Origin of the sequence: Bacteroides sp. 1_1_30 (assembly GCF_020982715.1) — a bacterium.
Lineage (GTDB): Bacteria > Bacteroidota > Bacteroidia > Bacteroidales > Bacteroidaceae > Bacteroides > Bacteroides xylanisolvens.
Genome location: NZ_JAJKHN010000015.1, coordinates 1 through 57,671, shown reverse-complemented (window position 1 = coordinate 57,671; position 57,671 = coordinate 1). Strand labels below are relative to the sequence as shown.

35 protein-coding genes (1 of these 35 running past the window's edge) are annotated in these 57,671 nt (G+C 40.1%); 5 read left to right on the top strand and 30 right to left on the bottom strand.

Annotation, left to right across the window (positions count from 1 at the left end; translation table 11 throughout):
• The 16 genes from LPH68_RS06050 to aroQ all read right to left on the bottom strand — a co-directional run.
• A protein-coding gene (locus tag LPH68_RS06050; RefSeq protein ID WP_074704473.1) for an FAD-dependent oxidoreductase crosses the window boundary here: on the bottom strand, window positions 1–164 show its beginning. The gene continues 1,705 nt to the left of window position 1, outside the view; the window shows 164 of its 1,869 coding nt (coding positions 1–164); its start codon is at window positions 162–164; the stop codon falls past the left edge of the window.
• A 53-nt stretch (window positions 165–217) separates the two neighbouring features.
• The gene (locus LPH68_RS06045) at window positions 218–1,330 is read right to left on the bottom strand and encodes a glycoside hydrolase family 105 protein (protein ID WP_074704470.1); all 1,113 of its coding nucleotides are present in this window, start codon (window positions 1,328–1,330) and stop codon (window positions 218–220) included.
• Between the two features lie 29 nt (window positions 1,331–1,359).
• Window positions 1,360–3,813: a glycoside hydrolase family 3 protein gene (locus LPH68_RS06040; protein WP_151922876.1), complete on the bottom strand. Its 2,454-nt coding sequence runs from the start codon at window positions 3,811–3,813 to the stop codon at window positions 1,360–1,362.
• A gap of 79 nt (window positions 3,814–3,892) precedes the next feature.
• Entirely contained in the window at window positions 3,893–6,100 is a 2,208-nt protein-coding gene (locus LPH68_RS06035) for a glycoside hydrolase family 3 N-terminal domain-containing protein (protein WP_151922875.1), read from the bottom strand.
• Between the two features lie 311 nt (window positions 6,101–6,411).
• Window positions 6,412–8,061: a DUF4832 domain-containing protein gene (locus LPH68_RS06030; protein ID WP_151922874.1), complete on the bottom strand. Its 1,650-nt coding sequence runs from the start codon at window positions 8,059–8,061 to the stop codon at window positions 6,412–6,414.
• Window positions 8,062–8,072: 11 nt separating this feature from the next.
• A complete protein-coding gene (locus LPH68_RS06025; protein ID WP_151922873.1) occupies window positions 8,073–9,635 on the bottom strand; it encodes a DUF4832 domain-containing protein in 1,563 nt (520 codons plus the stop codon).
• Window positions 9,636–9,733: 98 nt separating this feature from the next.
• Window positions 9,734–11,374, bottom strand: a complete 1,641-nt coding sequence (locus LPH68_RS06020) for a SusE domain-containing protein (RefSeq protein WP_151922872.1) — start codon at window positions 11,372–11,374, stop codon at window positions 9,734–9,736.
• Window positions 11,375–11,406: 32 nt separating this feature from the next.
• On the bottom strand, window positions 11,407–13,353 hold the full coding sequence (locus tag LPH68_RS06015) for a RagB/SusD family nutrient uptake outer membrane protein (RefSeq protein ID WP_151922871.1): 1,947 nt from the start codon (window positions 13,351–13,353) through the stop codon (window positions 11,407–11,409).
• 11 nt (window positions 13,354–13,364) lie between these two features.
• Window positions 13,365–16,754 carry a TonB-dependent receptor gene (locus tag LPH68_RS06010; RefSeq protein ID WP_151922870.1) on the bottom strand — a complete coding sequence of 1,130 codons (3,390 nt, stop codon included), beginning with the start codon at window positions 16,752–16,754 and terminating at the stop codon, window positions 13,365–13,367.
• Between the two features lie 151 nt (window positions 16,755–16,905).
• Window positions 16,906–18,021, bottom strand: coding sequence for a FecR family protein (locus tag LPH68_RS06005; protein WP_009038887.1), 1,116 nt, complete (start codon window positions 18,019–18,021; stop codon window positions 16,906–16,908).
• Window positions 18,022–18,177: 156 nt separating this feature from the next.
• Complete coding sequence (locus LPH68_RS06000; protein ID WP_008642439.1) at window positions 18,178–18,729, bottom strand: RNA polymerase sigma factor; 552 nt, start codon at window positions 18,727–18,729, stop codon at window positions 18,178–18,180.
• A gap of 145 nt (window positions 18,730–18,874) precedes the next feature.
• A complete protein-coding gene (locus tag LPH68_RS05995) occupies window positions 18,875–20,101 on the bottom strand; it encodes an FtsX-like permease family protein (protein ID WP_151922869.1) in 1,227 nt (408 codons plus the stop codon).
• A 17-nt stretch (window positions 20,102–20,118) separates the two neighbouring features.
• Window positions 20,119–20,451 carry a 30S ribosome-binding factor RbfA gene (gene rbfA / locus LPH68_RS05990; RefSeq protein ID WP_004296522.1) on the bottom strand — a complete coding sequence of 111 codons (333 nt, stop codon included), beginning with the start codon at window positions 20,449–20,451 and terminating at the stop codon, window positions 20,119–20,121.
• 16 nt (window positions 20,452–20,467) lie between these two features.
• Window positions 20,468–21,124: an O-methyltransferase gene (locus tag LPH68_RS05985; protein WP_087322164.1), complete on the bottom strand. Its 657-nt coding sequence runs from the start codon at window positions 21,122–21,124 to the stop codon at window positions 20,468–20,470.
• Window positions 21,125–21,144: 20 nt separating this feature from the next.
• Window positions 21,145–22,602, bottom strand: coding sequence for a pyruvate kinase (gene pyk, locus LPH68_RS05980; protein ID WP_008023274.1), 1,458 nt, complete (start codon window positions 22,600–22,602; stop codon window positions 21,145–21,147).
• Window positions 22,603–22,638: 36 nt separating this feature from the next.
• Window positions 22,639–23,058: a type II 3-dehydroquinate dehydratase gene (gene aroQ, locus LPH68_RS05975; protein WP_004311171.1), complete on the bottom strand. Its 420-nt coding sequence runs from the start codon at window positions 23,056–23,058 to the stop codon at window positions 22,639–22,641.
• Window positions 23,059–23,120: 62 nt separating this feature from the next.
• Here aroQ and xerD point away from each other — a divergent pair, with 62 nt between their 5' ends.
• The 5 genes from xerD (at window position 23,121) to LPH68_RS05950 (ending at window position 30,296) form a co-directional block, all read left to right on the top strand.
• On the top strand, window positions 23,121–24,080 hold the full coding sequence (xerD, locus tag LPH68_RS05970; RefSeq protein ID WP_004317151.1) for a site-specific tyrosine recombinase XerD: 960 nt from the start codon (window positions 23,121–23,123) through the stop codon (window positions 24,078–24,080).
• 135 nt (window positions 24,081–24,215) lie between these two features.
• Window positions 24,216–25,910, top strand: a complete 1,695-nt coding sequence (locus LPH68_RS05965; protein WP_004323056.1) for a tetratricopeptide repeat protein — start codon at window positions 24,216–24,218, stop codon at window positions 25,908–25,910.
• 112 nt (window positions 25,911–26,022) lie between these two features.
• The gene (locus tag LPH68_RS05960; protein ID WP_151922868.1) at window positions 26,023–27,093 is read left to right on the top strand and encodes a TlpA disulfide reductase family protein; all 1,071 of its coding nucleotides are present in this window, start codon (window positions 26,023–26,025) and stop codon (window positions 27,091–27,093) included.
• A 13-nt stretch (window positions 27,094–27,106) separates the two neighbouring features.
• On the top strand, window positions 27,107–28,645 hold the full coding sequence (locus LPH68_RS05955) for a YifB family Mg chelatase-like AAA ATPase (protein ID WP_118218590.1): 1,539 nt from the start codon (window positions 27,107–27,109) through the stop codon (window positions 28,643–28,645).
• Window positions 28,646–28,769: 124 nt separating this feature from the next.
• Window positions 28,770–30,296: a sensor histidine kinase gene (locus LPH68_RS05950; RefSeq protein ID WP_370638796.1), complete on the top strand. Its 1,527-nt coding sequence runs from the start codon at window positions 28,770–28,772 to the stop codon at window positions 30,294–30,296.
• Between the two features lie 479 nt (window positions 30,297–30,775).
• Here the strand turns inward: LPH68_RS05950 and LPH68_RS05945 are convergent, their stop codons facing one another.
• The 14 genes from LPH68_RS05945 to LPH68_RS05880 form a co-directional block, all read right to left on the bottom strand.
• Entirely contained in the window at window positions 30,776–32,167 is a 1,392-nt protein-coding gene (locus tag LPH68_RS05945) for an FAD-dependent oxidoreductase (RefSeq protein ID WP_008023283.1), read from the bottom strand.
• 20 nt (window positions 32,168–32,187) lie between these two features.
• On the bottom strand, window positions 32,188–34,221 hold the full coding sequence (locus tag LPH68_RS05940) for a hypothetical protein (RefSeq protein ID WP_074910562.1): 2,034 nt from the start codon (window positions 34,219–34,221) through the stop codon (window positions 32,188–32,190).
• A 174-nt stretch (window positions 34,222–34,395) separates the two neighbouring features.
• Window positions 34,396–35,499 carry a glycoside hydrolase family 105 protein gene (locus tag LPH68_RS05935; RefSeq protein ID WP_004323027.1) on the bottom strand — a complete coding sequence of 368 codons (1,104 nt, stop codon included), beginning with the start codon at window positions 35,497–35,499 and terminating at the stop codon, window positions 34,396–34,398.
• Window positions 35,500–35,512: 13 nt separating this feature from the next.
• Window positions 35,513–38,443 carry a glycoside hydrolase family 2 TIM barrel-domain containing protein gene (locus LPH68_RS05930; RefSeq protein WP_255679327.1) on the bottom strand — a complete coding sequence of 977 codons (2,931 nt, stop codon included), beginning with the start codon at window positions 38,441–38,443 and terminating at the stop codon, window positions 35,513–35,515.
• A gap of 14 nt (window positions 38,444–38,457) precedes the next feature.
• Window positions 38,458–39,603 carry a glycoside hydrolase family 130 protein gene (locus LPH68_RS05925; protein ID WP_120144658.1) on the bottom strand — a complete coding sequence of 382 codons (1,146 nt, stop codon included), beginning with the start codon at window positions 39,601–39,603 and terminating at the stop codon, window positions 38,458–38,460.
• Between the two features lie 103 nt (window positions 39,604–39,706).
• Complete coding sequence (locus LPH68_RS05920) at window positions 39,707–42,418, bottom strand: sugar-binding domain-containing protein (RefSeq protein WP_151922866.1); 2,712 nt, start codon at window positions 42,416–42,418, stop codon at window positions 39,707–39,709.
• Window positions 42,419–42,749: 331 nt separating this feature from the next.
• Window positions 42,750–44,480: an endonuclease/exonuclease/phosphatase family protein gene (locus LPH68_RS05915; RefSeq protein ID WP_134985599.1), complete on the bottom strand. Its 1,731-nt coding sequence runs from the start codon at window positions 44,478–44,480 to the stop codon at window positions 42,750–42,752.
• A 51-nt stretch (window positions 44,481–44,531) separates the two neighbouring features.
• The gene (locus tag LPH68_RS05910) at window positions 44,532–46,388 is read right to left on the bottom strand and encodes a hypothetical protein (protein WP_134985598.1); all 1,857 of its coding nucleotides are present in this window, start codon (window positions 46,386–46,388) and stop codon (window positions 44,532–44,534) included.
• 105 nt (window positions 46,389–46,493) lie between these two features.
• Complete coding sequence (locus LPH68_RS05905) at window positions 46,494–47,546, bottom strand: DUF4973 domain-containing protein (protein WP_134985597.1); 1,053 nt, start codon at window positions 47,544–47,546, stop codon at window positions 46,494–46,496.
• Between the two features lie 20 nt (window positions 47,547–47,566).
• The gene (locus LPH68_RS05900; protein WP_151922865.1) at window positions 47,567–49,639 is read right to left on the bottom strand and encodes a RagB/SusD family nutrient uptake outer membrane protein; all 2,073 of its coding nucleotides are present in this window, start codon (window positions 49,637–49,639) and stop codon (window positions 47,567–47,569) included.
• 13 nt (window positions 49,640–49,652) lie between these two features.
• Window positions 49,653–52,724 (bottom strand): TonB-dependent receptor, encoded by a 3,072-nt coding sequence (locus LPH68_RS05895; RefSeq protein ID WP_151922864.1) that lies wholly within the window; start codon window positions 52,722–52,724, stop codon window positions 49,653–49,655.
• A gap of 21 nt (window positions 52,725–52,745) precedes the next feature.
• On the bottom strand, window positions 52,746–54,158 hold the full coding sequence (locus LPH68_RS05890; RefSeq protein ID WP_151922863.1) for an IPT/TIG domain-containing protein: 1,413 nt from the start codon (window positions 54,156–54,158) through the stop codon (window positions 52,746–52,748).
• Window positions 54,159–54,192: 34 nt separating this feature from the next.
• Window positions 54,193–56,103, bottom strand: a complete 1,911-nt coding sequence (locus tag LPH68_RS05885) for a family 43 glycosylhydrolase (protein WP_134985594.1) — start codon at window positions 56,101–56,103, stop codon at window positions 54,193–54,195.
• 383 nt (window positions 56,104–56,486) lie between these two features.
• The gene (locus tag LPH68_RS05880) at window positions 56,487–57,557 is read right to left on the bottom strand and encodes an SGNH/GDSL hydrolase family protein (protein WP_151922862.1); all 1,071 of its coding nucleotides are present in this window, start codon (window positions 57,555–57,557) and stop codon (window positions 56,487–56,489) included.
• Window positions 57,558–57,671 lie beyond the last annotated feature (114 nt).

Here is a 57,671-nt window from a genome sequence, read left to right as displayed (position 1 = left end):
ATACCATGTGCCATGAGATAGGGCGAACCCATTTGATCCATGAACTGCTGGTCGATCACCCAGCCGCCTCGCTGGCTGAAGCTTTCTGCTTCGATGAGCAGTTCTTCGGCTACAGCCACAAGGCTACAAGCTACGGCTATGCATGTCAATAAGAATTTTTTCATCACAGTACAGCGTTTTTATGATTATTGTCTACTATCTTCACAGAGGGAACAGATTATCTCGCCATTTTATAAATTTCATTGCCTGCCATCAAAAAAGCACCAACTCCATAAACCTCCGTCATGTCACGAGTCACTTTCTTCGGGTCGGCACCGATTTGCTGCACATAACCCAGTTTCCCATTCGGTTCCACAGCCGAGACTAATGCATTCCAGCCTTTTATCATTACAGGAAGATAAATTTCCTTATCCAATAAACCTTCGTTTATTCCATAAGCAATGGAATAGACAATGAAAGTAGTGCAACTCGTTTCCGGTGATGGATAAGAGGCAGGATCCAAAAGACTGGCATGCCAGAAACCGTCCGGATGCTGCAATCCGGCAACACGTGTAGCCAGTTTTACAAATAATTCCTCATAGAATTTGCGGTTCTTATCTTTCTTGGGCAGTTCCTTTAATATTTCAACCAGACCACCAAGCACCCAACCGTTGCCACGTCCCCAAAAGACTTTCTTGCCATTGGCTTCGCACTTATCAAAATAACGCCAGTCACGGTAGAACAAGTTTTCTTCTTTATCGAACAGGTAATCATAAGTCGCTTTATACTCACGATTCATAAATTTGATATACTTTTTCTCTCCGGTCAGCATATACAGTTTGGCATATACAGGGGGAGCCATAAAGAGAGCATCACACCAAGTCCAACGTTCCAAGGTCTTTAAGTCTCCCTCCACCAGCTTGAAACTACCTTCGGATGGATGATTGACAATCCATTCCGTACGGGCGAGCGTAGGGATAATCATTGCTTCGTCTTTGTACTTGCGGTATAAATCCAAAAAGGACTGTGATACAGCGATGTCATCAGCATGGTAAAACCGTTTGTCCGGCTGCCAGCAATTCCGTCGGCCTATACGGGTAAGCCACTTATAATATGTATCATCATTGTCTTCTTTTTCAGCCAATTCCGCCCAATCCACCATGCCGACATAAAGAGCACCTTGCGGCCAGTTCAAGTCGTCATGTTCAGGAGCGGGGTGTGGATTGGCAATCTGCCAATCCGCCACCTTTCGCATGATAGACTTTATTTCTGCTTTTTGAAAAGGAATCTCTGTTGCCATTATAAAAACGGAACATAACAGAGACACTCCCAATAAAAGTGTTTTTTTCATTATATATTTATTTGTTTATCATTCGGTCATTACAGTTCAACTGTAGCCTTTAAAGGCAATTGACTGGAAACAGGCCCGACTAAGATCTCAAAGTCTCCTTTTTCCACTACAAAGCGGTGTTGATTCATATCGTAAAAAGAGAATGCATCCTCATCCAGTACAACAGAAACCCGCTTCTTCTCCCCTTTCTTCAAGAATACCTTTTCATATCCTTTCAGTTCTTTCAACGGACGGGGAACAGAAGACTGTACATCATGCACATACACCTGTGCCACCTCCGAAGCATCCATCTTACCTGTATTCTCTATATCAAAGCTAACGGTAACCTGATGCTCACCCGTTTTCTCTGCAGCCATATTACTATAAGCGAAAGTAGTATAGGACAAACCGTAGCCAAACGGATAGAAAGGTTCTTTTCCCGAACGGTCGTATCCACGATAACCGACAAAGACACCTTCGGAATAGTCTACACGCTTAATCTCCGCCTTTAAGTTCTCGTAATAACTACCGTGCACCGGATTATCGTCCCATTTCCGCTCGATAGAAATCGGTAGCTTTCCACTTGGAGAAATCTTACCGGTCAGGATTTCAGCAATTGCCTGGCCGCCTTCCTGTCCCGGATACCAGGCCATAAGAATCGCTTTTGCGGCATCATACCAGTTGGTGAAATCCACACCGCCACCGGCGTTCAGTACAACCACAACATTGGGATGCATGGACGCAATCTTCTTGATAAACAGTTCCTGATAGCGAAGCAAGGCAAACGGACGGTCAAAGCCTTCGCCTTCGGTATTACTATTGAAACCTGTGCAGAACACAACATTATCCACCTTTGCCAATCCTTGACGAAGTTTCGCCTCATTAAGGCTATAAGCATTAAAACGAATGATGGCCGAAGAAATATTATCAAAGAATTCAATCCGGAAACGGTATTCCTTACCACCCTCAACCGGCAGTTCAACTTCACGGCTAGAGTAGGAATGATTTCCCCAATCTCCCGTAATATGCTTGTCATTCACAAACAGACGATAACCGTCATCACCACCGATATGAAGTTTCAACTGACCGTCAGTTTGTGGCATGTAGCAGGCTGTCCAACGGACAGAGAATCCATCTGTCGGAAAGCCGTCCAAAGGTGCCCCATATCCCCAGTCATAATCAACAGAGGATTCCGTGCGTATTACTTCAGGCTGTCCCGAAAGGGTCTTGTTTTTAAAGTATTCAGCCTTGAAGCCTTTCATCTGACGATTAGCATCAGTATAAAACTCATGGACAATATCTTCATAAATCACATCATCCGTCAATAGTAACAGATTATTTTTCTTCAATTCTTTCAAGCCTTGAGCTACTGAGACGGTAGAAAAAGGAGTGACAAACCCACTGCCACCACCGGTAGGAATCAAATTTGCATTAGGCCCCATCACGGCTGTCTTCCCTTTCAGCGGGAGCAAGTTTCCTTCATTCTTCAACAGGACTACACCCTCGCGCGCCAGCTCTAAAGCTGTCTGGCGGGAGAAAGGATTATCCTCTGCTATGTTGCTGTCTTTCTGTTCCTTATCCAGCATACCATAAGCAATCAGAGTTTGCAGGATGTGTTGTACTTTCAGGTTGATGGTTTCTTCTGTCACTGTGCCCGCTTTGATAGCAGGCAACAGATTCTCCAAATTCATAAAACGTCCTTTCGGCATTTCGAGGTCAAGTCCGGCGTTAGCAGCGCCTACGGCGGAATATACGGAAGTCCAGTCAGACATCAGAATACCTTTGAAGCCCCAAAGATTGCGCAAGACATCAATATTCAGCCATTTATGTTCGGTGGCATGGACACCGTTCAACAGATTGTAGCTGTTCATTACGGCACCGACATTGGCTTCCTGTACAGCTTTCCGGAAAGCCGGGAAATAGATTTCCTGCAAAGTACGTTCGTCTATGTCAGAGCTGGCATGGTGGCGGCTCCATTCCTGGTTGTTGGCAGCAAAGTGTTTGATTGTAGCAATGACTCCTTCCGATTGTACTCCCAGGATATATTGTTTCGCCGTTTCACCTGTCAAGTAAGGGTCTTCACCGAAGTATTCAAAGTTACGGCCGCACAACGGAGCACGATAGATATTCACGCCCGGACCCAACAGGATATTAACTCCTCTTGCCTTGGCATCCTGTCCCAAGCCTTGCCCTAACTTATAAAGTAATTCCCGGTTCCAAGTAGAAGCGGAAAGTATTCCGGAAGGATATAAAGTGCTCTTGGGAGCATGATTACGAATTCCCTGCGGCCCGTCAGCCAACTTGATTTCAGGTATTCCCAAACGGGGAATGGCACGCAGAGAAAAACTGGTATATCCGGAGATATACTCTATTTTCTCTTGCAAAGTCATTTTTGATACAATGTCCTTCGCACGTTGTTCGGCTTGGGGAGTGATTGTTTGTGCACAGGTTAATATGCTCCATGCAAGCATACATAAACCTATGCCTCCTATTTTCTTTTTCATGGTGATTCTGTGTTAATATAGCATGTGTAAAAAACCAACTTAGCTATCAGCTCTTCACACACTTTTGTTCTTTACATTTTTAGTCTATCAGTTCTATTTTAATGGTCTGTCCTTGTACCAGAATATGATATTCGCCGGCTTCAAGGAAGCGTTTACCATCCTCATTGACAAAACCGAAATCACGTTCCAGGTCGATGTCGAAACGGAAAGTCTTCGTTTCTCCGGCTTTGATAAGTTGTTTCTCAAAGTGTTTCAGTTCTTTCACCGGACGGGTGATAGAGCAATAAGGATCGGAGATAAACCAATGAACAGTCTCTGCTCCGTCGCGAGAACCGGTGTTGGTGACGGTCACTTCTGCTGACAGTTTATCGCCACGCTTCACCTTAGTAGCAGAAGGGGTAACAGTGCCATACTTAAATTCGGTATAACTTAATCCATGCCCGAACGGATATAACGGATCGCTTGTTATATCTTTATAAAATCCCTGATGTCCGCGTCCGCTTTTGCGGCGATTATAATAAATAGGAATTTGTCCTGTGGAGTAAGGGAACGTCATGGCTAGTTTACCGGAAGGGTTGATACGTCCGGATAAAATTCCTGCCATTGAACGCGCACCATTTATTCCCGGTTGCCATATCTCCAATATAGCATCACAAAGAGGTTCCATGCGATTTAACTCCAAGGGACGTCCATTAGAAAGCACCAATATAACAGGTTTACCAGCCTCCTTTAGTTCTTTCACCAATTCTTCCTGAATCTGTGGCAAAGCAATCGTAGAACGGGAAGCATTCTCACCACTCCAGGTAAGCATCTCGCCCAAACAAACAATGACTACATCAGACCAACGAGCAACGTCCAATGCGCCAGCAAAACCTGAACGGTCATTGCCCTGCGGTTTGCATCCCATTGCATAACGTAATTCGGCATCTCCTCCAAACTCGGCAGTCAACCCATCATAGAGCATTTCCACATCCGTATCTTTTCCATGTCCGCACCAGGAACCCAATAAGTCCCAACCATTTTTTGCCATTGGACCTACTACGGCAATCTTTTTTTTGTTTGTAAGTGGTAATATCTGATTGTCATTTTTCAACAACACCATTGATTCTGCTGCCAGTTGAGCGGCCACAGCCATACTTTGCGGACGGAAAAAACGATCCTTCTCATTAGTAACCGGAGTATAAGGACGTTCGAACAAACCCAGACGGAATTTTACACGCAATACTCGACGGACTGATTCGTCAACTTGTGCCATTGTTACCTTACCTTCCTCTACAAGCTCTTTCAGATGACGATCGTAGGCATGAGACATCATATCCATTTCAAGCCCCGCATTAAAAGCATACCGAGCAGCATCTTTCTTTGTTGCGGCCAATCCCTGATTCTTTAACTGTTCCACAGCCCCCCAGTCAGACACAATGAACCCGTCATGTTTCCAGCGTTTCTTTAATATCTCGGTCATGATATAAGGATTAGCTGACCCGGGTACTCCACTGATGTCATTGAAAGAACTCATCAAAGTGGCCGCACCAGCTTTCACTCCCATCTCATAGGGCAGTAGATAAGTATCCCAAAGAGTTTGAGCTGAAATTTCGGTATAAACATAATCTCGCCCCGCCTCCGAAGCACCATAACCTACATAGTGTTTCAGACAAGCAGCCATACGGTTCTCTGCTGACATATCATCTCCCTGATACCCACGCACCGAAGCAGCGGCAAACACTCCATTTGTATAAGGATCTTCACCATATCCTTCGGCTACACGTCCCCATCGAGGATCACGTGCCACGTCGATCATGGGAGAAAAAGTCCAATCAACCCCAGACATGCGGGCTTCTTGTGCAGATACCGCACATGCTTGTTCTACCAATCCCGGATTCCATGAACAGGCCTGCCCCAACGAAATAGGATATATGGTGCGAAATCCATGAATAGCATCGTAGCCAAAAATGATGGGAATGCCCAAACGAGATTCTTCCATCGCTTTTTTCTGCATACTATTACGCAACTCTGGATTTATATCAAAGTAAATCAAAGAACCAATCTCTGACGGTACTTTTTTCACTTCTTCGCCAACATTATTCACATTGTTATTTCGTCCCAATGTATATTGGTTTAGCTGCAAAATCTTTTCCTCCAATGTCATACGCGATATTAAATCATCAATACGTTTTTCAATTGGAGCTTTGGCATCCTTATACAAAGGAATACTCTTTTTATCTTTTGATGAAAGAGAATGTGTGACTCCCAATAGGCACAATCCCAAAATCAAAACTTTTTTTCTCATCAATGTTTTCGTCAGTTAATTATTATTTCTAGTTTTCAGATGTATATCAAGCAATACGTAAGCAGATACTTATTCCAGCCTTTCCGTGCACTTATCATTTAGCTAAGTACCAGACACTTACAATCAGCTCATTGGAGATATATGCCCAACACGTTGGATCTATAGATCCAATATGCAGCATATATAGATCCAATACGTAGCATATATATGGCTAGCATCTTAGAGATATATCCCCAACGAGCCGGAGAACTATGACCTGCCAATACATTCATTTCCAACAATTAATGTATCTCGTAGCAATTGACTATGACTTACCGAGCGGTAACTTCAAATAATTTCAACCAGCCAGCAGATGTTACATTGTTCTTCACAGCAAGGTGAATTCCAATCTCATTCTGCTTTGCCGTGTCAACAATACCAACAGCCCACATGTATTTACCTGCCCCCACGCCTTCAACCCGGGTTGTAAACGTATATGATTTAGCCGTACCTTTCACCCAATCACAAGCTTCCGGTTCTCCATCAACAAATACATACTTCGGTTTATCATTCTTGGTGTCCAATAAAGCAAAAGCCACTTTATATTTATTCTTCCACTGGGGAATATTCGTCGGACAATATCCCCAACCAAAATTATTCCAACGATGTGCTATTTCAATCTGTTTACCATTAGAGATAGTTGTAGGCAAAGAAATTCTGTCCGGAAATAAACGGTAGCTTCCTTCTGTACAGAATTGTTTAACTAATTGGAAAGCTTCATTAAACCATGAATAAGTTTCTCCATTACGAAAGTCTGAATTATAGCGTAAATCCATCATATTGACGCAGGCTGTTTTAGCCTCATCAAACTCACCCTGACGTACTTCTGCATAATTGGCATATCCATCTCCCTGAATCGAGTTTCCATGAGAATTTTTCACCCAGCCACCTTCCATTACTACAGGAACGAGATACTTCCACTTGGCTATAAAATTGCGTTCCCAAGTAGAATAGTAAGTTTTCATACCAAACGCATCGTGACGTAATGAATACCCTTTAGCTACTGCTTTTCCTATTAATCTTTCAGTATCTTTATCATAGTTATTGCCGTCCCATTCTTTACTTGTACCTATCCAACGATGATAATTTACAAACACAGGAACTTTATCAAATACTTGAGAATATAAATCTGTCACCCAATCGAAAACAGCCTCACGAGTCGGCAGCTCCGGTTTTCCCAACTCACGCACCTGATAGTACCATACACTATGATACTCTCCCCATTTTCCAAATCCTGAACCACTTACAAACTGTACTTTGTCGGGATCATTAAAATCCTTAGCCAAAGCCCTGATAAATTTCTCATAATATTTCTGGAAAATAGGATCATCCGGATAGGGAGACCATACTTTTACTGAACCTGTTTGTGTCTCATATCCTTTCGCGCCAGCCTCTTTTACAAAATTCGGAGTAAAATTATAGTGCTTATCACGGCTATCCACCACAAAAGTAAAGGCCAATTTCATATTTCTTTGCTTAGCTCCCTCTATCAACATCTTCAGTCGCTTAGCCGAAGGGGTATCACAATCGGAGTTCCATGCATATTTTCCTTCTTCAGGATTAAAATCAGCCCAGGCACCACGAAGGTATAAGGTATTTGCATAATCAGAGACCTTTACAGTGCCTTCCGATGACGGGAAATTATCATAATCCTGCCAGAATGTGGAAGATAAACCATCACCAATACCCGCATATAATACCCATCCGGAAAGAGGATTATGCAAAATGATATTTCGATTCTGCTTTACCATGACAATGCTGTTTCCAGGAATAGAAGTATCTTCTACCAAACCATCATCACCATTACCACCTCCTTCTTCATCATTATCACTGCCACAAGCGACTAATGATATAGCCATAGAAAAAATAAGCCCACAACTTATTTTTCTCAAACTGCACATATTTTGAAAATTAATCTTCATACCTATAGCTCTTATTTTTTTATGCTTACTTTCGACAATTTTAACCAGCCCGAATCCAATATATCCCCTTTGGCGGCAATGTCCAGCCCTATGAGATCTTTATTACTCCGGTCAACCAGGCCCACAGCCCAAACATAAGTACCCGTTTCAACTTTGGACATATCCGGCTCAAATACATATTCAGCGGGACTTCCTTTTATCCACTTGGATAAATCTGTATTCGTATCCACAAATGTATATCGCACCTCATTCGTTTCAGAATCGAGCAAAGCGAAAGCTACTTTATATTTTTGATTCCATTGCGGAATATTAGTAGGACAGTACCCCCATCCCATATTGTTCCAGCAATGTTTAATAGTCGGAGTTGTTTTTTTAGAGACTTCTAACGGTAAAGAGATCTCACTGGGGTAGAGCCTATACCCGCCTTCCCGAAGGAATCGGCGTACTAAATCAAAAGCATCTTTAAACCAAGACTCTGTATCGCCAAAACGGAAATCCATCATATTGACATGTGCCTCTTTGCTGTCATCAAACTCACCGCGTCTTACGTCCTCGTGTGAATCCTTGCGATATCCTCTAGGATCCTGCCAATAACTATGTGATTTGACAATCCAGCCACCTTCCATAATAATGGGGCAGATATTACGATATTTTTTTGCGAACCTACGCTCCCAACTGCCATAATAGGTTGTCATGCCAAATGCATCATGACGCAATGAATATCCTTTCTTGATTGCTTCTTCCAACATTTCTTCACTGTCAGCAGCAAAATGTTCATCATCTACCCAATCTTTTCCCGCACCAATCCATCTATGGTAGTTAATTACTACTGGAACTTTATCAAAAGCTTGAGAATATATATCTGTCACCCAATCGAAAACTGCTTTCTTTGGAGTATCATCACCTGTTGAATAAATCATTGTATGATATTCTCCCCATTTCCCAAGTCCGAATCCATCTATAAATTCAACTTTCGAAGGATCGTTGAAATCTTTAGCCAGAGCCTTCACAAATTTAGTATAGTACTTCTGAAAAACAGGATCGTCAGAATAAGGTGACCATTTACCTTTATTCATAAATCCTTTTGCACCGGCATCTTTTACAAATTGAGGAGTAAATTCTGTTCTCTTATCACGACTGTCAACTACAACACGAAATGCCAAACGCATATTCCGCTGATAAGCTCCTTCAATATATGCTCTTAAATTGGAATCAATTTTCCAACCATATACATCTTCCTGTGGATTAAACTCTGTCCAACTAGCGCGAATATAAAGCGTATGAGCATAATCTGTCACACTAACATTGTGTCCCAGTTCAGGAATATACATATGGTCATACTGTGCCCAAAAATCTGCAGCATCCACTCCCATACTTGCATAGAGCACCCATCCTGTAAGCGGGTTATGAAGAATACGCAAAGAATCAGGCTGAATCGTAACTATGTTATTCTCCGGTAGTTCCTTATCAAATGAAACGGCTGAATTCTCGTCTCCGAAAACAGGAGATAAAAGGAACATAAACAGACAAAGAGACACAATTACTCTATAATAACTAATCTTTCTTATAACCATACTACTAATTGTTTTTTAAAGAGTGCTATATCATTGTTCTCTTTATTCATATAAAAATCACGAGATTGATATAGCACTCTTAATTTTATCCTGCTTGATTATCTCTTATCAAAGAATACTGTCAGTTCTTTAATATCTAATTCTATGTAATTAACTCCTACAGGTACACTAAAGAAGGCATAGCGGTTGTGAGATTGCCCTCCGACTACAGTCTGTTTCTGATTGTAGTCACTCTCTGCAATATCAAGGCAACCGTCATAAGATCCTCTGATGGCATCTGCTGTTGAACCAAAGGTATAGCAACCTGCACTTTGCGGTCCGACTTTAAAGTTCAATCCACCCGGATGTGCATTTCCATCTTTGTCTTTAATGGAATTCTTTCTGGGTAACTCCGCTCCTTTGTATATAAACAAATAAGGATTTGCCAAACTAGGTGTCATAGAATGAGCCATAGTGAATCCTGTATCACCAGTGCCATCTTTAGCCCATCCATCGTATGGTCCCCAAATAAAGACTCTTTCAATAGTGGTAGTCACCGTATTATTATTCCATGTCCACGAAACAACCATTGATTTAGGATCTGTTTCGGGGGAGTAAATCGTAACCTTTTTAGTATTTATGTTAATCACAATACGATAGACACCCGCAGTCTTAATATTCCAATGATAAGCAAGCGCAGCTGTTTCCGGACTCATTGTCGAGATATTCATTGCTGTACCATCTGTAAAATCGCCCGATTCCTCGGGAGCAATAGCCATATCTTTCTGTCCATTAAACAAGATCGGGAAATAAATAGTACCAGGTTGCAGTTCTGCATGGAACGCATATTGATTTTCATCTTCTATCGTGCGAGTCATCTCTACATCTGCGCTAACACAAGTTCCGGCAATATAGATTTTATCAGCTTCTATAAAATTACTAGCCAAACCTATAGTAACAGTACGTGTTTCAAAATCTACCACTACACGATACTGCCCATCTTCAGGAATCACCCAATATCCAGCATTATCTATCCCCTTAATTTTAGCTTCCATTGCTCCATCAGTAATCTGTTGTTCTGCAGCAACTGGTGAGATGGCATTAATCTTATTTTCATCTTTCCAAACAATCGGGAAGTGAAGATTACCTGCCTTCAAGTCACAAATGGAAACATAACGCTTCGGCTGACTTTCCATTGGCAAGATTTCAATATCTTCACCATCAACAGCTGTGCCTGACATATAAAGATGGTCTGCTACAAAAGTCTTTTCAGAATACATCTTTACTTTTATAGTAACTGTAGAAACTTCCGGTTTTACAAACTTAGGCCCTTCTACAGAACCGATAATACGGGCTTGTAACTTTACTAAATCACCAGGCTGCTGCTTCCACTTTGACACCAATAAACTCTGCAATTCTTTATGAGTATAACTTTTAGAGAAATCATCATCAATATACTCCCTTATCATTGTGTTTGTTCCAAAACTGTTATTTTCCAGATCCATTTTATAAAGATAGGAAATATAATAGTCAGAGCCTATTGGATCAGCTTCCGTCCAGTTTAACGTCAATGCAACCTCATCCGGGGTATCTTCCTTGAGTTCTATTTCATAATCAGAAGGAGTCAGAACTAAACTTGTACGATTGTCGAGCGAATTAGTAGCATCGTCATCATCATTGCATGCTACTATGAAACACGAAGCAAGTGTCAGGAAGAAGAACCGTAAAAGGTTCTTCTTAAATATATATCCGTTTTTCATATCTATATTCAATATATTAATATTATAACTATTTATTGGTTTCCGACGGTCCAGTCAGGAGTTTGTACCAAATTCCAATTCTTATCAATATCGTCCTGTGGAATAGGCCACCAATAGCTTATAAACTTACGTGTCTGATATACTGTACGAGTATAATATTTATTTCTATAGTCCGCATCGGATACTTTAATATAAGCATTCATGCCATAAAAATCACCATCCAATACTTTCTCGGCTAATTTCCAGCGACGCAGATCATTAAAACGAAGTCCAGATTCACAATTCAATTCCACACGCCTTTCTTGACGAATTAACTCGCGCATTTCTACAGGATCTGATGGGGCTGTTATCTTGCCTTCTTCAACTGAAACACTATATTCGGGAATACCCGCACGCTCACGAATCAAATTGACATATTTCAAAATCTCATTTTGATTAGCAGTATAAGTCCCCTTCTCAATGCTATATTCATTTAACGCCTCAGCATAACTTAAATAGATCTCTGCCAAACGACATAGTGCACCATGACGATTTTTATAATCTCCACTGCCTTCTTTGGGATTTGCAGATGGGTCTACTCTCTTACGTACCAGATAGCCGCTCCACGGAGCGTCATGAGAAGGACCACCGTCTTTACCATCCATATAGAAATCTGTATTTCTCTTACCACCAATATGCCATTGTTCGTTATGCAGTACTGAAATATAAAAACGAGGTTCGCGGTCACAATACATTTTATAGGTATTGGCATCTACAACTACATTTTCATCTTTATTACGATCTCCTTCTGAAGACCCATACTGCCACTTTGTAGAATAAGTCTCTTTTTGCGTACTAAAGCCTGTCTCTGAATAATTTGCATCAGGGTTAACTTTAGGAGAACCATCCGAATTATAACCTATAATAGGCCTTTGACCGTTTCTCATGAAAAAAGCATCAACCAAAGATTGAGTTATTCCGATCGCTCCCACTCCATTAATACCCAAACCACGTGGAATACAGTTTTTATCATACCATCCACCGGAATCCATTGTGCGAACAAACAGTAATTCTCTGTTAGCTTCGTTCCATCTCTTCATCACTGCATTCTGATAAGAAAGAAAAGGATCAATATCACCGTTATCCAAATATTCATAATGCAAATGATAGCCAGCGGCTTCCGCCTCATCGATAACCAGTTTACAAGCATCTACTGCTCTTTTCCATCGTTCCGGATCATGTGCAGAATTAAAGATAGGAGTTCCATCAATGTTTTTTATATTCGCCAATGCAGGATTACCATTCACCAAGTCACTAGCAGCAAATAATAACATACGAGCACGCATTGCCAAACATCCAACAGAAGTCACACGGCCATATTTCTTATCTTCAGTTTGAGTGGCAGGCAATTGTTTTGAAGCTTCCAGCATTTCTTGATCTGCCCAATCAATTACATTATAAAACGGCTCTTGTTTCAACATCAGATCATCAGCCGAAGTACTTTCACTAGCCTCGCGAATAATAGGAACTGAACCATAAGCTATAGCCATCATAGAATTATAATAAGCTATAAAGAAACGGCATTCAGCTTTCATAAAGTCTACTTCTTCAGCCGGTACAGCCTCCAATGGGTGAGCATGTTTTATAAACAAATAAGCAGAACGAATATATTTGGGATAAGTATTCCAATAAGCAATTACCCCGGGATTGTCTGCTGTCCAGTTACCTTTTTGATATTGAATGGCTTTAAATCCTTGCGCTTCCCAACCAACTGAAGGAATCAGTTCATCAGCTATGGCATCGGGACCATCATAAGTATAATATTCAGGCAGACCACGATAAATATATGCCAGCCAACGTTCCATATTCTTTTTATTCTCAAATACTGATTCTAAGTCCAACTGGTCATCCGGTTGCTTATCCAGATAATCAGAACAAGAAGAAAAAGTAAATGTCGTAATAATACTTAGTACTATAAATTTTAATATGCTATTTTTCATATGCGCTATTATTAGAATTTAATTTCAAAACCTGCAGATAACGATTTCATAATTGGGTACGCAGCCCCTGTAGTATTTTCGACTTCCGGATCCCACAAATCAAATTTTGAGAATGTTAAAAGATTTGTTCCTCTCACGAAAAGACGAATGCCTGATATAACTGTAGTATTTCTCCACAAATTCTTTGGTAAGGAATAACCAAGTTCAATGTTTTTTAAACGTAAAAAACTCATATTCCGCAGCCACCATGTAGATGGTTGATTATTATTACTATTTATACCGTCATCCAAACGCGGATAAAATACGTTCTGACTTGGGTTGTCTACAGTCCAACGATCATTTGCATTAGTAAACATATTGCCTGTCACTCCTCTATTGGCACCCGGAATAATGCTTGCTCCTAATATATTCCAACTACGGCCTATTCCTTGAAAGAGAGCTCCAAAATCTAAATTCTTATATTTCATATTCACTCCAAAGCCATATACTATCTCCGGATCTTTTGTTCCTCCGATTGGAGATTTATCAAATACGTCCACTTTACCATCACCATTGACATCCCTGTATCTGATATCCCCCGGACGTAATTTACCTACAAAACTTTGAGTCGGAATTCCTTCTTTCAGTTTACCTGTACTTACGTCTTCAAAGTCGTCTGCTGTAAACAAACCTTCTGCTATATAGCCAGTTAATTGTCCTACCGGATGTCCTGTTTCAGCACGGTTAGTACCAACTACTGCACTAGGTTCATCCTTTTCTGTTATTTCATTATGAGCATAGGTAAATGTTCCCATTAAGCTGACAAATAAGTCTTTGCCAAACTGTTTATTAACATTTAAAGTAACCTCTACACCCTGATTAGTTACTTTCCCAAAATTCTTCCAAGGTTGCTTCATAAATCCAGCTGTCATTGGAACAGATTCACGTGGCATAAATATATCTTTACGACGTTCATCGAAATAATCTAATTGTAAATCAATCATACCATTCAGGAAGCCTAGCTCAACCCCCAAATTCATCTTATTTACAATTTCCCACGTCAAATCTTGTACGGCAAACTCACCTTCCGCCATACCAGTCAAACCATAACTGCTATCCAATCCCCATTTATACATGTCTAATGTAGCATAATCATCGGTAATTGTAGAAAGGTATGCAAAACGACGTCCACCTAAATTAGCATTACCTACCTGACCATAGGACGCACGCAATTTCAATTTAGATATGACCTTACGCAATGGTTGCATAAATGCCTCTTCTGATACAATCCAGCCAATTGCTCCTGAAGGGAAAAAGCCATAACGCTTGCCTTTGGCAAAATTTTCAGAACCATTATAGCCAAAATTAAATTCACCTACATACTTACCCGAATAGGTATAAGATGCACGTCCTGCCAATCCCTGATTACGGTAAGGCAACTTGCTTCCATCATCATAATTACGACGATTAAACAATAACATTGCAGCGACGGAATGTTTCTCAGCGAATGTGCGGTCATAAGACAAAGTAGCTTCCATATATACGCTCTTATTTCCATATTCACCGCTTTTTGAGTAATCCAGGAAATTAGTACCATTGGATTTTGATGCTATAATCAAATTACCTTCATCATCACGTCCGGTAGCAGGCACATAGTAATCTGGCGTCTTTCCACGAGAAACAGTACCCGAAGAAAACCTGTCAAAGGAGAATGTTCCTTTTACTTTTAATCCAGGAAGTAAGAATTTCAAATCTTGTTCTACAGAAAACAGTGTTTCAATCTTACTGTCACTTCTTCTTTTATATCCACTTTGAGTAGCCCATGCCCAAACGTTTGGCTCCTCTGTTGTCGGTATCTGTCCACTGGAATACTGTGCAGGGAAAGCATGAGGTACGGCAACGAACGCTTTCTGGAAAATTTGGGATATATCTTTCGTTGTAGAATTTCTATCTTGCAAATATCCACCAATATTAAAACGTAATTGCGTAGTAGGACTTAATTTCAAATCCACATTAGAACGAACGTTATAACGTTGCAATTTAATAGTAGGATCCCAATCATAGCTTTTATCACGTTTCAAAATACCACGTTCATTATACGCAGCAGCAACAAAAGAATAACGTAATGTCTCTGTACCACCAGAGATATCTACTGTTACACGCTGATTCGAAGCATAATCATTTGCAATTGCATCCATCCAATTCACGTCCGGATATAAATCAGGATCATAACCTGCACGAGTTTTTGCAATACGATCTGTATATTTAGGCTGTTGTCCTGTATCCATCAAGATATCATCCAAAACCTGCATATAATCTGCCGCACCCAAATACTCGGGAAGTTTAACAGGCTGTGTAGCTGCAAATTCAGCCTTTACAGTCACACGAGGTTTACCAACTTGTCCGCGTTTTGTATTAATTAAAATAACACCATTAGCTCCCCGCACTCCATAAACAGCACTTGCAGCAGCATCTTTCAACACAGAAAAAGATTCTATCTCTTCAGGATCAATATTATTCAAATCGCGTTCTATACCATCAATCAAAACCAATGGGTTTTGTCCGGCATCCTGGAATGTACTAATACCACGAATCCAGAAAGAAGAATTATCATATCCCGGTTCACCAGAACGTTGCACAGCTAATACACCGGCAACTGTACCAGCCAGATTATTACTTATTGAACGAGTAGTAGAAACCTTTAACTTTGCAGGTTCAATCGTTGTGATAGAACCAACAACAGACTCTTTCTTTTGTGCGCCATAGGCAACCACTACAACCTCATCTAATTGACCAACATCTTCTACCATTTGTACATTAACAACCTTTCGGTTATTAACAACCTCTTCTTTAGGAATAAAACCAATATAACGGAAAGAAAGCACAGATTTTCTTTCAGGAACAATAATACTATAATTACCATTCATGTCTGTCAATGCATGCACTGTGGAATCATTTTTCAAAATGATTGTTACACCAATCAAAGGCTCACCTTTTTCATCTGAAACGTTACCTGTTACCTTAATACCCTTTTGTTGTATAGTTTGCTGTACTTTAGGAGCTTCTGGCACCGAAATAGTAATTTGTCTTCCCGACATCTTATAATTCAGTCCTGTCTCTGAGAACAACTCTTTTAATACAGCATCTATTTTCTTATTGGAAACTGAAATGGAGACTTTGTTATTCAGATTTTTCTGAACATTAGCAGAGTAAATAAAAATATACTTACTATGTTTTTCGATATAATCTAAAATATCTTTAACTGTAACATTCTCATACTGTACTGAGAATAAATCTTCTTCGGAATTCCAACTAATAGAATTAGTACCGAATGAAGAGAATGGAATCATAAAAAAGACGTTTATAATGCAAAAAAGCTTAAGTCTTTTCTTTAAGTGTAAAAAAATAGTTTTCTTTACCATAAAAATTTCTTTTTAGGTTAACAATTTTGGATTTATTGATTTAACTAGGGAATTACTATCGGGTAAATACGGCAATATTTATCCGATTTTTTTTGTCATAATGGCAGTCTGTTCTTCATAGGCAAACATATTAAAAGATTAATTAAAAAAATTATTTATTTAAATATATACTAGTATCACTTTTTTCGATCGTGAATGACAGGGTTTGCTGAATACATTCAATCACCTCGTCTATATCATCTTTCAAATCTAATTTCCCATACACTTTTTCTTTACCAATAATTGGATCACATTGAATAGATATACCATAGTAGATGCTTAGTCTTTGAATGATCTGCGACAAATCATTACCATTCAATAACATAATCCCCTCTACCCAACTAATATACTCTGCTACATCAACTTGCTTTTGATAAGCAATTGTACCATTTGCTATATTCAACAGATCATTAGGATTCAAACGTGCTTTCTTTTCATTCTTATCAGTAACTTCTACCGCACCTTCCACCAATACAATATTAGTTGTTCCTCCTTTATAATTCGAGATATTGAACTTCGTTCCTAACACTTGCAGTTTAAAATCATCAGACTCCACTATAAAAGGATGTTTCTTATCATGCGCAACTTCCAGGAAAACTTCTCCTTGGGCATAGATTTTACGAATGTCTCCTTTAAAACAACGAGGATAAATCACTTTTGACTGGGAGTTAACGACCAGCCGAGTCCCATCAGACAATTCTACTCTAGCCCTTTTCCCCGCAGGGACAAGCAACTGATTATATTCTTGTTCCTCTTTGGTTTTCTCTTCTTTCTCTTTTATCACTTGTGAATTGACAGCAACTTTCCCCTCTTTCGAATACTTAATGAAAACATCTTCATCCAAATTAAGCTGTTCCTTGGAAGTAATAAGAGTCACTTCCTCAACAGATTGGCTATCCATTTCTTCAGCAATAGCCTGGAAGTCTAAATTAACACTTCCATTCTGATTAAAAAAATAAATAGTTGAAATGCAAATCAAAAAGGAAGCAGCAATAGAAGCTGAAGCAACTAAGAAATATTTCTTTCTGCGCTTCATAGCATCTTTTCGCATCTTTCGTTGAGTCTTCTCTATGATAGAAGATGAATCAATCTTTTCCTGCACACAATTTTCCCAAAAGAATTTCAACTTCTCAGCATCAGGCATAGAAGTAAAATCATCCTCAATATTTTCTTGAGAATTCAATTTACTAAATAAATCTGCGAGACGATGGTATTCTTTCAAGCTCATAATCCTATTTTAATGTTGTTCTATAGATAAAGACGCAACTAAAAAAAAAATCTCCCAGTCAAAAATGATTTTTTTTCATTTTTCGGGTAAAAAGAATAAAAGTGGAGTTAGCTATGTGAAAAAATAAGGCATTAATAATGCAGGAGAGTAAAAAACTTAGCTCTTGCGAGATTTCATATTCAATCTTTTAGCAATTTCATCTAACGCAAAAGCAATATGGTTATTGATAGTCTTCACTGATATGTTCAACATATCTGCAATATCTTTATAAGGAAGCCCGTCTATTTTTGCTAAGAAAAAGACATGTTTACACTTGGGAGGAAGTTGTTGAATGGCGTCATTAATTTTAGCCATTTCTTCCTTACTAATCATCTCCTCGGCTGGAGATTGAACCGGCTCAAAAATAAAATCTTCGATATCATCAAATGACAATTCATACTTTCCAGTTTCCTTCCGCAAAAAAGAAATCGCTTTTCGATAGGTGATTGTCTGGATCCAAGCATTCATATTGCCAATTTCAGCCAGACTTTTTCTATTTTTCCAAACTTCAAAAAAAACATCACTCACAATCTCTTCAGCTGACTCCTTCTGGCCAAGTAGCGCAAATGTATAGTGATATAAACGCGAAGAATAATGCTCCATAAAACGATTGAAAGCAATTTCATCGCCGTCTACTATTCTACATATTTCATTATTCTCAAGTTTCACAGAAGTATTTATAGATTATTTCCAATTAACAAAATTGAGCCAAATATAGCAGTATCGTATCAATTACGAAAATAAAACACCATAAAAAGGAATTAAAAGTTATCAATTATAGAAAAATGGCTATAATAAAAACATTACCATTTAGCTATAAAAGTCTCTTACTTAGATAACGTACAGGATACCATACGGAGAGAAAACCAACGGCTAAAACTGTGATAAAGATTAATACGACATCCCAAGCGTGAACGCTGACAGGATAGGCATCTACAACAAAAGTACCACCACCGCCTCCCAATGAAATTATACCGAATTTCTGTTGTATAAAACATAGGATTAAGCCCAGGGCAATACCGGAGATAGCGCCAAAAAGAGAAATGAGACGTCCTTCAAAGAGGAATATTCGGGAGATGAGTTTATCACTAGCTCCAAGACTCCGCAAAGCTACTACATCATCCTTCTTATCCAAGATCAACATAGAAAGGGAGCCTATCACATTAAAACAGGCTATCATTAAAATAAAAGTGAGGAACAAATAAGAGATTAGTTTCTCTATCTCCATAATACGGAAAATATCTGCCTGCTGCTGATAACGATTCTGAACAACAAAATCATCACCTAGTATGTTTTCTATTTTAGATTGTACCGATGAAGTATTTACATTAGATTTCAATTTCAATTCCATCGCAGAGACTTCTGTTGTATAATCCAGAAGCTGACGAAGAAAATCGAGAGAAGTCAGAATATATTTTCCATCATATTCTTGCTGATTCACCACAAATACGACACCCGGAGAATACAGATAATCGCGGTTAAAAGAAGCGCCGGGATTTGCCATATTCACTTTGGCATTTCGCTTGGGAAGATATACCTGAAGAGGATCGACAAACTCCAAACCAGTTCCCAAAGTCGCAACCAATTCCACTCCCATGACGCCATAATTCACGATCGAATCATGAAGAACGAATTCTCCCGCGCCATAAAGTATGCTGTCTATGGCCGTCAGTTCTTCAAAATTATCCTCCACCCCTTTTAGTACAACCATAGCCTGACGGTCCTTGTATTGCACCATTGCATTCTCTTCGAGCGTCTCTGTAAACACCTCCACTTCAGGAAGCGCACAAACGGCACGAATCCGTTCATCTTGTGCATCAAAAACCTTTCCTTCACGGACCGTAATTTTCAACTGCGGATCAAAAGCCGTAAAAAAGCTGGCCACCATATCCTGAAAACCATTAAAAACAGAAAGAGTGCAAACCAAAGCAAGCGTAGCAAGAGCCACTCCACATACGGAAATGCCGGATATGATATTAATAGCATTATGCTTTTTCTTTGAAAAAAGATAACGCCTGGCTATATAAAAAGGGAAGTTCACCTCTGCAATGAGTTATTTCACTTCAGCAATGAATCTATTTTCTCAATATAATCCAATGAATCATCCACGAAGAATTTCAGTTCAGGAATGATACGCAGCTGGTGACGTACACGAGTCCCAAGCTCATAACGAATGGATTTCATATTGTTATTGATATTCTTCACCATCTCTTCTGCTTTCTCTGAAGGAAAAACACTGAGGTAGACACGGGCAATACTCATATCAGGACTGATGCGAACTGCGCTAACAGAGACCAATGTACCCGGCATGGACTTTGTTTGAAGCAGGAATATCTCACTTAGCTCTTTCTGCAACAAGCGAGATATCTTATTCTGTCTGGTTGTTTCCATAAAGTTATTTACTATTTTACAATTTACTACTTACTATTTTCTTCCTTATGATCGTTAATCCGTCACGCAAAGGAAGTATTACTTTTTCCACTCGCACATCTTGTGCTACCAAATCATTAAAGGCTTTAATACCAATCGTTTGAGCGTCCGTATTGCGAGGCTGTTCAAGCACATGCCCGTCCCACAAAGTATTATCAGCAATGATATATCCGCCTTCGGAAAGATACGCCAATGTCATCTCGTAGTATTCAATATACTTACGTTTATCGCCATCAATAAAAGCCATATCAAAAGTAACACCTAAACGCGGAACAAGTTCTAAAGCATCACCTATATAAAAACGAATTTTATCGGCAAACGGTGATTTCTCCAGCCATGGACGGGTAAAGTCCTCTTGTTCATCATTGATCTCAAACGTATGCAACAGTCCACCTTCCGGCAGACCTTCCGCCAAACAAAGGGCGGAGTAGCCGCTATACGTTCCGATTTCCAATATCTGACGAGGCTGAATCATTTCTACAAACATCTTCAGCATCCGTCCCTGCAAATGCCCGGAAGCCATACGAGGACGAAGGAGCTTTACATGCGTATCCCGATAGAGCGATTTCAAGTAATCGCTCTCGGGATCAATATGCTGCAAAATATATTCGTCTATCGATTCGGTTTCCTGCATAAAACTTACCTCTTTAAAAATTAAAGATAACGGTTGTTGTTAGGTAATACAGTCTCCTCTGCATGCTTCAAAGCATCTTCCACTACATTAATTTCGAGGAATGAGGTCTTTGTTCCTGCCTTACCACTACTTAAATAACCGACCATATCGGAAGGCTGCAAACGGCCTTCTTTCAACAGACGGCGCAATGCCGCAAAGTAATATTGCTGTCCGTTAGCCAATTCCGGCATATAGATAGCTTCCACACCATAAGACAAAGCCAAATGACGCATTGTCTTTTCTTTATAGCAGATAGCCAGCACTGGATACTTTCCACGGAAAGCAGCCAGATTACGAGCAGTGCGTCCGCTATAACTATCAGTAATAATAGCACGTATTTTTAACTTAGAAGTAGCTTTTACTGCTTGTTTAGCAAGGAACGCCGTAACATCATTACTATTCTCATCTAACGGAATACGGATATCATTTTCTTCCAGTTTATCTTTTTCTGCCTGAGCCGCAATTTTAGTCATCGTTTTCACCGCTTCTACCGGATACTTACCATAAGCGGTTTCTCCGCTCAACATCAAAGCATCTGTACGATAGTAGATTGCATTGGCAATATCAGTCACTTCCGCACGAGTCGGACGAGGATTATTTATCATTGTATGGAGCATTTGAGTAGCAACGATTACCGGCTTCTTTGCCAGAATACACTTGCGAATCAATACACGCTGGATTCCCGGAATACGTTCTTGAGGCACCTCGATACCTAAGTCACCACGGGCAACCATTACGCCATCTGCCACTTCCAGGATTTCATCGATATTATCCACCCCTTCCTGATTCTCAATCTTAGCAATAATCTTAATATCACTATTATGTGCATCCAGAATTTCACGTATGTCAAGTACATCCTGACGGTTGCGTACGAAAGAGTGAGCGATAAAATCAATATCCTTTTCGATAGCATAAAGAATATTGTTACGGTCTTTTTCCGTTAATGAAGGAAGATTGATGCGAACACCCGGGACATTTACGCTTTTACGGCTTCCCAAAGTAGCATCGTTCTTAACTTCACACAGCAAATAACCATCCGTCTTATCAATAACTTCCAGTTCCAGATCGCCATCATCAATCAGAATCGTACCGCCGATATTCAGGTCAGACACAAAGTTCGGATATGAAACAGCAATACACTCACGAGTTGTTTCCAAATCCGGATTACCTACAATCTTTACTTTCTCTCCTATTTTATATGGAATCGGCTCTGCATTAGCCGTCGTACGAACTTCCGGACCTTTTGTATCCATCAAAATCGCAATACGGTTGGACACAGCACGTACATTTGCAATCAAAGCTTCAAAACCTTCACGGCTAGCATGCGCTGTATTCATACGCACTACATTCATCCCAGCTTCAAACAACTGTTTTATAAAATCCACATCACAACGTCTATCCGAGATGGAAGCCACAATCTTAGTCTGTTTCAATAACATAGTCTTTCTACCTATTATATATTATTACCTTATTTATTATCTATCCAATAAAGCCTCCAAAGCCAAACGGTACGAATTTAGCCCAAAGCCACAAATCACTCCTTTACAAGCACAAGCAATCATCGATACGTGCCGGAAAGACTCGCGACTATGCACATTGGAAATATGCACCTCAATCACCGGAGATGTCACAGAACGAATAGCATCCTGCAAAGCTATGGAAGTATGTGTATACGCACCTGCATTCAAGATTATACCATCCACATCAAATCCCACCTGCTGTATGCAGTCTATCATTTCTCCCTCGATGTTCGATTGAAAATAGTCGATCTCCACGTCAACGTATCTTTTGCGAAGATCAGCCAAGTAATCTTCAAATGTAACGCTTCCGTAAATGGAAGGTTCACGCTTACCCAACAGATTAATATTCGGGCCATTAATAATTTGTATCTTCATCGCGCAATCCTGTTTTTTTATACCTTTGTATCTGAAAGAATGTGCAAAGGTAGAAAAAAGAAATGGAAATCAACGAAAAAAAGCATAAGAAGGAACAACAAGAGCTGATAATCAGGAAGTATCAGCAGTATCTCAAACTCGAAAAGTCCTTATCTCTTAATACTCTGGATGCCTATCTGACGGATCTGGACAAACTGATGAGCTTTCTGACATTGGAAGGGATTTACGTATTGGACGTATGCCTGTCCGATCTTCAACGTTTTGCGGCCGGATTACATGACATCGGCATTCATCCCCGTTCACAAGCCCGCATCTTATCAGGAATCAAATCATTTTTCCGTTTCCTCATCCTCGAAAACTATCTGGAAGCAGATCCCAGTGAACTATTAGAAGGCCCTAAAATAGGTTTCAAACTTCCCGAAGTACTGACTGTGGAGGAAATTGACCGGATTATCTCCGCCGTCGACCGCAGCAAAGCTGAAGGACAGCGAAACAGAGCTATTTTAGAAACACTATACAGCTGCGGACTTCGGGTATCAGAACTTATCACCCTTAAACTATCCGACCTCTATTTTGATGAAGGCTTTATCAAAGTAGAAGGAAAAGGAAGCAAACAACGACTCGTACCAATCTCCCCCCGGGCTATTAATGAAATAAAGCTTTACATCACAGACCGTAACCAGATTGAAGTGAAAAAAGGGCATGAGGATTTCGTTTTCGTCAGTCAGCGGAGAGGCAAAGGTCTTTCCCGGATTATGATCTTTCATATGATAAAAGAATTAGCACAAAAAGCGGGTATTACCAAAAACATCAGTCCGCACACCTTCCGGCACTCCTTTGCCACTCATTTACTGGAAGGTGGAGCCAATTTGAGAGCCATTCAATGTATGCTCGGACATGAATCCATTGCGACAACGGAAATCTATACCCACATCGACCGCAATATGCTTCGTAGTGAGATTATCGAGCATCACCCACGAAATATCAAGTATAGGAAAGAAAAAGAGGAGTTATTTCATTAAATTATGATAAAATCGCCCCCTTATCTATATAATTATATTAAGAATTAATATCTTTGCGTTACTTTTTCTGTGTGAGCAGAAGGAGGTTGGCAAATAGACGATATTTCAATTACAAACATTTAATTTATACCTAAAATGACTAAGAAGTTGTACTTGCCTTTACTCATGGCAATGGTTGTTGCATTATTCTCTTCTTGCAGCAAAAAAATGGGTGAATTGTCAGCTGATTACTTCACTGTTACTCCGCAAGTGCTGGAGGCAGTAGGTGGTAAAGTTCCTGCGACCATCAATGGTAAATTTCCTGAAAAGTATTTCAACAAAAAAGCGGTTGTAGAAGTTACTCCGGTTTTGAAATGGAATGGCGGCGAAGCTAAAGGCCAACCAGCTACTTTCCAAGGTGAAAAAGTGGAAGGTAACGACCAGACTATCTCTTACAAGATGGGCGGTAGCTACACGATGAAAACTTCTTTTGACTATGTTCCTGAAATGGCTAAGTCAGAATTGTATCTGGAATTCAAAGCTACTATCGGAAAGAAAGTGGTGACTATTCCTGCTGTGAAAATAGCTGATGGTGTAATCTCTACTTCTGAATTAGTAAACAATACATTAGGTAACGCTAACCCTGCATTGGGCGAAGACGCTTTCCAACGTATCATCAAAGAAAAACACGATGCCAACATCATGTTCTTGATCCAACAAGCTAACATTCGTTCCAGCGAATTGAAGACTGCTAAAGAATTCAACAAAGAAGTAGCTAACGTCAACGAAGCTGCTAACAAGAAGATCAGCAACATCGAAGTTTCTGCATACGCTTCTCCTGATGGTGGTGTAAGCTTGAATACTACTCTTGCTGAAAACCGTGAAGGCAACACAACTAAAATGTTGAGCAAAGACCTGAAGAAAGCAAAAATCGATGCTCCAATCGATGCTAAATATACTGCACAGGACTGGGAAGGTTTCCAAGAACTGGTTTCTAAATCTAACATCCAAGACAAAGAGTTGATTCTCCGCGTTATTGCAATGTACCAAGATCCTGCTCAAAGAGAAAGCGAAATCAAAAACATCTCTGCTGTATACAAAGAATTGGCTAACACTATTCTTCCTCAATTGCGTCGTTCTCGTTTGACTTTGAACTATGAAATCATCGGTAAGTCTGACGAAGAAATCGCTAAGTTGGCTTCTTCTAATCCTTCTGAACTGAACGTAGAAGAATTGCTGTATGCTGCTACACTGACTAGCGATCCTGCTAAGCAAGAAGTTATCTACACTCAAGCTACCAAACAGTTCCCGAACGATTACCGTGGTTACAACAACTTAGGTAAATTAGCTTACCAGGCTGGTAACATTGACAAAGCAGAATCTTACTTCAAGAAAGCTGCCAGCGTTAATGCTACTCCTGAAGTTAACATGAACTTAGGTTTGATCTCTTTGATGAAGGGTGACAAAGCTGCTGCAGAAGCATACTTCGGTAAAGCTGCCGGCACAAAAGAACTTGGCGAATCTATGGGTAACCTGTACATCGCTCAAGGTCAATATGAAAGAGCAGTAAACTCATTCGGTGACTCTAAGACTAACAGTGCTGCTTTGGCTCAAATCCTTGCTAAGGACTATAACAAAGCTAAAAACACGTTGGCTAACGTAGAAAGACCTGATGCTTACACTGACTACCTGATGGCAGTTTTAGGCGCTAGAACTAATAATTCTTCTATGGTAACAAGCAGCTTGAAGAGCGCAGTTGCTAAAGATTCTTCATTAGCTAAGAAAGCAGCTACTGACTTGGAATTTGCTAAATTCTTCACAAATGCAGATTTCATGAACATCATTAAATAAGAGAATTACCACTCTATTTTAAATATTAAGAATTGCCTGTCATTATAAATGACGGGCAATTCTTTTTTTTTATCTGTAAAAACCGTACTTTCGCAGAAAAGAAATCAAAGCAATGAAAAAGAGTAGCATTTTAATCCTCATAATCATTTGTCTATGCAGTTGTGGTAAATCTTCAAAGAAGGTTAGCATAACCGGGGAAATCAAAGGTCTGGGCACAGATACGCTTTATCTGTATGGAATGGACGAATCATTCGACCGGATAGATACCATTTTCGCGAAGAACGATAAATTCTCTTATACAGCTTCAATAGACACCATTACTTCTGCCTTTTTACTTATTGACAATCAGACAGAATATCCAATCTTCCTTGACAAAGGAAATCAAATCAAAATAAAAGGAGATGTCAATCACCCGGAATATCTGGATATCAATGGTAATATATATAATGAAGAGTTTACAAACTTTCAGAAAGAACTAAATAGCCTGCCTACCCCATCCGAGAAAGATTTAGAGCAAAAAGCAGAAGAATTCATCATGAAGCATCATTCTTCTTTTGTCAGCCTCTACTTGTTGGATAAATACTTTGTTCAGAAAGATTCGCCCGATTTCAACAAAATAAAGAAGCTAATTGAAATCATGACAGGAATATTGCAAGACAAGCTGTATATTGAACAGCTCAACGAAGCCATCTCTCTGTCAGAGAAAACAGGGACAGGCAAATATGCCCCCTTTTTCAGTCTATCTAATATAAAAGGAGAGAAAATTACCCGGTCATCAGAAGATTTCAAGAAAAAGAACCTGTTAATCAACTTTTGGGCTTCATGGGGAGATAGCATTTCCAATCACCAAAGCAATACCGAGTTAAAAGAGATCTATCAAAAATATAAGAAGAACAAACATATAGCCATGCTCGGTATCTCCCTTGATATAGATAAACAAGAATGGCAGGATGCTATAAAACGTGATACGCTCAATTGGGAGCAAGTCTGTGATTTTGGCGGACTAAATTCCGAAGTAGCCAAACAATACGCCATCAAGCAAGTTCCCAGCAACATTCTTCTGTCGGCAGACGGTAAGATTCTCGCGAAAAACCTCAAAGGAGAACAATTGAAGAAGAAAATAGAGGAAGTAGTCACTGCTTCTGAAGAAAAGGAAAAACAAGACAATAAGAAGAAAAAATAATCAATAATCAAACGTGTTAATTAAAGTATTCGGAGCGGCTGTTCAAGGGATTGATGCAACACTCATCACAATCGAAGTTAACAGCTCGCGCGGCTGTATGTTCTATCTCGTCGGCCTTCCGGATTCTGCGGTCAAAGAAAGCCATCAACGTATTATCTCCGCATTGCTGGTGAATGGTTATAAAATGCCCACTAGCAATATAGTGGTCAACATGGCACCAGCGGACATCCGTAAAGAGGGTTCAGCTTATGACTTGCCTCTTGCCATCGGATTGTTAGGAGCTAACGAAACAATCTCTTCCGAGAAGTTTTCCCGCTATTTGTTAATGGGCGAACTAAGTCTGGACGGAAGTATACAACCTATCAAAGGTGCGCTTCCCATTGCTATCAAAGCGCGCGAAGATGGTTTCGAAGGACTAATCATCCCCCAACAAAACGCACGGGAAGCTGCCGTTGTCAATCAATTAAAAGTATACGGAGTCAGTAATATCAAGGAGGTCGTCGAGTTCTTCAATAATGAACGCGAATTAGAGCCGACTGTTGTTAATACACGGGAAGAATTCTATCAACAACAGACGAACTGTGACTTGGATTTTGCAGACGTTAAAGGGCAAGAGAATGTAAAAAGGGCACTAGAGGTTGCAGCAGCCGGAGGACATAATTTAATAATGGTAGGTGCTCCGGGTAGCGGTAAATCGATGATGGCCAAACGCCTTCCTTCCATTCTTCCTCCTCTTTCACTAGGCGAAAGTTTGGAAACCACCAAGATACATTCAGTTGCCGGACAACTAAAACGCGGGTCCTCATTGATTTCCCAACGCCCATTCCGCGACCCGCACCACACAATTTCCCAAGTGGCGATGGTTGGCGGAGGTAGTTTTCCACAACCCGGAGAAATCAGTCTGGCACATAATGGGGTGCTTTTTTTAGATGAATTGCCGGAATTCAACCGAGGAGTGTTGGAAGTGTTGCGTCAACCATTGGAAGACCGCCAGATCACTATTTCCCGCATCAAAAGTACTATCAGCTATCCGGCCAATCTGATGCTGATTGCATCCATGAACCCATGCCCCTGTGGATATTACAACCATCCGACAAAAGCATGCGTATGCAGCCCCGGACAGGTTCAAAAGTACTTGAATAAGATATCCGGTCCATTATTAGATCGCATCGACATTCAGATAGAGATTGTACCTGTACCCTTTGATAAGATTTCCGATCAAAGACAGGGAGAATCGAGCAATATCATCAGGCAACGAGTGATAAAAGCCCGTCAAATGCAGGAAAGACGCTACACCGAATATACCGGAATTTATTGCAATGCACAAATGAACAGCAAACTGCTTGCAATGTATGCTCAACCGGATGCCAAAGGGCTCGCATTACTGAAAAATGCTATGGAACGGCTCAATCTGTCTGCCCGAGCCTATGACCGGATTTTAAAAGTTGCCCGTACAATCGCCGATTTGGAAGGAGCAGAACAAATACTCCCCAATCATTTGGCAGAGGCTATCAGTTATCGGAATCTCGACAGAGAGAACTGGGCAGGATAATAACAATGAATACAAACAGAAGAGAATTATTTCATCATCAGCACTATCTTTTTTCATATATTTGTTTTACATTTGTAACAAATAAATAAATTCTAATATGAGAAAATCGATAATAGCTATTTTAATGACATTTTGTTTGAGTATAATGACTTATGCTCAAACTCCCCGTGACAGAGCCACAGAATTAAAAGAACAAGCACAAAGTAGCCTCAATCAAAAAGATTACATCAAAGCACGTTACCTATTCAAAAAGGCATACGAAGCATTTGCAACCCGCGAAAACTATCCACAGGCAATAGAATCTGGTGTTCAGGCCAACGCTTTATACGTCAGAGAGAACTTTTACAAAGAAGGATTCGAACTTTGTCGTGACATGGACCAACTTATATGGGCCGGAGAGCAAAATCAAAAGAAAGTCTTTTATGACCTCCGCTTCCTCGTGAACAAGGAGCGGTTGCAGATGTACACGGCACTTAAAAATCCAGCTCAGGCAAAAACACAGCTGAATAAACTGGAAGAAACTGCTAACCTTGCCAAGAATGACTCACTGACAGAGGTTTTACTGTATACAAAAGCCAACTATTACTATACATTTAACCAAAACACACAAGGTGATGCCTGTTTCCGCAAACTGATTAATCAATACAAGGAAAAGAAAGACTACGCCAAAGTGAGTGATTGCTACAAAAACCTTATCGGAATTGCCCGTAAAGCCAATAACGCCCCTTTAATGGAACGCACCTATGAAAGTTACATCGTTTGGACAGACTCCGTGAAAGCGCTGACAGCTCAAGACGAACTGAATGTACTGAAAAGGAAATATGACGAAAGCCAACTGACTATACAAGAAAAAGACGACACGCTATCAGCCAAACAATACATCATTATAGGCCTGTGTGTTCTTGTAGTCATCCTCGTAGCCGGACTGGCAATACTGGCCGCCATATTACTGAAATTTATCGCCGGCAACCGCAAATTAAAGAAAAGTGTGAAGATTGCCAATGAACATAATGAATTAAAAACCAAATTCATACAGAACATATCTTCACAGATGGAGCCGACTTTGAATACGTTAGCTACTTCTGCGAATGAACTTTTACAGAAAGCCCCTCAAGAAGCGAGCCAAATGCAGAGCCAAATCGCTGCTCTAAAGAAATTCAGCGATGATATCCAGGAGCTGTCTTCATTAGAGAATTCATTAACCGAACTCTATGAATTGGGTGAAATCAACGTAGGTACTTTCTGCGAAAATGTAATGGACAAGGTTAAGGAGCATATAAAAATAGATGTTACTTCTTCAGTTAATGCTCCCAAACTTCAGGTAAAGACAAACAAAGAGCAACTGGAACGTATCCTTCTCTATTTACTGAAAAATGCAGCCTTCTACACCGAACAAGGACGTATCAGCCTTGAGTTCAAGAAACGTGGTGCACACACTCATCAGTTTATCGTGACGGATACGGGAATCGGTATTCCGGCAGAGCAACAGGAAAATATCTTCAAACCTTTCACGGAAGTGAAAGACCTCACTACAGGAGATGGGCTAGGATTACCAATCTGCTCACTTATCGCCGCAAAAATGAATGGTAGCCTAACGCTAGATATCGGCTATACCAAAGGAACCCGTTTCATACTGGAACTTCACGTCTAAATTTTGCATAAAACGAATAACTTGTATCATTAGATTACTTCCTAATTTGTTTATTATAGTTACCTCCGACAGGCACTATTCCAAGCTTTTGTTTTGAAGTATACAAAAATATGGACAGGTTCATACATAAACGCATCTCATATTTATAATAAACTTTGGAGTAGTTTATTATAAACGGTATCCATGTTTATTAGAAACTCCAAAAGCTGATTTCCGGTTTTTTATTTCTATTTTTTACAACAAGAAGGCTGCAAATTTTGTAAAATTTGCAGCCTTCTTGCTTATATCCAGCCCACCATTCTTAGTGTATGCTAGAAATATTCTCTATATTTGTTGTAATATTATATCATTTAAGTCACTAGTTTCATACTCTTTTATCTGCTATTTACAAGGTTTAGATTCTTTTTTCGACTATAAAGATACAACATTTAAAAGCATTTGTCAAGAGATACATCTTATAAAATACCTCCTCCAAGCATTTATAAAAAGTATTGTCCTTCTTCTTTTAACCTTTTACGCAACAAAACAGTATCAATTTTATGAACGTCATTCCTTGTCTGTTTGATGGCATGCACAGCAGCCATTCCAGCGGCTTCCCCCGTCACCAGACAAGGAGGCATTACCCGCAAACTTCCAAAAGCCTCTTCATCAGTAGAGATACAACGACCAGCCACCAATAGATTCTTTAATCCTTTGGGTGTCAGACAACGATAAGGGATTCCATGCGACTCTCCTTTTTTGTAACGTGTCTCTTTATGGCCTGGCTTATGAACATCAATATAGTAACAGTTACGTCCGATCTCATCTTCAAACGTTTTGCGTTCCAGCCAGTCCTGAAAAGTAAACGTATAATCCCCTTCAATCCGACGGCTATCTCTGACTCCCAGCAAGGAGGCAGTCTTCACTACAAAAGCACTACCAAAAGCCTTGGGCCGCACTTCTTTCAGTGCTTCCAAATATTGCTCTGCTATCTGCCTACCGATAGCCATTGCCCGCGTAGTATCCCATGGATCGGTCGAATCAACATTATCAATATGCCCTGCATTGAACTGAACCACATCCGGACCAATCAGATTACTATTGAAATGTTTGCCTATCAATGGATATTTTCCGGACTTAATCACATCATAAATAGGACTATTCTTGTTACTCGTATGTAATGAAGGGCCTATGAGATTATAGTGATAGCTATCGACATTGGCAAACGAGAAACATAAAGTAGAACTTTGCACTACTCCATCCTCTCCTCCTTTTTTAAATGAAGCACCTGCCCATGCAGCCACATCGCCATCCCCCGTTGCATCAATAAAAACTTTCGCTTTAAAAGCGACAAGCCCGGATTTATTTGCCACAATGATAGCGTCTATTGTATCATTTGCTGACATCTCAACGGCTGCAACCCTCGAAAAGAAAAGAACCTGAGCTCCCGAATCAGCGACCATTTGATCATAAACCTGCATCAGATATTCGGGATTTATGTTCACCCAGTTCAACTTCTGTTTTCTCTCATGAGGCACTCCTTTTTTTGATGCCTCGAATATCTTTTCCGCCAATCCCCTATAAATGATTTTCTCACCATCCGAAAACGGACACCATGCCGGAACCATCCCTGCAGTTCCCATACCACCAAGTTGCCCCATTGCCTCAATCAATAAAGTCTTAGCACCTTCCCTAGCTGCAGAAATTGCAGCGGTACATCCACCAGGTCCACCACCGATTACAATAACATCCCATCGATCGTCCACCGCAATCTTAGTATTCTTCAGACGTATTTTAGACTGTGGGGTATCGCCATTCACATTAAGGGCAGGAACTGCAAAAGCAGCACTAAGCAGCCCGGCTTTTTTAAGAAAATCTCTTCTAGACGTCATTACAAATTAATTTATTATAATTACTTTTTCATAAAAGTCTCTGCACGCCCTGGTGTAAACAGCTCCCACAAAGAAGCAACAGTCCATCCGGGCGCAAAAATATCATTATAGTATCCTTTACCATTCTTTCCATAATCCCAACTTGTATGTTGGACAACCTCCGGATAATAACCTACCTTTGCAATACCGCACATATGCCCTTCATAAGGTAATAATTGGCGCATAGAAGTTGAAATTACTTCTGCAAAATCTGAAAAGCGAGACTCGTTATACTCGTTCGACAGCCAACGAAGCACATCGGCAAATTCAAACACAAAGACATCGATATGATTATTTTCTACTGATACATTTCCCCAGCCACGTGTTTTCAAACCAATATCACCCAGCATCTGACCGGGAGCAAAAGGAACATCCCACAAATAATACCATGATAAGGCAAAATAAGCGGCTTGCTTTGTCAGGTCAGCATAATGTTTATGTTCCTCTCCCTTAGTAACCAATGAAAGATAATAAGTAGCAGTTGCAGCATAAAGTGATGCTTCTTTATCTTCACAATTCGCATCAAGGGTAGATGAGAAATAATCTGCTTTAGAAATCAATTCTTTCTCCAGATAACCTGCAGTCCGCTTAGCACTATCCAAATAACGTTTATCCTTGAAATACTTATATCCCATCACCAAAGGCAATGTAGCAGAAGGAGTGCTTCCCCCACTTTTATCTACAATAGTGAAATCGTCACGAAACTTGCGTGGAAAACTGCCGTCGGCATTTTGCAATTGCAGAAACATATCCAGCATTTTCTTCAATCGCTGTTCCCATTCTGGATGTTTACGTCCTTTTTCTTTTTCATAAGCCAGGAAATGGAAGATTGCATAAAGCCCTTCTGACTGACGACGGATGCTATGAACAGGATCTTCAGAATTCTTATCAAAATTAACAGATTCCTTGAAAAAGCCTGCCTCTGTGAAACCATTCTTCAGGTAACTATCAAAGATTTTAGTACTATTAGCCTTCAAATCCTCCCGATTACATTCCCAGCCATATTCCCAAGCATTAAATGCATTCAGAAGAACACGACCGATGAAACCGACTTCTGCCTGACCATTACTTGTGCATGCATCCGTCCTAAGATGTATACCCGAATTATACACCAATGGGTATTTATCAACAAAACTACTTACAAAGAACTGACTAAGAGTCTGTTTCATATACTCAATTGAGTAGGGAGTATCAACAGGCTTGGGAGAATATGTATCATAACAATATTCCCAGGTATGGCGCACAAAATCAGAATAGTCTTTGACTTCACCTTCAACAATTTGCCAGGTCAACAAAATAGTTTCTCCTTTTTTCAGAAGCTGATAAGCAGTCACAGCCGGAGCTAATGTCAATTTACGAATATAACTTTTGGGAGCTTCCCGATAAGGAAAACCAAAAGAAAGAGTAGCAACACCACCTTTATTTTCAAATCCGGTATACCCCAAAGATGTCTTATCCGAAAGAATAATCTCACCTTCTCGATGCGTGGCCAAAGTGCTGTTTACAAACTTATCCAGTCTGTTGACAGTCATAAAACGTTGTGTCTTCTCACAGAAAATTCCCGTAAGAGGTGCACTTAACCTGTCTTCGCTTACAATCCAACTATCTGATGTATGGAATGAAGGAGCCTCTTTGGGTGAACGTAGATTACGTCGATACCAGAACCCCGGCATATAGAACAGGCAGTCATCATGACGGAAGCCGGTTGCCATCTGTTGATTGTAATTAAAATAGACATCTTCCAATGCAGTGATAGATACACTAATACGTAGCCCATCATTACCAGTAACTATATTTTGAGACACAGTCAACGGCATCTTTTCCGAATTCTCCAAATAATAAGTGCCATTATTATTTTGCGATTTCTGAAAAGTCAATGGATAGTGTTTCGCCCCATTTCCAGGTACTTTCAAAGAAATAGATGCAGAAATCGATTCCGGCACATTATTAAAAGCCTCAGCAATAGTGGCACATGCCACAAAAGCCATCCCACAAAGTAAATATTTCAAACTCATATAAAACATGATTGCGAATCAGCCTGTCTGATTCCGTTTGTACTAAATTGTTAAACCAAAGTTAAGGAACATCCTTCACATTGAATAAAAGAAATTGAGCTATAAATAAAAAAATTATCCAAATCAAAAGAAATATCTCCCAAAAGCCTCAATTACTACTCAATACCGGAACAATTACTTTTCCATTAGAGCGGCAGCACACCACAGATAAGGTCCTTGCCCATGATAATCACCCGTGCGGCGTGGACGGTCATAATAATACTGTTTACTGTTCTTCTTATTCGTACCCACGCAAATTTCTCTCACTTGATTTTTATCATTAAGATATGAGACTAAAGCTATCCACGCCTTACGAGCAGCAGGAGCATATTCTTCAGCATTCAACCATCCATTCTTAACTCCCTTGATAAAAGCAAAAGTGAACATAGCCGATCCTGATGTTTCAGTCCAACAGTCAGACTGGTCAATCAACTGATTCCACAAGCCCTCCGGATTCTGATATTTCTTCAGACTTTCCATCATTGTCCGATAGCCCTGCAAAATACGAGGACGGTCTTTGTGATTTTTAGGCAAACACTGAAGTAATTCCGTCATTCCGGCAGCCATCCAGCCATTTCCGCGCCCCCAATAATAAGGTACATCCGGTGCATGATAGAAAAGACCGTTCGGACGTTGCAACTCATCCAGATACATCACCATCTCTTTAGCTGCACGATCAATATATTTTTTATCCTTCGTCACTTTATAAGCACGAGTCTGCACAATTGTAATCATATACATATCATCAATCCACAAACGTGTTTGCCAGGAATATCCTTTTTCAGCCCATTCCTTTTCCTCCGGTTTCGCATTTGCAGGCACTTTCCATTGAGAATCGGCATAAGGCAATCCTAAATACCAATATTTCTTATCCTTCGTCACAAGATATAACTCAAGTGGCAAACTCCCAAACATATTCACATCAACATGATTCATAATAGGTTGCAACGCTTTCTCCTCGGTAAACAGAGGTTCAAACTTATCTTGCAAACGATTGAGAAGTTCTTTATCTTTTGCAAGATAAGCATACCGTAAAGCCCCGTTCCAATAGAAAGTCTCCGGATAACCAATCCATTTTCCGACATGAAGCGCATGTTTCTCTGTCAGAAAACGATAGGCCAATCGCTTACCTATTTCCTCCGGAGTAGAGCCCTCCGGGAAATCTTTCAACATACTCGTTTGAGCAAACAACAACTGAAAAGGAATAAAAAATAATAATATTAATACCTTCTTATACATAAATACCTAATCTTTATTTATTCAACAATATATCTTTCGATTCAACATTATATCCATCTACCCGCAAAAGCATCTTATCAACACCTTCTTTACAATCTACCTGAAAACGGATTTCTTTAAATTCGCCGGGCATCAAATAAAAATATCCGTCATCAAAATAAGCAGGACGAATGGGCGCATCTGTTTTTGCATTCCTCAAAGTCAATGCTATTGCGGCTGCCAGATATTGTCCTGGATTTTTCACAATAAGTTTACCCTCATAATGATTTGCTTTTTTCGCAAAATTCTTCACAGATACATTCACCGAAGCAACCGGTAAATCAGTCAGAACCTTTCCATCCCATTCCTTTTGATTGAGCCAATAGACATTATCATCCAACAACTTTCCATCATTTGTTGTCAATACCAGCTTTACCCAACTGAAATCAGGAAGACCTTTTATATCCTCTAATTGTGCTACAGGAGTCAGTGCATTAGCTGTCACATGACTTACCTTCTGTTGTGAGGAACGTATCTTTTTTCCTACTTTATCGTAAACCACGACTTCCACTTTCAAATTCCGATATTCTTTCAGCGTAGTATTAATAATATCAACTTTATGTTGACTATTAAGACTCATCTGAATATGAAGAGGACGGCACGCCTTTTGAGTGCCATAATAGGCACCGGCAGTTTCGCCATTTGAACTGTAATTCTGCCAAACCATACTGGGCCATGCAGGATGGCTCATCCACAATAGCACCCCGGAAGCATCATTCCACATCTTACTATTCCATGCTTCAAAAATAGCCCGATGGCTTTCGTAATTAATCAATTGTGCTTTCTTGCAGAAATCATCCAAGTTATCAGAAGGTCCCAATTTACGATCCATCCCTTCCTTATAAAGATCACTAAAAGTCTTACTACCATATCTATGATTATGCCAGTCATGATAATACCAAACATCACTAATGGGCCATGTATCCTCTTCCGCCATAAACTCACGAACTGTTTCAGCCGTAGGTAGCGAAGGAGTACCCACTTCGGATCGGAATCCTCCTGCTAAAGAACGGTAGTACCAGCCTGCATCAAACTGATAACGCCAAGGCCCGCTTCCTGAACTATTCAATGAACGGGAATTTCCTGTATAATGCCTGCTGCCATCCTCTTTAGCTAAAGTGGCGGCCAACATGTACTCAAGTTCATTAGTCGCAAATCCTTCATTACGTGCACACCATAAAGCAATAGAGGGATGATTGCGGAAACGACGTACTGTTTCGGTCACATTTCTAACGAACAGGCAGTTATCCAGCGGATTGAGGTTAAACCCATCTGTCGAAAGCCAAAAATCATTCATAACCAACATTCCGTACTCATCACAAAGCTCATAAAATACTTCTTCCGTACTCTCACCTGTCCAGTTACGAATCATGTTATAATTCATATTCTTATGCAACTTCAAGGCAGGTTCCAGTCGCTCCCGGGAAACTCGCTTCATACCATCATCCATTCCCCAGTTACCTCCTTTACAAAAAATCCGTTGTCCGTTCACCTTTATAACCATATATTCTTTCATCAGTGAATCTTTTATCAACTCTATTCCTTGTGAAGATACTGGTTTTAATAAATAAGGGACAAACTCTCCATCGTAATTCGTATAGCGAACTTTATTATCTGTTTTCTTACGTTTCACAGTATCAAAAGCGGGTTTTCCATCTTGCAAAGCAGCAGTCGGATTATAGTTCAAACGCACTATAGGAGAGTTATCCTCGTACGCAGACAATTCATACTCCAACTCACGGATACCGATACGCATCTTCTTTACGTCAAGCGTGTCCTTACCTGATGAAATCAGACTTAAAGATGCATCATATAAATACTGTTCTCCATACCCATTCGGCCACCAGAGACGTGGATTCTTCATTTGCAGTTCTTTACACTCATTAGAAGTCAGCTTAATCATCCTCTTTTCATTTGCATTCAAAGAGACCGGATAAACAGCTGACAATCCGCCAATATTAAAATGCAAATTAGCAGTACGAGTCGTTTTAGAAGAATTATAAATCTCCGCCTGAACGATAAAATTGACAGAAGTAGTGTCAGGCAAAGGCAAATCCGTAATCACATGTGTATCAACAATTTCCAATTCATTTCCAAGTTTGACTCTGACATCCTGCCAAATACCCATGTTTCGGTCGCGTATGCCGGGAATCCAATCCCAGCCTTCTGAAGAGATAAAAGTAGGACCATCCAGGCACAATGCTCCACCATTGGGACCAATTCCTTCTTTCCTATTTGCCTCGTGAGGAATACCGGGATTGTTAGGCGGAAGAATACGAATGGCCAACAGATTCTTTTTATCATAATCCACCCAAGGAGTTATATCAAAAATACCTCTCTCAAAAGCACCGGTCATCGTTCCTAATAATTGCCTATTGAACCAGATCTCCGCTTTATAATTGATTCCATTCAGAATCAACTTCACTTTCTCTCCCTTTTTATTACGAGGAATATTAAAAGAATTGCGATACCACCAGTCCATCCGGCAAAGCGTATCGGGAATCAATAAATTATTAAGTCCCCAGTAAGGATCAGGGTACACACCCTGATCCACCAATGTAGTTAATACTGTACCTGGAACTGTTGCCGAATACCATTCGCTTGTATCTAAATCTTGCGCAACTACTGATTTTTCGGCGGCTCTAACTTTATACCCTTCTATCATTTCCCATCCTTTGGATAGTTGATACTCCCAATCGGAAAGCGGACTCAATTCTCCGGGTTCTATCACCTTCTTTTTAAGTTTAGCTGTCTGAAACGAATATTTTGAATGAGGTATCACTTCGGAACTTTGCCTACGTGATAAACCAAAATTCCATTTCAATTTTTGCGAATAGATGCATTCTATAGAAGAACACAGAAAAATAGCAATACAAGCAATATATGTATTCAGCCTTATTCTCATTGTTTTATAATCTACTATTTTATCTTCAGCTTCTTTACATCATCACATACGGCGACTGCTACCCGAGAATCCGCACAACCGTAATAGAGGTATAATTTCCTTTTGTGATATACAAGTCCCTCAATAAATACTGTTCCATCTTTGTACTGTCCGCTCTTCTCAAAAGAAGCCTCGGGAGCAAAGAAAGGCTTATCCAAACGATCCAATACTTTATAAGGATCGTCACCATCCAATAACAGCTGTCCGGCACAATAAGCATTGGCTGGATAGTCAGCATCTCCAGTTTTACCACTATTCTTACCATTATACATAAGAACAATACCATGTTTGGTACGAACAGCCGGAGGACCACATTCTGTCAGCAAACTATCAAAATGCCCTTTACGAGGTTGTATAATTTTCATTAGTTCATTCTTCTCATCCAACACCGGATACCAGTCAATCAAGTTATCAGAAGTAGCAGCATATACCGCATACTCTCCCCAATACATCAAATACTTACCGTCAACTTTATCAATGACCAATTGATTTCCTTTCAATTTTGTTAGAATAGAACCTGACTTGCAGAAAAGATTATTAAATCGACCGTTATATGCCTTATCAAAGGCAAGTCCATGTTTTGTCCAATTCTTCAGATCTCGGGAAGTAGCTACAGCAAGACGCGCTTTTTTTCGATTCCATGCCGTATAAAGCATCACATACAATCCGTCTTCGGTCATAGCCACACGGGGATCTTCGCAGCCCCCCGGCCAATCTTGATCTTTAAAATTATCTTCGGCAGGAAAAAGAACAGGGCTAGCCATCCTCTTCATCTCAATCCCATCCTTACTTTCAGCATAACCAACACGTGAGGTTCTTTTACCTATGCCTTGAGCCGAATTATCTTCTGCGCGGTAAAGTACAACAATTTTTCCGTCTTTTGTAGTAGCAGCCGGATTAAAAGTATCACTTTCTTCCCACTTCACTTGCTGTTTCCGCATCGGACAATAAAATTCTGTCGGTTGCGGTGATATGACAGGATTAACTCCTTCCGGACGATGGAACGGACCAATCACCCAATTATTATCCTGTTCTTCCTGAGTAGTATCTAAAGAAGGTGCATTAGTAAATCCACATGCTGATAATATACCGACTACGCCTATGATAAACTTAAGTTTCATCTCACTTCTTTTTAATGATTAAATGATTTCTCTATAATATCAATGATTGATTCTACAATCTACCGAAACAAAGAACGCAGAATCAATTCATATTCTTACTTTTCTACTTCAATTTATATTCCTGCTTATTTATATTCCAGCCTTTCAGTGCCAACACAGCTCCATCTTTCAACTTTCCTTTTGCAGTTTCAATGGTTACCGTTTTCTTTTCACCCGGCATCAGGGAGAAGAAATTGTCTGTATAGAACGACGGACGTATCGGACTCATCTTTGAATTCAGGAATTGCAACTGATTAAAGAAAGCAATCTGCCCGGAGGTATTTCTCAAAGTAATATCTACAAAGTAATTGTTATCATCTTCTCTTACTTTATAGGTAAGTTTCACTTTTGCCTGCTTCAGTTTACTCAAATCTTCAAAACCTGAAGCAGCCGGACCGGTCAAAGTCTTGCTTCCTTCATATTTGTCATTGGAACGCCAATAGAAATTGGAAGAAACATCTTTTCCTTTTTCATCTTTCAGAATCAGTTTAATAAAGTGAACTTGAGATATGTTTTCCGGGAAACGAATAGTCAACGCATCATTCACCACTCCATCCGAAGGCAGATCAACCACTGCTGATTCTTCAAATACTTTCTTACTGTTAATATCGTAAACCTGTGCTATCACTTTATAATTCTTAAATTCACGATAATAATCATTCACTACAGACACTGTATTCTTAAGATAGTCAAACTGTGCATGTAATGGTTCTAAAGAGTTGGCAGTATGATAAAGGGACGCTGTCGGTTCCAGAGACCAGTCCCACATACGGGAAGCCACTTGAGGCATAGAGCAGTTATGATACCAGAACAAAAGTCCGGAACAGAAACGATCACCATAATCCAGCTTATTGTAGTTCCATACTTCCCAAATACTCTTCGAATTAATAGCTCCCAACAATTGTCCTTTCTGTGCAAACTCATCGATGGATGATGATTTTCCGTAGTTATTCACCAAGTCTGTATACATAGTACTCATCAGATGGAAACCATTTCCATCCAGATAATCCCATACTTCCTTATTGATAGGCCAAAGGTCTTTTTCATCCATCATTTCCCGGAGGATTTCCACAGTCGGAAGAGTAGGTGCACCGTATTCCGGATTAAATCCGTCTACACGGCTTCCTCTGGGAGAGGCCGTATTTTCATAATGCTGCATCGGATTTACCTGTTTGTAAGGACTGCCATCATGCACTCCTTCACATTCGGACTGCATCTGGAAGCCACGTGTACCATCCAGTTTATTCAGTAATTCAGGAGTACCGGTAACTTCTGTACTCTCATTAGAAGCAACATAATAAGCCAAAGAAGGATGATTACGAATACGTTTTACGGTAGATTCCACGTTACTCATATAGAGAGCCTTGTCATGCGGATGACGAGTGTCACCGGTCATCCAGAATTCTTGCCATACCAACAATCCCAATTCATCACACAATTGGAAGAAATAATCAGATTCTGCAATTCCGCCTCCCCACATTCTTAAAAGGTTGACACCGGACTGACGGGAGTAGCGCAATTCAGCATAAGTACGTTCATCTGAAGTTCTCAACATGGCTTCCGGTATCCAGTTGGTACCACGAATAAATAATCGTTTGCCGTTCACATAAAAGACACGTGATTTATCCGGAGTTTTTCTATCCGAGACAATTTCACGAATACCGAATCTTGTCTTTACAGAATCACATTCTTTACCATCAACGGATACTGTCAGCTTCAGGTCATATAAGTTTTGTGGTCCTTTATTGACTGGCCACCACAGTTTTGGAGAGTTAATAACCAGTTGCGGGAATTCTTCGGGGGAGAAGGTTGCTGTTTTTTCTTCTCCACGCATCAGCCGGAAGGTCTTTTCGAAAGTGATATTTTCACCTACAATTTCACCCTTTACCTTACAACTGATTACCCGGTTACTGGTCGATGGATTGATAATTTCAACAGATACAGTCTCACGAGCCTGGTTATAATCAGGTTTTCTCAATTCAGATTTAACGAAAGGATGACGTAATGCTACTCTGCCTGTAGCATAGAGGGAAATATTTTTCCATATACCTGTGTTACGGTCACGGATACCATCCATAAAGGTAAAGTCCCAACCTACCGTCATCAACATGGTAGTATTCAAACCAATGTTACCGTTTCCACCGTTATGGAATTCGCCGGCTGCTCCCCAAGATTTCGGCTTCGCACTTCCGGGAACATCTACCGGATAGACCTTTATGGCCAGTCCGTTTTTCTCCCCGACTTTCACAAAATCCGTAACATTAATGTAATCTTGAATAAACATACCGTTCATTGTACTCAACAGGTTACCATTCACCCATACTTCTGCCCGATAGTTGATACCATCCAACTGTAACCAGACAGTCTTTCCCTTGAATGATTGAGGAACAGTAAAATCTGTACGAAACCAGTATGTGTAAAAGTCACGTCCGGTTTCAGAGATATCCGGTATTAATTTAGATTCAATCTTATTATTGATTCCATAATAAGGCTCCGGGTATTTTTGGTTATACACCAAAGAATTCAAAACTGTTCCGGGAACGATGGCCGGCATCCAATTTGCAGTTGCATAATTGGATAACGAAATCTTTTCTCCGGGATCTGTTGCATCTCCAGCTTTTATCATTTTCCACTGGTAGTCGCCCTGATGACCAATTTCAGAATCAAGCCAGATACGTTGCGTATTTCCGACATTGTTCTTCCCATTCTGTGCTGTCACTACTGCAGCAAAAAATAATAATAAAATCGGTAAAAAGGTTTTAGCAATGTTGTGCATATTCGTATGTTACAATTTATTGGTTTATATAATCTTAAAAGTCTAAAACGGATGAGGACAAAAATAGTGTTTTCTAGCTGTCCGGCATGCTAAAAACAAGTCAATAAATGAAATTTGAGTCCCAAACTGCCATATATTGCCTATTTGAAGGTTATCTAGCAACAGACAGAAAGACATTAGTTAATCATTGGTTTATCCATTACAAATAGTTGGCATGTTAGCTATTAATAGCTGAATTCTCGGATATTAATACCTTACACGACAGGTATTAATACCCGAGACCTCAATAATTAACAGTCTGGAGACTCACTAATTCCGGTACACCGTTCCGTCATTTCGTAAAGACAAATTCTGTCCGTAATCCCCGGTGATCGAATACATTTTCAAACGGTCCCCAATTAGGAAGAACGATATCCGACATTTCCGTGTTCTCTCCTATTACCTGACAACTTTTCACTTCCGTGTTGGGAGATAAAGTATAAAGAGTCAAATCTAATCGGTCTTTGGTGTCCTTCTTGCTCGGACGCGGTGTCCACGTGAATCCCGGATGCGTCACTGGATCCGGATGTATCGTCCGGTAGGCATCACCTTTTATACCGCCTTCCCACAGGGAACGGGTGGTAGGCCACTGGACAACGTAAGGAGCAAGGCCTGCTGACAAGGCACCTTCCGTCCAATCAAGCCATGACGGTTCGTTGAAGTCCCCCGAAAGACAAACAAAAGGAGTAGTAGACGAATGGAAGTCTTCCAGCAGTTTGTCCACCATGCCCTGACGAGCTTCTTTGTTGACTTTTACTACATAATCGACATCGTCCGTAGCAGGAAAATCTTTATACTCGATACCATTCAACTGATAAGGACCGTAAGGGAAGTAAGCACCGTGACAGTTCATCACCAACACAACAATGCCTTCACCCAAGTCGATATAAGCACCATACTTGTTTGGTGTAATCCCCGAGAAAGGATAGCGCGATATAATGCTACATTTTCCTTGTCCATTGTTGGAGTGAGTATGAACGTAAAGCCCCTGTGCTTGTATATCAGATTCGGAGAGATTACTACATTCCTGCGCGCAAAGCACATCCACATCAATTCTATTGAAGTAATCCAACACAACGGAAGTCGATTTACCCCATAAGTTTTGCGTAGCAAGTTTCAGCGTTTTAGGTGCCACACGTGTTGCCCAAGTAGCAGCAACTTTTCCTTTTGCATCAGCAGACATTTTAATATAGTAAGTCTTTCCACTGCCTACATTAAGCGCAAGTCCCACCGGTACCGTTACCCGTACGTCCTGTTCTCCAGAAATCGGATGAGTGATATGCAGCGTAGCATTCACTCCAAAAGTTCCGGCGCACATATCCGGAAGCATATAGCATACATCCTCTTGGGGCACACACTGATAGGTTTTTCGAGTTACTACCGGAAGATTCTCATATTCACTGTAAAACTGTGGTTCGATATGAACATAAGGAACAGAAGAAGCGGCATCTGCAAAAGTCACGGAATTCACCGTAATATCCGAAACAGTTTGCGCATCCTTTTGCAAAACAATCTTGGATGCACGCGGAGCAAGAGTAACCTGCACCGATGCAGACGCAGCAGCTACACGAAGTGTACCATCTTTTTCATTACCTCTACTGACAAGCATCTCCATCGGATCAGCTAACGGCAATAGAGGAGTATACGCTTCTAAATCCCAATAAGTCTTACCAGAAGTCAAATCCGGGAATATGTTATTGACTGTGGTGCACAAAAACAGGAATCGATAAACGACGCCTTTAGTTACAGAAACCTTTATTTCATTTGCTGCATCCCCTATACTTCCTGTTTTGTCAAACAGATAATTATATTGATCGTCAAAACAGAATATCTTCCATTTCATTCCGTCCAAAGACACAGAAGTCCTGGTAGAGGACATCGTTAGCCCTCCCTCCATATTCAGACTGAAACGTATTTCTTTTGTGTCATTCTCCTTCTGCATATCACTTACATATCCTTCAGCACAAGCCGTGAATAAGCTGGAAATCATTAGAAGAATCACAAATAAAGTATTCTTTAGCATTGTCTTACAAATTTAATCATTGAATATATATCCTTTCAAGAATCCATACAGTTATTCCCAACCGGCCTTATCACGAATACATCTGTAGGGGATTCCGTAATCCTTCTTCACTGTCCATTCATCGTTAAATGTCTGTCCCGCTATAGTAAGACCTGGCAGTTTGATGTTCACCCAAGCTACGTTCGGCCACGTACCATAACAAGCTAAGTCTTTCACATTGGGAGTAGCTCTATCGTATGGGTATCCCCCCAATATACGCAAATTAGTAGCCTCATCGTCTTTATCGAACCAACAGTAAGTATATAAAGCCTCTGCCACTTGTGATTTAAGATGCTGTCCTACCCACAAAATATAATCTTTTGCCTCTGCATCATTCAATGCTGTCCAGCCCTCGGGACAAAGATTCTTCGCCCCCTCATTACCCGTTTTACCTTTCATAGGAGTATTAAACGTATATCCTTCAGTTCCACAGAAATAAGCCTTATCTACTGTATTATGGACAAGATAGGTGGACTGACGACAGTGCACTGGCGAATAGAGCTTCTCTTCCCACGATAGACAAGGAAGCGGAGTGCCTGGATACGGATCGGCAAACCCGATTACCAACAAGTTCTCATCTGAAACGGCTCCGTTAAGATATGTGATAGCAAACTGGCTTGTCTTCTCAGGATGTGCAGTCACCGTGTAAATAATCTCATGACGATAAAGACCGCTACCTGCATCTTTAGTAGATGAAGAAATGGTAAGCCATTTAGGTAAGCTTCCGTCATACGCAGCGTCCAATGCTGCTGAACTATAATCCGTAACAACACGTTTTATAGTATATGGCATTGCAGCATCAGCTGCAATTTTTACATAAGTCCCTTTAATATCTGTACCAGCAATGATAGTAGCTTTGTTATCCATTACAGAGATTCCGTCTTCAATCGTCACCCAATCAATTGAAGTACCGTCTTTCCATTCTTCTACTGAGATATCAAAGCCTGTAGAACCGGCTATCTTTTTCGTATTAAGCTGATAGAGATAGTTGGCCTCCACATTGATATCAGCAGTAAGATTCAGATAAAGAGTCGGACCTTCTGTATTGGTATTGGCAAGTTTAGTGGTAGCCCATACTACTGTTTTTTCATTCTGCTCAAGAGTTGAAGTCAACTGAGTGGGATAAAGATAGAAACTTTTTCCATCATTAGCTAAATCAGCTGCCGGTATTTCCAGAACATCAGCAGAGATATTGCCTGCATTACCACTTACATCACCTATGAATCCTTGAGTGTATCTATTCTTAATATATACCTTATCAATCACTAATCCCGATTCTGCCGGATCATTCAGCAAATCAAATCTGGCTACACGTCTTTTAAGTTTTACATCAATCTGATTATCGGAAGATTCTACATCAGCAACTGTTACATACTCCTTACCATCTGTTTTGATATTGGACATAACAAATGGAGGATTCAACTTACCACTCTCCGCAACAGTCTTACTATTTAGCAGTTCTTCGATTGTATTTGTTGCACTCATATTAGGGAAGTTGTTCTCATCCTCACTCTCCACAATAATAAATCTCTTTTCTCCTCCAGTCGAAGAAGCTAATTCTACAGTATATGACCTTGTATCATCGTTTACACCTACAGAAGCAGCTGCATAATTTAAGACATACCTTTGTTCATACTTACCTTCTTTGCTAAATTGATAAAAGGCTATTTTGTCATTAGTGCCTCCATTTTCGTTACCAACACCTACTGCCTTAGTAAGGAATGCCCCCGGAGTATGCAAGTTAAATGTTATTTTACCTTTGCCAGAAGACTGGAGATCATCGGAAGTTGGATTTTCATCACTTTTCGAGCAACCAATTAATAAAACGGTTGAGAATAAAGCTAGGTATATAATATTCTTTAGAATCATTCGTTATTTAGTTTCAAACCTTTGAATTAAGAATAATTACAAAGAGGTTGATTCAAAACATTATTTGAGACCAACCTCTTTATCGTTTGTCAAGCATTACTCCACTTAATCCCATTGAATTTGTTGATCCATATCTGGAATCAACGTATTCAAATCGCGTTGCATGCTCAAAGTACCATTGACTGTATATTTCAGCCGATTGCCCGGACTAAGGGTATAATCTTCAAAAGTATAGTCTATATAAAGTGTATAGTAGACATGCTTCAGATACGGTTTCGTAGCGTCCATTTCTTCAGTAATAGTATATAGTGGTTGTTTCTCACGAGCTTCACCTACGAGGTCAACTTCCTTCACAAGCGCAAAATTGTTACCGTCCGCTCCTCCATTATCTGTCCAGATTTTCAATTTATACTTACCTTCAAAATACTCATCCGTAAACTCAACAAACAACTTATAATATTTACGATCAATGTAGTTTGCATCCCGAAGCCCCATATAAAAGAATATCGTATTGTCATTATACACATATGCTTTATGTTTGGAAACAGTAAACGCATCTTTCTGACCTTCCAAATAAATAAGTGATTTGGAACCATCATAAATACCCGAATAGTCATTGAATGGAATCACATTCAATAAAGCTTTCCGATAGTGCTTGTGCTTATTAGATTCATAATCATATGATTCATCATCTTTTATAGTTAAGGGAAGCACATATTGTTCCACCATATTTAATGGATTAGCATTATCCATTCCACCTAATGTAAAATCGATGGGCAATAATGTTTGTCTCTGTCCTGCTGGGATTTTCACTGTTTCCGGCATGGTATAATACTGCGGATCGAGCTGTTTGTAATAAAGTTCCGTACGATATGTTCCAAACCGTTCCAAGTTCAAAGAAACTAATGTATCGGGATCTAATCCGATATGTACCGTTCGATCTTGAGAGTTTACAGTAGACCCGCTGACTAATACGGGAACATCATACCGTTTCACGCCATCCGTCTGATAACGGACATAAATAGGAGAAACTCCATCACTATTCAATGTAGCTTTAAAAGAGACCAACTGAGTAAACTGTTCATCTTCCCACTCATTGTTGCACGACATGCAGCCGATAGCTACCATCGCAATCCAAAGTAAATATTTCTTTTTCATATTCTTGCCTGCTATTGGTTTTATTCCGGATTTGTCCAACCCGGGTTTTGAGTCATCAATACATTCCGTTTCATAATATAATAGTGAATCGGATAGAACCACATTTTCGTAGAGAAGCTGCTCTTCAACGAGGGGGTTTCCACCGGAGTATGGAAAGCTGCAGCGCTCGATTTTGTTGCATATATATTGCAACCATAAACAGGAAGTGACTCTTCGATAGGTGCATCACACCAACGACGCAAATCCCAATACCGATGTCCTTCGGCAAAGAATTCGATCTGCCGTTCACGTTTCAGTTTGATGCGGAACTTGTCCGGGTCTCCATAAACATCGTAGTCAGGTAATCCGGCACGAATACGGACAGGCTGGATACCTTTCTTTAATTCCTCCTCCGTACGTGCAATGGAATATACCTTTGTCCCATCCCATGAAGGCATCTCATACGAAGTCGTCAATTCATTCAATGCTTCTGCATAATTCAGCAAGATTTCCGCATAACGAATATCTGGTGCTGCCTTAGCAACGATACGACTTTGGTCGTATGATTTATCCACATCCGAAATATCATAGGGATTAACATATTTCTTAACTCCGATGCCGGTATTCAGCCAATAAGTGCCCGGCTTATACCCATCCTGTTCATCTCGATAATAGAAAATCTGCACATCTTTTTCTTCTTTTTGCTCTGGATCAGCATTAAGCATATGCCAAACACTTCCGTTATATCCCACGGACGCATAAAAACGGGGTTCGCGTTGCGCATATTGTTTGCAGACACCTGCTCCCTTACTACCCAATTCCGGATAATTATTCAATTCCGATGCCTGAACTATATCTGTAAGATAATCATCTGCATCGTAGCGGCTTGGATCGGTATATCCATCTTGTCCGGCATAATTTTTATTCATACCCGGACAGTCACTACCATCGTTCATATAATATGCATCACACTGTTTCTGTGTCATACCGTGACAATTGTATCCTCCTCCTTGCGAGCGAGGAAGCTGATGAATCACCATTACTTCTATGTCCTCACTACCTTGGTTCTTTCCACGAGAAAATATTAGTTCAGGGTTATTATAAATACTGACAGTACCATCGAACAAAGAACGGTAAGAATCAAACGGGTCTATGTTTTCCCAACCATTCGGCCATTCATTGAGATGAAAAGTCCCATTGTCATCAGGAGGTGTAATCGTAGCCGGATAGGCCAAGGAAGAATAGTCTCTTTTATAGGAGACATACAGCTGGTATCGTTTCAGTTCCATGACATCTTTAGCCGCTGCCGCAGCCTTTGCCCATTTTGACTCATCATAAGTACTCGGAAGTAACTGGCGTCCGTTTTTATCAACCAATGCCGTAATCACTTCTTGCGGAGCCTTACCATTGAACAGGGGACTTGCTGCATAAAGTAACACTCTCGAACGAAGCGCTAATGCAGCACCACGGGTAGGACGTACAATCTCCTGCAAGTCGCGCCGATCCTGCAACATCGTGGCAGCTTTCACACATTCACCGACAATATAGTCGACACATTCATCATAAGAGTTACGCAATAAAGAGATTTCATCATACTCTTTTGTATAATCAAGAGTTTCATCGGGTACAATAGGAACCGGACCAAATGTGCGGACCAATATCCAATAGAAATAAGCACGCAAGAAATGCGCCTGTCCTTTCATATCGATAATATCGGCTTCCGAAAGTTCCTTATTCATATCCACATTGTTTAAGAAGATAGATACCTGACGGATCGCTTTATATGCATTTTCCCATATATTCAAGTTAATTTTATTTCCTGTTTCCGTATATGTACCACAACGCCAACCCGAATAATCAGAATCCCCATAGTACATATCATCAGCAAAATTGAATGCAATAGTTTTCTTACTGCATACCTGTTGCATCTCATTGTTATTCAGAAATTCATAAGCATAAGCCAACCATTCATTGGTATAGTTTTTATCCGCAAAAACCTTTTCTATTGATATCTTCTTATCAAAAAGATAATCAGAATCCAAGAAATCGGAACAGCCGGTAAAAGCAGTTCCCAACCCTACTGCCAAACATAAATGTATAATAATTTTTTTCATAATTTCTTGTTGTTTATAAATTAACTTGCACTCCCACTGAGAGTGTTTTGCTTAGCGGGTATTTCTTTCCATCCGAGCTTCCCAACTCCGGATCCCATAACTTGAAACTGGAGAAAGTAAGTAAATTAGTTCCAATAAAGAAAACACGAACTTTATTCAAGTGAAGTTTGTTCACCAAAGCTGTCGGGAAAGAATAACCGATATCAAGTGTCTTCAAGCGTATATACGAACCGTTACGTAACCAATAGCTGGACTGTAATTCGTTGTTCGAGTTCGAGCCGTATGACAAACGCGGATATTCAGCATTCGGGTCCTCGTTCACACCTAGTATCCAACGGTTACCCTCCGCCATTTCTTTTAGCACATTCCCCCAGCCATCTCCGCCACTGAACATGTGTACAGTGGTGCCATTAATAAAGAACGACGACTTTCCGGCACCTTGGAAATGCATATTGACATCCAGCCCTTTCCATTTTGCAGATAGTCCAAAACCGTAAACAAGATTCGGTTTAGTGGTAGAACCAATCGCTACTATATCACCACTATTAATAAGACCGTCACCATTAATATCCGCATATTTGATATCACCCGGCATAATATCTCCTGATTGTTTCGGGCTATTGCGAATGTCATCATAGTCTTTGAACAACCCCAAAGCCAAATAGCCGGTTGCCTGGTTCACACGTTGTCCTCTCTTCAATTTATATTCATAGATTGTATTCTCTTCGTCATACTCTATAATTTCATTCTTACTGTAAGTAATATTACCACGCAACGTGAAATTGACCTTACCGATTTTCTGTTTCAAAGCAAAGTTTCCGTCGAATCCTTTTGCTTCTACGATACCGACATTTGCCTTCGGCGTATATTCGACACCGACCTCATAAGGTATTGAATTCCTCGCTTTATAAATTCCTTCACGATGTTCGAAGAAATAATCAACAGCTCCAGTTAATTTGTCGTTGAAGAAAGAAAAATCAATACCTAAATCCTGTTTGGTAGAGACCTCCCATGATACATTGGCAGAAGCAATAGAAGAGTAATGTCTTCCATTCCATGTCTTTGCAGCGCTATTAATATCCGAGAAATTGAATGAACCGGAAGTATCAATATTATAAGTATATGGAAAACGGAGGCCTTTTTCTAAAACGTCATTACCGGTTTTACCCCATGAATAGCGGATTTTAAACATATTGATCGTTTTCCCCATATGATTCTTGATGAAAGGCTCTTCTGCAACGTTCCATGCACCGGAGATGGCAGGGAAGAAACCAAAACGATAATCTTTATGGAAATTCTCTGATCCAGTGTACCCAAAATTGAAATCAACGAAGTAACGATAATTCCAGTTATAGTTAACGCGTCCGGCTATACCTTGATTGCGACGAGGTAGTGTCTTGTTCAGTTCAGTACCGATACCTTGCGTGTAAACTTTGGAAGATTGGGTGTATTTCAGTACAGCACTCGGATGGTGTGCCTTAAAAGCACGATTATAGTGTAATTCCCATTCAAAGAACTCATTACGATCACCACTTGAACCAGAAGATGTATTTTTATCCATTACCTTCTCGTCTCTTATTTTCGTGAAGAGTAGCGAACCGTCTGCCTGCCGATAACGGTCAGCTTTCCAAACCTCCGGACTCTCGTAACGTTTAATCCAGTTCGAGTTGTAGGTATCGTAACCGAACCGCCCTACAAAACGCAACCCTTTCGTAATGAAATCCAGTTTCTGTTCTAAAGTGACATTAGTCTGGATATTGTTTTTCCAACTTTCATTATATCCGGTCATAGTGGCCTGAACCCACGGATTCAAGTTATCATCCTTTTCTGACCACGCGGGGATACGCCCATCGGAATAGGTCACAGGCATCATGATCGGATTATAACCCATCAACACAGTCCATATATTATCTGTACCCGAACCCGGATCGTTCTGTTTGCGCAAAGAACCCGAAATACCAACCTTCAACAAAGTTGTTTTAGTAATATCGATATCAACGTTCATACGATACGTCCATTTTCGATAATTGGCATTTGTATTGTAGTTCTTTAAGGATCTGTCCGACTTGTACATACCTTGCTGATCTTGGAAACTACCGCCTACATAATAACGCGCCGTCTTTCCACCACCGGTCATATTCAACGAAACACGCGAACTCCACGCACCGTCACGCATCATTACATCCATCCAATCCACACTCGGGAAACGATCCGGATCCAAACCTGTGCGGAACAACTCCAACTCCGTATCAGAATAAATCGGTGCCTGATTGCGCGCCGCTTTTGCTTCATTCGCCATTGAAGCATACGTATAACCGTCCACGAACTCCGGTGTTTTGGTAAGCATACTGTAAAAGCCTTCCGCTTTCGCATTGATATTAATCTTTCCTTCCTTACCCCGACGTGTATTGATCAAAACCACACCATTGGCACCTTTACTACCATAAATTGCTGTAGCAGAAGCATCTTTCAACACTGTGAAAGATTCAATATCTTCTACACTGACTTCGTCGATGTCGCGTTCGAAACCATCTACCAGTACCAATGCCGCCGTATTTGCGCCAAACGTAGAAATACTTCGAATCCAAAACTCGGATACACTACCCGGACGACCAGATGTCTGCATTGCCATAACGCCAGGCACCACACCAGCAAGACCATCAACCACCGAAGTAGATGGCACAGCTTTCAAGGCATCCACATCTACATTCGTCACAGCACCGGTCACTGCAATCTTCTTTTGTGCACCCAACCCGGTCACCACTACTTCATCAATAACAGTAGAAGCTGCCTCTTTCATGGTGACATTTACCACAGTCTGCTCCTTGATCAACACATTCGCCGTCTCATAACCAACATACGAAAAGACCAACCGATTATACGCCGGCACACTAATCCGGTACCCTCCATTGATATCTGTGATGACACCCAACCCCGGCATATTTTGCACAGAGATGTTTACACCAATAAGCGGTTCTTTCTCAGTATCCGTAACAATACCTGTTACTGTAATAGTTTTCTCCTGCGTCCACCCTTGCAGGGAAAGACCCATCAACAGTATCCCTATAAATAATAATTTTTTCATAAAACATGTGTTTATCATTGATTATTCTTCCAACGCAATTTTACGTATCACTTTGTTGTTCCGCTCTCCTACATAGAAACATTCTCTCTTCTCATCATAAGCGATTGCCCATGGACGATCAAACCGAGCCTCCGTACGCAATGCACCATCCGCATACCCACCATCCGCAATATCATTCCCACGTCCGGCAAAAGTATAGACACGCCCTGTCGGTGTCAATACACGCACGCAGTTATTATAGTCATCCGTAAAATAGAAATCATATTCATCTTCCTCACCGGCATAATCGGGATTTTTCACAAAAACGCCCTGACCTGGTCCTCGCATCCGTACTGTACTCCCCACACCATCAGCATATCCGGCAGAGCCATCGCTACCAGCAACAATATAAGGAGTTCCGAACGTTTTAGCCTCGTCATCATAATCCAAACGCGCAATATAACCGGAATTATTACCAGAATAATACAGACGCATCATATAGGCATACTTGCCACTGGGATGAAGAACCAAACGCAGGTTTTCCTTTGTTTTCACATGTTTGCTAGCAATGGTCGTCTCTTTCGTTGCAAAGTCATATCGGTAGATATCTTGTGTATAATACGCCGTATAATACAGTTGTCCATCGGGATGAATCATTGCCGCATTTCCTGATTTCAATTTACCCAATGTACTTTCCAAATCTACTTTTGTTGTGAAACCGGAAGCACGACTATACACAATATTAACATTTCCAGAAGAACTTAAGTCACGGGTTACAACCATATCCTGATTCTCATCCGGCGTCCAAGTTATGATAGTAGGGCGTTCTGTAGAATAAGAGATATGGCTTAAAAATTCCACAGTTTCATTTGCAAAGTTAACCTTGCGGACAGGTCCCAAGGCAGCACTAGAGATATACATGATGTCAAAATTAGACTTGGGATCAAATGCAAACCAGCTAATTCCCTCCATATATCCGCAATTATCAAAAGAGCCTTCCGCCTCCTTGGCATCATTCCAATCTTCAAAACGTTGTCCGGCAATAGTCGTCACCAACCACTGTTTTTTGTACGTAAACTTGGCCTCTGCCACAGCATAAGCAATTTCTTCACCTTCATCATCACAAGCTGAGACTTCCACTTCATCTCCATACGCCCCCTTAGGTACTACACAATACAAGGCATCATTCTTTACAGAAATAACATTGGCCTGCTTGCCACCCACAGTGACGCTAATTTTTGAAACATCATTTCCGAAGTTGTTCCCATATACCATCAGGTTGTTACCATAGCCAGCTTCCTTCGGCATAAAATCGGTAACCACAATCGGTTTGCTTGGGTCGAATCCCCCTTTCAAATCATCGTCTTTACAAGACGTAAAGCCAAATGTAAATAAGGCAAGCACAGCGGCACATAGGCAACCATGCAGACTTTTCCAACATTTTTCCTTTTTCATATGTTAAATTTAATAATTAATAAATCTTACTTTCTCATTTATAGAACACTGGGATCAAGTCTGACTCAGAAGGCAAATAATTTTTGATATAAGGCCATCCATCGTCCGTCCACTGCAAGCGGTCGAGCATTCCATGACGTCCTGCGAACGTAGATTTATTTCCTTTCTCCTTGTAATAATAACTATGGTAAATCATCCATTCTGTACCCGCATCGTCTTTAATAATAACGGAATTATGTCCTGGACCGACCCACTTTGTTCTATCACCACCATCTACAACAGGCTCCCAGCTATTGTCAAGCATCTTCTTTCCTTGTTTATCAACATACGGGCCTAATAAACTTGTTGAACGCCCTACAACCACTTCATAGGTACTATTTTGGCTGGCGCAACAGTTCCCAATAGAAGCAAACAAATAATAATAGTTACCTTTCTTATAGATATTGGTACCCTCGAACGCATTACCACACACCTTCTCTTTCAAGACAGGATTACCATCCACATCACGTTTCACAGCAAGCCCATCATCCGTAAGCTCTACTACATAAATTCCTGTAAAACTTCCATAGAACAAATATTTATGTCCATCCTCTTCATAATAGAACTGATCAATACAGTTTGCTCCAAATTCTTCATTTGAAAGCAACTTCTTACTATCCAAGAAAGCACCCTTGGGATAAGCACTAGTGTAAGTTCCCAATGGAGTATCAGCCGTCACCACACATGTATGGCTCTGGCCGGTACCATTCATCTTGGCATACGAATAATAAAGAACATATTTGCCATTGATATATTGCATATCCGGTGCCCAAAAAGCATTATCCGTATTCCATGTAGGCTTTGTTGCTTTTTGAAAAGCGTTTTTCTCATATTTCCAATTCACCAAGTCTGTAGAGCTATAAACAGGCATCCAATCATTGGAGTTTTGGGTAGCATACCAATAGAAACGTCCATCTTGTGCTTTAATCACTGTTGGATCGGCTACACTTCTATCAGAAATGATCGGATTAGTATAAAACTGCCCCACTACTATATAATGAATGTTATCCTTACAAGTCACCGAGCTAGTAGAAGGATTAGCCAACATTAACGGCAACAAATAATACTTCACCTCAATAGCATTCCGCCGGATTGTAAGTTTAGCTTCTGCCTCATGATCTCCAATAGCATATTTCACTTGTCCCAAGCTATAACTTCCTTCCGGCAACAACTCATAGTCAGTACTATATTGTTTATTATAAGTTTCTAATAATTCAGATGCATTTTCAGGAACTTTAAGGTCGCAAATGAAATCCCAATTACTTGCCAGATCCTTGCCATCTACCTTATAATCAAGTATCGTTTTTACCGTAGTAGTAACAGATACGTCGTTCACGTTTACCTTTTCTACAATTTCAGGACTAACTATTGCTACATTGGCATAATCGATAACAAGTTGAAGCAGTAGATCACGTTGCCCTTTTCTCAGCTCCACAACATCACTGTTTAGTCGTAAAGGAATCAAATAGTGAGTTCCTTGCTGTATCGCAGATATAATTTGAGAAGCTTTCACCTTTATATCGACATTAACTTCCTTCACACCTGATGCAAGTACAACTTCCGATGGAGTCACCGAATAATATGTCTCTGGAAGAATCACAAAAGAAGTTTCTTCTTTTTCATTATAAGCATTTAATTCATCCTCATTCCATACATCTAATTTTGCTGCAAATTCAGAATCAAGATTTCCACCATGCTTTTTCACCGTCACAGAAAACGTTGCCTCTTCTACATTAGCAACCGAAAGCCGGTTTAAACCATATTGTTTTAAAGATAAATAAGGTTTTGTCACTCCCCCACTTCCAGAAGTATCATCTGATTCACAAGAAAAGAATAGAGATAATCCTACCATTAAACACATTGTGCCAATTCCCAAGAATGTTTTTTTAATCAATTTGTTATTCATTACACATAGATTTAAGTAATACTTAGTGTGTTTTATAAAATAAAAAAGTGTTATCCTTTAAACAGCCCTTTCAACTGTATCTAAAAACCTAAACTCCTAGTATACAATAATGATCATTACCCTCACAGAAGTCCTATCAGCCCTATTGTCTGATACAAAAGTAGAAAAACAGAACTATTTAAGATATTAAATATAGGTCAATAAATGAAAAATTAGTCCCAAACAAATCTAAAATACTCAAAGGTAGTCTAGATAAGCACTTATTCATCTTATTCTGAACAATATCTTTCTTTTATTGGATAATTTCTTTTTGCGATCTGCTTTTATATACCGTCACACATGCTTTTATAGTGATGGTATTTCAAACTAATAGTAACCCTGTCTTATCTAATTGCCTTCTTTACAACCGGACAAACTAAATCAGCATACCTCATCATACCTAAGTCTGTAAAATGAATACCATCTATAGTAGCCTCTCCATCCTCTCCCAGCATATTCTTTGATGAAATAAGAATGATATTTTTCTCATTTCTTTTCTTTAAATGATTGAATATCTCTTTCAACGTATCATTCTTTCGTCGCACTTCTTTAGCAACCCTTTCATCATAAAATGTGTGAGGAAAAATAGGATCCTCTATAAAAATAATTGGTGTATCCGGATGTTTACTACGGATGATACGATAGAATGTTTCCAGTCGTTCTTTCATCTGTACAACAGAAGCATTAGGCACAAAGTCCAAAACAAAAACACTAGCTTCTACTTTAGCTATCACTTTAGCTACTTCCAAATCTAGAAATGCATTTCCACTGAATCCTAAATTGATACATTCACGGTTTAATCTTCTCGATATGATATTAGTATGTGCCATCCCCGGACGTGAAGCACAACCTCCTTGAAGAATACTGGTTCCATAAAAAACAACAGGATTCTTACGAATTGGATAATCCATTAACGGTTGACTGATAGTAGCCAGAGAATCAACTCCTATAGACAGAGAAATAAGACCATCATACAATGGCAAATAAAGCATGTATTCTCTTTCTTCAGGGTGCATATTTTTTATAATGGTGGCCTGATTTATTTTTCCTTTCGGACGGGCACTATTGACAAAATGCCAGTCACCATTCTTCTGAAGACAGTAAAGATCTAAACCTTTTGCACCAGTATCAGTCATATGATTCATGTGGGTATTAAAAAGAGCCACCCATTTAGCTGCTATCGTAGTGGAATTACTACGGAAACGTATTGCCATTCCCGCAGAGTTACGGCTTAAATTCCATAATGGAGCACGAGAAATATTCTTTAATGAATCCGGAAACCTTTCATATCGTGCCCCAGCACTCTCTGTCGCCCTTCCTAATAGTGGAAAATTCGAAGCATCGTGGTATACTAATTGAGCATGTATATGAAACACTAAAAAAAGTACAATAAAAATACAAAATTCTCTTTTCATATTCAAGCATTATAATTTCAGACCCTTCAAAAATAAATAGGGATATTCCTAAAATAATAAAATTTAAGGCAACTAATTCATTGCGAGTTAGTTGCCTTTTTTGTATCTTTAAGC

Coding starts and splice junctions, on each gene's coding strand:
- LPH68_RS06010 (WP_151922870.1), bottom strand. CDS start 16,754: ATGGTAAAGAAAACTATTTTTTTACACTTAAAGAAAAGACTTAAGCTT.
- LPH68_RS06015 (WP_151922871.1), bottom strand. CDS start 13,353: ATGAAAAATAGCATATTAAAATTTATAGTACTAAGTATTATTACGACA.
- rbfA (WP_004296522.1), bottom strand. CDS start 20,451: ATGGAAACAACCAGACAGAATAAGATATCTCGCTTGTTGCAGAAAGAG.
- LPH68_RS06035 (WP_151922875.1), bottom strand. CDS start 6,100: ATGAGAAAAAAAGTTTTGATTTTGGGATTGTGCCTATTGGGAGTCACA.
- LPH68_RS05890 (WP_151922863.1), bottom strand. CDS start 54,158: ATGAAAAAGGAAAAATGTTGGAAAAGTCTGCATGGTTGCCTATGTGCC.
- LPH68_RS05910 (WP_134985598.1), bottom strand. CDS start 46,388: ATGATTCTAAAGAATATTATATACCTAGCTTTATTCTCAACCGTTTTA.
- aroQ (WP_004311171.1), bottom strand. CDS start 23,058: ATGAAGATACAAATTATTAATGGCCCGAATATTAATCTGTTGGGTAAG.
- LPH68_RS05935 (WP_004323027.1), bottom strand. CDS start 35,499: ATGTATAAGAAGGTATTAATATTATTATTTTTTATTCCTTTTCAGTTG.
- LPH68_RS05915 (WP_134985599.1), bottom strand. CDS start 44,480: ATGCTAAAGAATACTTTATTTGTGATTCTTCTAATGATTTCCAGCTTA.
- LPH68_RS06025 (WP_151922873.1), bottom strand. CDS start 9,635: ATGGTTATAAGAAAGATTAGTTATTATAGAGTAATTGTGTCTCTTTGT.
- LPH68_RS05900 (WP_151922865.1), bottom strand. CDS start 49,639: ATGAAAAAAATTATTATACATTTATGTTTGGCAGTAGGGTTGGGAACT.
- xerD (WP_004317151.1), top strand. CDS start 23,121: ATGGAAATCAACGAAAAAAAGCATAAGAAGGAACAACAAGAGCTGATA.
- LPH68_RS05905 (WP_134985597.1), bottom strand. CDS start 47,546: ATGAAAAAGAAATATTTACTTTGGATTGCGATGGTAGCTATCGGCTGC.
- LPH68_RS06045 (WP_074704470.1), bottom strand. CDS start 1,330: ATGAAAAAAACACTTTTATTGGGAGTGTCTCTGTTATGTTCCGTTTTT.
- LPH68_RS06005 (WP_009038887.1), bottom strand. CDS start 18,021: ATGAGCTTGAAAGAATACCATCGTCTCGCAGATTTATTTAGTAAATTG.
- LPH68_RS06020 (WP_151922872.1), bottom strand. CDS start 11,374: ATGAAAAACGGATATATATTTAAGAAGAACCTTTTACGGTTCTTCTTC.
- LPH68_RS05895 (WP_151922864.1), bottom strand. CDS start 52,724: ATGAAAAAATTATTATTTATAGGGATACTGTTGATGGGTCTTTCCCTG.
- LPH68_RS06030 (WP_151922874.1), bottom strand. CDS start 8,061: ATGAAGATTAATTTTCAAAATATGTGCAGTTTGAGAAAAATAAGTTGT.
- LPH68_RS05885 (WP_134985594.1), bottom strand. CDS start 56,103: ATGAATAACAAATTGATTAAAAAAACATTCTTGGGAATTGGCACAATG.
- LPH68_RS06040 (WP_151922876.1), bottom strand. CDS start 3,813: ATGAAAAAGAAAATAGGAGGCATAGGTTTATGTATGCTTGCATGGAGC.
- LPH68_RS05920 (WP_151922866.1), bottom strand. CDS start 42,418: ATGCACAACATTGCTAAAACCTTTTTACCGATTTTATTATTATTTTTT.
- pyk (WP_008023274.1), bottom strand. CDS start 22,602: ATGTTATTGAAACAGACTAAGATTGTGGCTTCCATCTCGGATAGACGT.
- LPH68_RS05925 (WP_120144658.1), bottom strand. CDS start 39,603: ATGAAACTTAAGTTTATCATAGGCGTAGTCGGTATATTATCAGCATGT.
- LPH68_RS05960 (WP_151922868.1), top strand. CDS start 26,023: ATGAAAAAGAGTAGCATTTTAATCCTCATAATCATTTGTCTATGCAGT.
- LPH68_RS05985 (WP_087322164.1), bottom strand. CDS start 21,124: ATGCAGGAAACCGAATCGATAGACGAATATATTTTGCAGCATATTGAT.
- LPH68_RS05965 (WP_004323056.1), top strand. CDS start 24,216: ATGACTAAGAAGTTGTACTTGCCTTTACTCATGGCAATGGTTGTTGCA.
- LPH68_RS05950 (WP_370638796.1), top strand. CDS start 28,770: ATGACATTTTGTTTGAGTATAATGACTTATGCTCAAACTCCCCGTGAC.
- LPH68_RS05880 (WP_151922862.1), bottom strand. CDS start 57,557: ATGAAAAGAGAATTTTGTATTTTTATTGTACTTTTTTTAGTGTTTCAT.
- LPH68_RS05945 (WP_008023283.1), bottom strand. CDS start 32,167: ATGACGTCTAGAAGAGATTTTCTTAAAAAAGCCGGGCTGCTTAGTGCT.
- LPH68_RS05930 (WP_255679327.1), bottom strand. CDS start 38,443: ATGAGAATAAGGCTGAATACATATATTGCTTGTATTGCTATTTTTCTG.
- LPH68_RS05940 (WP_074910562.1), bottom strand. CDS start 34,221: ATGAGTTTGAAATATTTACTTTGTGGGATGGCTTTTGTGGCATGTGCC.